Origin of the sequence: Coleofasciculus sp. C1-SOL-03, from assembly GCF_040220555.1 — a bacterium.
Lineage (GTDB): Bacteria > Cyanobacteriota > Cyanobacteriia > Cyanobacteriales > Coleofasciculaceae > Coleofasciculus.
This window is the reverse complement of sequence record NZ_JAVJUO010000158.1, coordinates 1-57,671: the sequence shown is the minus strand read 5'-3', so window position 1 is coordinate 57,671 and position 57,671 is coordinate 1. Positions and strand designations below refer to the sequence as shown.

Here is a 57,671-nt window from a genome sequence, read left to right as displayed (position 1 = left end):
TATAATAGGCGAAAATCACTAACACGCTAATCCCAAAACCTGTCGCTTTACTGGTACGCTGAGGTCGATTGCCTAATGATCCGCCGACCAAACCAAAAACAACGCAAGCAAAGGGTAAGGCAAATTTTTGACTGATGCGGATTTTGAGTTTGCGAATGTCCTCCTCATCCCCACTCTGGCGCTCTAATTCTAGACGTTCTCTGGCTTGAGTGATGTTCATTTCATCGTAATCGCGGTCTTTTCTCGCCAAATCCAAGGGAATGCGAGGCAATTGTAGTTGTTGGTGTTCAAACCGCACGATGTTACGGTAAGAGGCATCCGGCGCGATTAAATAGATAGTGCCGTTGTAAAAATCCCAAGTACTTTGCGCTATATTCCATATTGCCGAATCAGCAGTGACAATTTGGTTAAGACCTTGCTGAGACCAGTCGAGAATGGTTAAGCCCTTCATCCGCTCACCATCAAAATTTTGAGCGTAGAATAAGCGCTTGAGTGTTTTATCCTCCTCTGCATATTCTCGATAGAAGATATTGCGCTCTTTGAAGGTGGGTTTTTCCTCTCCTAATGCCTTTTCTAAGGTTAACGTGGCTTGATAGTTAGAGGCGGGGACGACGTATTCATTGAATCCAAAAGTAACGCCAGTAACCATTAAACTCAGTAATATTGCGGGTAGCACGAGGCGATAAATACTCACCCCGCAGCTTCGCAACGCAATCAGTTCACTGTCGCTAGACAGACGGCTGTAGGTCAATAAGGTGGCTAAAAGGACAGATGTAGGAAAAGCATACGCCATGAACTGAGGTAAACTCAACAGCAGCACTTTCAGCACTAATGTGGCTGGTAGTCCTTCATCTACCGCTGTTCGCATCAAGTCAAATAAGCTACCAATCGTTACCCCCACTGAGGAAAACATTCCCATACCAAATAAAAATGGGGGAATGAGTTCGGTGATAATATAACGATCCATCACCGATACGCCAGGAATAAATGAGAACAGAGGTAGAGATTTACGGATCGTCATTTGTCATTTGTCATTCGTCATTTGTTTATGTATTGGTTTGAGAGCTATTTACCGAACATCTAGAAATAGCCAGGATTATTTTTGAAACTCATCGCCCAAGTAGTATTGTCGCACCAAGGGGTTGTTGTAAAGTTCTTCTGCACTACCCGATGCCAGAATTTGCCCGTCTCGCATGATATAGGCACGATCAGTAATGGCTAGAGTTTCGCGAACATTATGATCCGTAATTAAAACCCCAATTTCGCGATCGCGCAACCGGGCAATGATTTTCTGGATCTCAGACACCGCGATCGGATCAACGCCAGCAAAGGGTTCATCTAAGAATAAAAATTTAGGACCTTCTACGCCTGAAGCTAACGCCCTTGCTAATTCTGTACGACGGCGTTCACCCCCAGAAACCTGCCTCCCAATCGTATTGGCTGCTTTTTCTAGACCAAACTCTTCAATCAACGTTCGCAACCGCCAGCGCCATTCGTGACGCGGTACACCCGTTTGCTCTAGCACCAGTTGAATATTATCTCGAACCGTCAGATTCCGAAAGATACTGGGTTCTTGCGCCAGATAGCCTATACCAAAACGCGCCCGCTGATGCATTGGCTGCTTGGTGATGTCATGATCATCTAACCATACTGTCCCTTGATTCGGTTTTTCTAGACCAATAGCAATATAAAACGTGGTTGTTTTTCCCGCACCATTTGGACCCAGCAGTCCCACAACTTCCCCTTGTGCCACAGACAGATTGACACGGTTAACAATAGACTGCTTATTATAGGATTTATGAATATTCTCCAAAACAATTTTCAAGAATAGTTACCTCAGTTGGGGAGTTTTGTTTGTGATGTGTAGAGACGTGCCATCGCACATCTGTAGGGGCGGGTTGTACTATTATCGTTTCCTTTTGACCCAGATGTAACTAAACCCGCCCCAACCAAGTTTTTAGTCTGTAGGGGCGGGTTTCACTACTATCGTTGGCTGTCACCCAGATGTAACTAAACCCGCCCCGATTAGTGTTCAGTTGAAGGGTACTGACTGGTATGCTGGCGTGGCACAGCCCACCCTACGGTATCTCAAGGGTTTCGGCGCTAACGAATGACGAATGACGAATAACAAATGACACATAAAAATTATGGATCACTCACTGGAGTTTTGAACACAGGTTTTGGATTAAAAGGAGGCGTTGCAGGCGGCGCGACAGGCTGAGTTGGGGCTTCGGGATCAGACACAATATAAATCGATTCAACCTGTTGTTCATTTTTCGGTAGAGCAACAAAGCGCCCTTCATCAATTAAATAGGTAATCGTTTCACCGCGCAAACTATTACCTTGCTGCAAAACGTAAACATTTCCGGTGAGAACAATACGCCGTTCTCTGCTAAAATATTGAGCTTGAGCCGCCGTTGCCTGAATTTGGCGAGCCGGATAATCAATCTGTACATTCCCCCGCGCCGTGACAACGCCCGTTTGGGAATTCGCTTCTTGAACATCTGCCCGAACTGTGATGGCACGTCCATCTCCAGTTTGGGCTTGGGCATCTTTGAGGGGAGTGGGAAGCGCGATCGCTCCCATCAAGCTAATTGGCAAGATCAGCGCTATGCCTAGACGTCGCTTTAGGTTAACCATATCAGATAAGCAGGACTTCATCAGTTTATTTATCAGCCATAGTTGTCGGGCAGATCCGAGAAGTCTTTCAACCTCAGACCTTTGTATTATACTGGCGATTCATCGGGAATTCAGTCTAGCTGTGCAAATACCTCATCCAAAGATGTAGAGCCTGATGCTTCTCGCCAGTTGAGGGCAACTCTTTTGACGAATCAACACCTGTCCTTGTTTCATCCTCAAAAGTTGTTATTGCTTTGTTAGTGTAAAAATTGTTATAGTTTTTAATTTATCGGGGGATTAGGCAACCGGGAAATTCTTTCCCAGCTTCCCAGACGTAATATGCTACGTCTCTACTACCCCAAACCCGTAACTGAAAAATCGGCTACAGTTCGTTCTCCTGACTTCGTTGAAAATATATTACCTTTGTCGTTTAGTTAGTCGTGTAGTCTTTAGCCAGTGATGACAACTCAGCCTCGCGATCGCCAAGATTCACCCTCACCGTCTCTTGATCCGTCTTCACCCGTAGCTAATGTGCTACAGTTCCCCCAGACTGAGCCAACCTTTTACTACTTTGCCTATGGCTCCTGTATGTGTCCGGTTGACTTAAAGCGATCGCTCGGTGAAAGTACTCATGCGTTTGTCTTAGGTTCAGCCGTTCTCAACGGATATCGATTGGGATTTAACCGCAAATCAGCAAGGCGCAACTGTGGTGTACTAGATATCGTCCCCGATGTTAACGCAACGGTTGAAGGCGTCTTATACCGCTTACCAGAGCGATTTAGTCAGCCTCTGGATCACCGGGAAGAAGTCCCTCGTGGTGGCTATCGACGGGAAACCGTGGAAGTGTCTTGTCAAGGACGAATCTATCATAATGTCCGGACTTACGTAGTGGTGGACAAATTAGCCGAAGAATTAGCACCGAATGATTGGTACTTTAACGTTGTATTGCGTGGCGCTATCACCTGTGGGTTAAGCGAATCCTACTGTTGGCAACTCTTTAACCACATGCACCAGCTTCAACAGCGTCATTGGCAAACCCAAGCCTTACGTTCGGCGTAGTAGGGGTTTGGTAACCAAACCCCTACTCGTCTAAATCAGCGTTTCCCGGTGATCCTATAAAAAAAAGAGACACTTTCCCATCAAAATGCTACCGTTTTTAGATAGACGTACCTGGCTACGTCTAGACCAACGCATTAATAGGGAAATCCCACTGTGATTGTCCTTCCAGGTTACCAGATTCTCGCCAAAATCTACGAAAGCTCCAATTCTATAGTCTATCGGGGAATCCGACAGGTCGATACTCAACCTGTGATTTTGAAAGTTCTCAAACCCGACTATCCTACGTCTGAGGAACTTAGCCGCTACAAAAGGGAATATGACATTACTCATAACTGGCGGCTAACGAGCGTCATTCACGCCTACAACTTACTCGCTTATCAGAATAAGTTGGTGATTATCTTTGAGGATATTGGTGGAGAATCCTTAAAATTATTAATCAATAAAATCGAATTCTCTTTGTCAGACATTCTGGACATCGCGATTAAGATTACAGAAGGCTTAAGTGAAATCCACGCCAATAACACAATTCATAAAGATATTAACCCATCAAATATCATTTTAAATCCAGCGACGGGACAACTAAAAATTATTGATTTTGGTATTGCGGTTCGCTTATCTGGAGAAAACTCTCCCCCCAAACAATCGCCGCATGTAGAAGGAACGTTAGCCTATTTATCGCCAGAGCAAACGGGACGGATGGATTGTCCTCTAGATTACCGCACGGATTTTTATTCCTTAGGTGTCACTCTTTATGAACTATTAACTCATCATCTACCTTTCGATAAAAATGAACATCTGGAGTTAATTTATTGCCATCTGGCTCAACAGCCTCTCCCGCCTCATCTAATGTGCCAGTTAAACGAAGTAGAGGGAGAGGAAGAGGAAGAGAAAAAGGGCGCTGGAAAAGCTGAGGACGAGGAGGAATTAACCCTAAACCAAGTTTGTCCTAAAGCCATTTCCAATCTGGTTATGAAACTATTGGAAAAAATACCGCAAAAGCGATATCAAAGTGCTGTAGGACTCAAACTGGATTTAGAGTATTGTTTAGACCAATTAAAAACAAGAGGAACCATTCAAGAATTTCCGCTGGGATACCATGATTTAGACAAATCTTTGCAAATTCCTCAAAAACTTTATGGTCGAGAACGAGAAATCCAAGCCCTCCTCGCTGCTTTTTTCCGCATCGCCTGTTACCCAAAGGGGCGAGGAGTAACGAATCCTCCAAAACGACTAAGCGAAATCATGCTGATTACGGGTGATGCTGGTGTTGGCAAATCCGCCATAGTCCAGAAAATTCGTCCATCTATTACCCAGCATGGCGGTTACTTTATAACCGGAAAATTTGACCAATTTCAACGCAATATTCCCTATTCAGCCTTAGTTAATTCTTTCTCAAAATTAATCCGAAAAATTTTAACTGAAAGTGAAGCGAAACTTAGGCAATGGCGAAAAAAATTATTAACAGCCTTAGGTCGCAATGGACAAATTATTATCCAGGTGATTCCCGAAGTCGAACTAATTATTGGGACTCAGCCGGAAGTCCCTGAATTAGGATTAGCTGAATCCCAAAATCGCTTCCATTTAGTCTTTCAAGCCTTTATGCGGGTTTTCTGCCAACCCGAACATCCGTTAGTTATTTTCTTAGATGATTTACAATGGGCGGATGCGGCAACTTTGAAGTTGCTGGAATTTATTTTAACCGATGATCCTATCCCTTATCTATTCCTCATTGGTGCTTATCGAGACAATGACGTTGAGCCGACTCATCCTTTAATGAGTAGCTTCGATAAAATTTGTAGTGTTGGCGTTATTATTAACCAAATTATCGTAAATCCCCTCAACCAAGAACAAATTATTGAGTTACTTTCAGAAACTTTACACAGAGATGCCCAAGCGGTTGTGGCTTTAGCCGAACTCATTTTACGTAAAACCGCTGGGAATCCTTTCTTTATCAAAGAATTTATCAAAACCCTTGCTCAGGACAATTTAATTTACGTGAGTCCTTCTACCTGCGAACGTTCAGGTCAGTGGACTTGGGATATTGACCAAATTGAAAAAACAGCGATTACCGATAACGTAGTGGACTTGATGATTGGTAAGTTAAAAAAACTTCCAGAAAGCACTCAGCAGGTTTTAGGGTTAGCCGCTTGTATTGGAAATAAGTTTGCACTTGATCGGCTTGCCAAAATTTGCGATAAAACTCCGGATAATACCTTGGCAGATTTATCTCCAGCCCTACAGTTAGGATTAATTGAACTCTATTCCAAGCATTCTGAAAATAATTATAAATTTTCACACGATCGCGTGCAACAAGCCGTTGATGCATTGATGGATAAATCAACCAAAGAAACCATTCATTGGCACATTGGTCGGCTGTTACTTGCCCAGCTATCTCCTTATCAAAAATATGAGCGAATCTTTGATATTGTCGATCATCTCAATTGGAAAGGATACGCCGTTACCAATACTCTCGAACGACTTGAATTAACCCGATTAAATTTAGCGGCTGCCAAAAAAGCGAAATTAGCAACGGCGTATACAGCCGCTAGGAATTATCTCAACTATGGACTATCAACCTTAACCGAAACAAGCTGGATTGATCAGTATGTCTTAACCTTTAAACTCCACAAAGAACTGGCTGAAGTTGAATATCTGAATGGCGACTTTGAATCGTCACAGCATTTAATCCATCAAAGCTTAATTCAAGCAAAATCTGTTGTTGAGCAAGCTGAACTGTATAACCTTCTCATTGTTCAACACACCATGCTAGCCAACTATAAAGAAGCCATTCAAGTTGGACGCCAAGCCCTGAAAAACATCGGCATTGATTTTCCAGATGTCAATTTGAAAATAGCGTTAGATAATGAACTGTCTGACTTAAAACGAAATTTAGGCAATCAGGACATTGCCAGTTTAATCGATTTACCCCCCATGACTGATGGGATGACAAAAGCCGCCGTCAATCTCCTATTAAGCCTTGATCCGCCCACCTATTTCTTTGATCAAGAGAGTTATGCTTGGGTTACGGTAAAACTCGTCAATTTATCTCTCCAATATGGCAATACTCCCGAATCAGCCAAAGGCTATTCTAATTATGGTTTACTCCTGGGTTCTCTGTGGGGAGAGTATCAGTCTGGCTATGCTTTTGGGTTACTGGCTTGCCAATTAAGTCAAACCTTTAATAATCCAATTTATATCAGTCGAACGCATCATTTCTTGGCAACCTTTTTGAATTCCTGGGTTCAACCGATTCAATATACTGAATCGATTAACCATAAGGCGTATCAGGCGGGAATGGAAGCTGGAGATTTTCAATATGTTGGCTATATCTTAAATAATCAGTTTCATAATGCCTTTAATCAGGGGTCTCGATTAATTGATTTATTAAGCCAAGCCGATACATGCTTGCGCTTTAGCCGCACAACTCAAAACCAATGGGTAACCGACATGATTTTAGCCTGTCAATTGCCTGTTTTAAATTTATGTGGGCGAACGGAGAAGAAGGAAGTATTTGATACCGATGAAAGTAGTGAAGCCAATTATTTAGCCACCTGTCATACGTATCAAACCTTTGGCGGTCTTTGTACATTTTATACCATTAAAGCCTGGTTACTCTATCTCTACAACCAACCCGAATCAGCACTAAATTGCATTAAAAACGCCGAAAAGTACCTGCCGTTTATTCGCGGTTTATTTACCCAAGCTGAACATAATTTTTATACCTCCCTGATCTTAACCGCCCTCTATCCTCAGGCTGCGGCTAGTCAGCAAGCGGATTATTGGCAAACCTTGATTGTTAATCAAGCTCAGATGAAACATTGGGCAGAAAATTGTCCAGCAAACTTCCGTCATAAATATGTATTGATTAATGCAGAAATGGCATGGGTTGCGGGTCAAACGGAAAAGGCAATGGATCTCTATGATCAAGCCATTGACTTAGCCAAAACCAATGGCTTTATTCACCATGAGGCTTTAGGAAATGAACTCGCCGCCAAGTTTTGGTTGAATAAAGGCAAGATCAACTTTGCTCAATTTTACATGCAAAAAGCCCGCTATGGCTATCACCATTGGGGTGCAAAGCGCAAGGTTGAAGATTTAGAGGAAACTTATCCTGGCTTATTTACCGAAGCCTTAACCTCAGTTAATATTAAAGATACACTCACCAATTCATATACAGATTCAGCTTCGGGGAGTCATCTTGCCGCCGTGCTAGATTCTACCACAATTATTAAAACTTTTCAAGCCATTTCCAGTGAAATCAACCTCGATAAGTTGCTGATTAGCTTAATGAAGATTCTCATAGAAAACGCTGGAGCAACACAAGGGGTTTTACTATTAGATTGGGAGGGAGAGTTGCGAATTGAAGCAACCTGTATGGGTGATCTAGATACTATTACTGTCTTACAATCGCTTCCCCTGGAAACCAGCCAATACCTTCCCAATGCGATTATTTATTATGTCAGTCGGACGCAAGAAATTTTAGTCTTAAATGATGCCACGTCTGAGGATAAATTTATTAGCGATGCCTATATTCAGCACAACCAACCGAAATCCATTGTCTGTGCGCCCCTGCTGAATCAAGGACAATTGATCGGACTCTTTTATCTGGAAAATAATTTAGCGATCGCGGCATTTACGCCCGAACGAGTTGAACTCTTAAATCTAATATCCGCCCAAGCCGCGATTTCGATTAAAAATGCTCGTCTGTGGCAAAAACAAGCGGAACTTAACGTTTCCTTACAGGCGGAGATTGCCGAACGCAAACGCACAGAAACTGCTTTACGTAAAAGTGAGGGACTGTATCGAACCCTGACGCAAAACTTTCCTAATGGCAGTGTTTTATTATTTGATCGAGAGTTACGCTTCTTGTTAGTAGAAGGGGAGGGAGTAAGGGCTGGCGGCTTTGAACCTGAACAGTTAAAAGGAAAAACGATTACAGAGGTCTTATCACCCGATGTTTGTAAAATAATCGAACCGCTGTATCAGTCAGCCTTAGCCGGAGAAACCAAGGTATCTGAAATGACCTTTGCTGATCGCACCCATCAAGTGTATACGCTTCCGGTGAAAAATGAGCAAGGTGAAATTTTTGCTGGAATGGTGATGTCTCAAGATATCACCCTGCAAAAACAAGCAGAACATATCTTACAAAATGCACGAGAAGAATTAGAACGACGAGTCGAAGAACGCACCCAAGCTTTAAGCGCCATGAATAATGTATTACAGACGGAAATTGCTGAACGTCGCGAAGCGGAAGCAAAACTTAAAGAACTGACCCAGGAATTGCAACGTTCTAATCAAGAATTGGAACAATTTGCCTATATTGCTTCCCACGATTTGCAGGAACCGTTACGCGCTGTGGCAAGTTATACCCAACTTTTACAACAAGACTACCTCGATCAACTCGATGAATCCGCCCAAGATTATATGGCGTTTATCATTGATGGTGCAACCCGAATGCGCCAGTTAATTCAAGCCTTGCTGATGTATTCTCGCCTAGGGACTCGTCCACCAGAGGGGAAACCGACCGATTGTAATGCTATCCTACGTCAAGTGACGGAGAATTTACAGATCGCGATCGCCCAAAGCCAAGCGACGATTACCTACGATTCCCTCCCCACGGTTCAGGCTGATCCCACTCAACTGATCCAACTGTTTCAAAATCTGATCGCAAACGCGATCAAATTCTGCCGCGATCGCCCCCCTCACATCCAGATTGAGGCACAATTGACAGAGAATGCATGGCTGTTTCAGGTAAAGGATAATGGAATTGGGATTAAACCCAAATACCTCGACCGCATCTTTGTCATCTTCAAACGTCTCCATACCCGGCGCGAGTTTTCGGGTACGGGTATTGGGTTAGCCGTTTGTAAGAAAATTGTCGAACGCCACGGTGGACGGATTTGGGTGGAATCTCAACCTGGAGTTGGTAGCACATTTTTCTTGACCCTTCCCTGTTTGATATCCTCGCTATGAGCAGCCATTATAGATTTAGACCCATTGAAATTTTACTGGTGGAAGATTCCCCCAGTGACGCGAATCTGATCCAGATTAGTTTTAAGCAAGCTAAAATTGCCAACAACTTGCATTGGGTAGAAGATGGGGAAACCGCCCTAGACTACTTACTCCAGCAAGGGGATTATGCTAACACTCCCCGTCCGGATTTGATTGTGTTAGATCTGAATTTACCGGGAATGGATGGTCAAGAAGTATTAACCTCGGTCAAATCAGACCCCACGCTCAAACGAATTCCCGTGATCGTTCTCACAACCTCGGAAGATGAAGAGGATATACTCAAGTCTTATGAACGTTATGCCAACTGCTATATTACCAAACCTATCGATATTCAACAGTTTATGCGAATGGTTCGGCTATTGGAAGAATTTTGGTTAGCGGCCGTTCAATTGCCCTCGGAGTGAGACCCGTCCTATGGACAAACACCTAATTCATGTTCTATTAGTGGAGGATAGCCCTAGTGATGCTCGCTTGCAGCGTCATCGATTTTCCCGTTTAGACCCAAAAGAATGGCAACTGCATCATGTTGAACGACTCGAGGATGCGATTGAGAGTTGTGCGAATCTCTCCATTGATGTGGTGTTGTTAGACCTAAATCTTCCGGATGCTGATGGCTTAGAAACCGTGACTGAATTCCGAGAGGCGATTCCCCATCTTCCCATTGTTGTGTTAACGGGCGCTAATGATGAAGAATTAGCATTGGGGGCAATGGCACATGGGGCGCAAGATTATTTACTCAAGGATGATATTACGATTCCCTTATTAGTGAAAACGATCCGCTATGCGATTGAACGAGGACAAATTATCCAAAAACTCCAGGACAGTGAACGACGTTTCCGGGGAATTTTTAATCAAACGTTTCAGTCGATGATGTTGTTGACTCCAGAAGGACTGATTGTGGATATCAATGAAACGGCATTAAATTCGAGTGGCTATAAATTAGATGATTTACTCGGTTTGCCCGTATGGAAACTGGAGTGTTGGAATCACTGCCAATCTATACAGGAGTGGTTGAAAGCGGCGATTAAACAGGCGGCTAATGGTGATTTGGTGCGCCAGGACGTTCAGTTTCGCAAACAGGAAAGCGTCATGATTCGCATGGATTTTTCGCTTAAACCGTTAAAAGATGAAGCCGGAAAAGTGGTTTTACTGATTGCTGAAGGACGAGATATTCATGAATAAGGCTGTTCGTAGTCAGCACTTTAGTGCTGGGAAATCAAGCATTTTGAGGCACTCGCATTGCCTACTACAAACGTATAAAATTAAGCAAGGCGTGGGCGAGTTCCAGTTTGCTGCACGGTTGCACCGACTCCTGGCGTCCCTGTTTATCGATGAAAATCGCTTGATTGGTGTCGCTGGCAAATCCCACATTCGGCTGGTCAATGGGATTGGCGGCGATCGCATCTAAATTCTTGGCGTTTAATTTGGCTAACGCGGGCTTGACAATATCACCCGTTTGTGCTGCAAACCCGATTAACCGTTGATGACTTTGTTTACGCTGTCCTAACTCTGCCAAAATATCCGGTACAGGTTCTAAAGCTAAGGCAGTGGGAAGCTGGGCTTTGGGTAATTTCTCTGAGGTATGATCAGCAGGTTTGACATCGGCGACAGCGGCTGCCATGATTACCAGATCCGCTTCGGAGAAATAAGATAACATGACCTGACGCATTTCGGCAGCACTGACGACTGAAATTGCCTGAATATCGGGGGGAATGGATTCGGTTAAGGGTGCATGGACTAACACCACTTTGGCGCCGCGATGCTTGGCGGCTTGTGCCAATGCCAATCCCATCTTACCCGTAGAGGGATTGCCAATAAAGCGCACAGGGTCTAAATGTTCTCTGGTGCCACCGGTACTAATTAACACCTGTTTACCGACTAAATCCCGCTTACCGCCTGTGTATAACACTGAATGAATAGCAGTCAGAATCTCGGAGGGTTCTGCCAAGCGCCCTGCACCCACGCGATCGCACGCCAATCGTCCGGCATCGGGTCCCACCGTATGATACCTGGAATCGCTCAATAGGTTGTGCCAATTCCGCTGTACTGCCTGCTGTTCCCACATATCCGTGTTCATCGCTGGGGCAAGGAGTACGGGACAATGGGAGGCAAGAACGGTATTAGTTAATAAATTATCGGCTAAACCGTGAGCTAATTTGCCCAAGGTGTTAGCCGTAAGGGGAGCAATCACGAATAGATCTGCCCATTCGCCCAACTCGATATGAACAGGGCGATTATGAATCGGTTGCCAAAATAGGCGATCGGTATACGCCTGATGGCGCGAGAGGGTGGAAATAGTCAGGGGGGTGATAAACTCTTGAGCCGCTTGGGTGAGAATCACCCGAACTTGCACCCCAGCCTGAAACAGGGTGGAAATAACCTGACAAACTTTATAGGCGGCGATACCACCGCCTATACCTATCAATACTCGCTTAGACTCATTCACGCTTCATCATACGCTTCTAGGTCTAGCAAGTAGAGGTAGGGTTCTGCCAACTCCGGACGTTGGAAGGCTAGCGCCCGCAGCAAATGCCAGTCATCTAGTCCCGCAAACGCATTTTCATATTCGTCCTGTTCTAAACGTCCTGCTAATTCAGCAACATCCTGTTTCGTGAAAGCCGACAAATCACGCTGGGACATGGTTAACGTTGCCATTGCTCACGCCTCTCCTGAATCGGATTGATGTACATTGCACAGAGCGCTATTACCGCCGCGTTTCTATTATCGCCATTCAAGCACAGAACTGGGGAGTTTTTCTGTTAAGCCTTTGTAAGGTTTTGCAGTTTGAGTCATGAATCCCTAACGTGAGCTACTGATGATGTGGGGTTTCTCGCCGATTCATCTAAAAATCAACCCTAGAGACATCAACATCTCTAGGGTCAATTTTGGTCTTGCGATCGGAGCGGCGGGATTTGAACCCACGACCCCCACTACCCCAAAGTGGTGCGCTACCAAGCTGCGCTACGCCCCGTGAAACCTTTCCTAGATTATCATAGGATTTATCATTTTAACAACTTTTCAGAAACACGTTCTCACACAAGGGTTTGCAGGAAAGGGAATCGGGGACAGCACAAAATCCTGTAGGTTGGGTTGACACCAGGAAAACCAACAGACTCTCATCAACAGGAAAGGGCATCTCAAAATACTTGTAGAGACTGAGCCGCTTGCAACAAACCCGGAACGGCTGAGGCTTGCCAACTCCCCTCACAACGACGTTCCTGGTTCAAAATAAAGCGTAGCGTATAGGCAGACGGATAGCCTTCCACTTCCATCCAGAGCAAGTCACTTTCGGCTTCACAGGTGATTTTCTCCTCATCGACCAACTCATCAGCGATGTCTTCAATGGCTTGAGCAAGCTGTGCTAACAATCGGCAAAAATCGTCTAACTCCGCCTGAGTCAGCTCGATTGCCCACTCATCGGTACCCACTAACCCCTGATAATGAGTGGCTTGAGGATTCCAACCTAGACGCCAACCTGATCCAGTTTTGACAATTCGTTCCGTGGTCATTAGTCATTCTTTTCCAACCAATCTCGGATTACCATCTCAACGGTATGAGGAGATACCCCAACCAACAGGGCAAGAGCTTCTACCAACAGGGCAAAATCTAGCATTCGGGAAATTGTTTCAGCGCCAAAGAAGCCCAAAAACTGATTCAAAATTTGCTGGACTCGTTGTGCAGGTGTTGAGTGATCCGTTATTTGCATCATTAGTCGCACCCATTGGCGACGAATTAAATAAGCTCGTTTGCGCTCATCGGCTGATTCTGGAGTAAGTAAATTCAGATCTCCCACAGATATCACGAGCCGACAATCCTGATCAAATATGCCCCCGACAGCAGCACCGGGTCCGGCAAATTCGGCATGATAACGTTTCCAGAGAATTACACCATTTCGATGACGCGGATCAACGATTAATAACTGATTATTTAACCAAAAGTTTTTTTCAGGCATTGTTACTATGGCAGCGAATTAAATAAGCTCGTTGTCGCTCCTCGGCTGATTGGGGAGTGAGCAGCTTTAAATTACCCACAAGTATTATTTTCCGACAATCCTGATCCAATATGCCCCCAAAAGCAGCACCGGGTCCAGCAAATTCGGCGTGATACCGTTTCCAGAGAATTACACCATGATTCGGGCGACGCGGATCAACAGCTAATAACTGATTATTGAAGCCAAACTCTTCAATCATTGATGATTTAGGGGGTTTGGGTGGATGACCTGAACCTGATGTTTCTGTACTTAGAGTTTCCGATTTCGGGGATGATTTAGGCGAAGAATTTACTATCCAGGCAGGATTGCAACTCTCCCGAACTGGATTTGGGGAATGGTTCATGGTTACTCGATCATGAGTTTAATATTGTTTTAACTCAGACAGTAAGTTGTATCATTGGTGCTTGATTCGGATGGGTAAAATATTCACAAAATTTAATAGTCTCATCTGAAGAATAATTACTTCCCTGACGACTCTCGAATCATCTGGACGGTATGGGGAAATACCCCCACCAATAGAGCGAAGGCTTCGTCTGGTATTTTGGCAATGGTTTCGGCGTCAAAAAATCCCTCAAACTGACTCAGAATCTTCTGGGCACGTTTAGCTGGTGTTGGGTGACCCGTTATTTGTCTAGTCAGTTGCGCCCACTGGCGGCGAATTAAACAAGCTCGTTGGCGCTCATCAGCTGATTCTGGAGTGAGCAACCTCATATCCCCCACAGGTATCACTTGCTGACAATCATGATCAAATATCCCCCCGACGGCGGCACCGGGTCCAGCAAATTCGGCGTGATAACGTTTATAGAGAATTAACCCATTCCGACGATGCGGATCAACAATTGATAACTGATTATTGAAGCCAAATTTTTCAGTCATTGATAATTTTGGCTTTTCGGGTGGGATACCTAAAGCCGATGTCACTGATGGTTTAGATGATTCAGGGGAGATACCTGAACCTGATGTTTCTGTGCTTAGCTTGTCCGACTCCGGGGATAATTTAGGCGAATGATTCACTATCAAAGAATAATTGGAATTCTCCAGACCGAGATTTTTGGGCTGGTTCATTGTTCCTGACTGTTACTAGGGCAGGGGTTTACTCCTGTTTTAACGCAATCGCTGTTGCACTTATCCTACAAACTCCTAATCGCTGCCAATTGAGCTAGGATTGCATCCTCAGTGTCATAGTTCAGCAATTCTGGTGCTGCTTCTGGAGAAATGGTTTCAGGCAAGTGACTTCGTTCCCACTCAATGGTACGCTTCAGTGCTTCTACTAAGAGGACGGGTTCAACATAACCCAATTCCTGGCGGATGCGGGTAGAATCGACCACCCAATGCTGTTCTAAATTGTAGGGCAAACTCCAACTGTCTGGCATCAGGGATGGCGACGCAATTACGACTTCACCCGTCCATCCAGCCACTTGTCCAATGCGTCGAATCCGTTCTGCTTCCGTCGGAAATTCTGCCTCTGCTATATTGTAAACCTGACCCGTCGCTCGGTCATCGGTAATGGCAAGTGCGATCGCAGCAGCTACATTCTCCACATATCCCCATACGCCGCGCCACTGGGCAAAACGTTGTGCCAATACAATGGCTGGACGCTGTTCATCCATCCGCTTCACGTAGGGAAATAGGCGGTGCAAGGGATCACCGGGTCCATAAACCATTGGTAGCCGTAAAATTGTACCCGGTAACTCTGGGTCACCCATAACCACTCGTTCGACTAAAATTTTCTCATAATCAGCAGGGACATGCAAAGGTCGTTCGGGGAAGTCCTGATAGGGATAAAGGTGTTGGCGTAAGGGAGAGGTTTCTGTAATCGGTACAGGTTCAAGGGGTTCAGATTCAACGCCGCGCAGTACGTCATAAGCCCGATACACATCGCCACTGCTAATCACGACAACTCGCTGGGCAATGCCTTTGAATGTACTCATCAGGGTTCTAGCATCCTGTACAGTATAGGCGATCGCATCCAGAACCACTTGAGGTGAAATCTGCTCAAACTCGGCTTGGAAATCCCTGAGGTTTTGCCGATTTCCATAAATATGATCAACTCCTGATGGCAAATCAGCGTGGGTTTGTCCGCGATGGAACACCGTCACCTCATGTCCCATGGCTACAATTCGATGGATAACCGGAGGACTAATAAAATTTGTGCCGCCAATTATGAGGATTTTCATCGTTACTCCTGATTGGGCGATGGAATTCCAGTGATTTCGCTAACGAATTTAGACGCTGTATTAATTAACGAGGTATCAATATCGATGTGATAGTTGCCTTGTTTTAAAAGTTGGAGAATCACTTGACATAAATCAGCATTTCCTTTGCGTGCGCCTAAACCATTAATTGAGCCTTCGATTTGCCTGACTCCCCACTCTAGCCCAATGATTGAATTCTCTACTGCTTTGCCTAAATCATTATGACAGTGGACAGACAAAACCGCTTTGTCAATAGTCGGGACTCGGTTAACAATCATTTGCATCAGTTTAGCAAAGTTTGCCGGTGACTCCAATCCCAAGCTGTCGGGAATATTGATGGTGGTTGCACCTTGGCGGATAGCGACTTCAATCGCTTGACACAAAAAATCGGGATGACTGCGAGGTGCATCAAAGGCGCTCCATTCTACATCATCACAGAGGTTGCGGCAAAGGGAAATACTATCGTTGATGGTGGCTAATATATCCGCTTCTCTGTGGCTGGGAATATTAACCGATGTGTACGTATGAATTCTGCCTTGATTCGCAGGTTTAATTGCTTCAGCTACCCGGATAATTTCCTCTCGTTTAAAACTGGCTAATCCACAAATTGTTGATTTTTTTATCTGTTTGGCAATAGTAACTATTTCATCAAAATCCTTATTGTACTGTCCTGGATAGCCGACTTCAAGTATATCTACACCTATAGTTTCGAGCAATTTAGCCAGTCTTATTTTTTGCTGAACATTCATTTTTACTCCAGGTGTGAGTTCTCCATCTCGCATCGTGGTATCGAAGACGATGACTTTCAGAGGGTTTTCCGGTTTGGTTAGGTTTTTCATGAAAACAGAAGAATTATGTTGCCGATCAAAACGCTCAATCTTTAGAAACTATTCCCTTTTCCCTGTTTTTTAAGGTAAATTTGATAGTGGCATTTAGTACCCATCATCAACTATGCAACTGCTGTGCATCAGCAACGGTCACGGAGAAGATGTCATTGCTATCCGAATTTTACAGGAACTCAACGCTAGCCCAGATGCGCCCGAATTCGCTGCATTGCCGTTAGTGGGTGAAGGTGCAGCCTATCGGCAATTGGATATTCCCATTGTCGGACCGGTGCAAACCATGCCCTCTGGTGGTTTTATCTATATGGAAAGGCGTCACCTGCTGCGGGATGTGCAGAGTGGTTTGTTGAAATTGACATGGGCGCAATTGAAAGCGGTTCGCCGTTGGGCGAAACGCGGTGGGGTTATTTTAGCGGTGGGGGATATTGTCCCGCTTTTGTTTGCGTGGTTAAGTGGTGCCCCCTACGCCTTTGTGGGAACGGCTAAATCGGAGTATTATCTGCGGGATGAAGCGGGATGGTTACCGAATCGTCAGCGTTGGGAAGGATGGTCTGGTTCGGTGTATTTGCCGTGGGAACGTTGGTTGATGAGTCGCAAGCGCTGCAAGGCGGTGTTTCCGAGAGATAAACTGACAACAGAAATTTTGCAAAAATGGTCAATTCCGGCATTGGATTTAGGGAACCCGATGATGGATGGGATTGAACCGGAACAGCCAGAACCTGTATTTTATGAACCTGATGCTGAACAAAAAGAGATGCAGCGTCCTTTGGTGGTTGCACTATTACCGGGTTCCAGAATGCCAGAAGCCTACCAGAATTGGCAGAAAATCGCCCTAGCCGCAAATGGGTTATTGGAGGCTTATCAGGAACGATCTGTGGTGTTTCTCGGCGCGATCGCACCCGCTTTAAGTCTTGACCCCTTACAAGAAACGTTGACCGGGTATGGCTGGCGTCAGCAGCCTCTGGAAGCCATCGACGTGAATCTGAAGTTGAATGATCCGAGTGCGATCGCGTTTACTCAAAAGAATGGCATCGTGATATTAACCCAAGACGACTATACCCTGTGTCTGCTCAAAGCCGACTGCTGCATTGCCATGGCGGGAACCGCAACCGAACAATTTGTCGGATTAGGAAAACCTGCGATCGCAATTCCAGGAACAGGTCCTCAATACACCCCGGCTTTTGCTGAAGCCCAAACGCGACTATTAGGACCCTCCTTAATATTAGTCGAACAACCGGATCGAGTTGCTGAAGTCTTGCAGCAGTTGTTACGAGATCCGGATCGCTTACAACTAATTGCTGAAAATGGTCGCCGTCGTATGGGTCAATCCGGTGCAGCGCGACGCATTGCCGATTGTTTGATGGAACGGTTTGAGAAATAATTCTAACCTTTGAAAGATGTTAGTTTGAACCAAACTATTGTATTCCTAAACAGGAGATTCAATAAAAACCCGATCAAACTCATGCCCAATCTTGTCGAGACTGCCATCAACGTATTCGCGGGAGTCCTCGCCCTCAACGATAGTAGGGCGAGGAGGAATAGCGGGATGCCGAAAGAATGAAGGCATCCAATTTTTTTACGCTACGCATAAGCCGTTATTTCTCCTGATTAACTCGACTTTACTCGGAGCAAATTGCCCAATTCGTTTCCATGTGTAGTCGCAAACGGAAATATTTTTGGTCTTTTTGGTATCGGTAAACCCACTGACGTAGCCAATGTAAACTTTCCCGGCTTTCTCTGCTCTGACCCAATCACCAATCCTCACTCCAAATGGTGTGATTGTCCCACCCTTACGCTTTCTTACCCCTGACTTATCCGGTACTTCAAAGTGTAATTGACGACGGAAGAATCCATACTCTTTTCCCCGTTTCACTGCACCAGGACGAGTGATAATTTTAAACGGGGGAGGGGTCACGGTAACGCTACCCTTGTGGATATAACCATGGGAGTTAGAACCAATGAATGGGACATATTTGATGAAATACCCGCAAGCCAACGTCACTCCATCAACCGCGTGGGTCTCCGGTTTAGCTATGGACTTGTTAACTTTATCTTTCTCTAACCCTAGTTGAGTTCGGAGTTGGGATGTGCCATTCCCGTCCTTTTGCCAACCTTCACGAACATAAACGGGGGCGATTTTTTCCATTTGAGATATTGCCCAATTTTGCCCAGTCATCACCGGAGAGAAACCCTTACCCGACTTGGCACGCTTACGCTTAGTTTGGTCGATGTCGGCTCTAACCCGTTCATACCCAATCGCAGTTACTGGGAAAATTTTCGCTAGCTCTTTGACTACCCGTAACTCCAACTGTCGAGAAGCTTTGATGGATGGGGGTATTTTGTGACCTTTACGATTGTCAAACCTGCATTGCCGATGGTTACGTTGCTTGAATGGGACATTCCGGTTAATCCGTCGCGCTCGTCGCCCCCGTCGCAACATGGCGCGGGTTTCCATCCGTTTCTTGACCCGCCCAAATGGGAGGATAAGGTGTAGTTGTAGCAGGGTACATTTAGCGGACTGAACACCGACGCCGGAATAAGATTTACCCGGATCGACTCCTACCGCGATTGGCTGGACTTCCTCAGCCGATGGTGGTGTGGTGAGTTGGACATAGTAAACGCCTAGGTCTGACCATTTCCCCACTGCCTTGCCTTCTTTGACCCACCGTCTAGCCCTAGAAGGCTTGGTGGGCATTAAAGGTTTTCCTTCTTTGCTAACAACCGGAACACGATTCATAGAGATAATCCACTCGTGTAAATGTTTACGTCTCTTAAGGCATTGGTAAGGGTGTGTCCTGGACTTACCCAGTGTCTAGAGATTCCTAGACCTACATCTAAGCCGAACTAGAGAATCGTTCGGAAGTGGTTATCCCCTACCAACTCATGCCCTATTCATGACTTCCTGGCAGGTGCCCTCTGCCAATCCCCGTCCTCACGAAGTAGGGCGGGGTTCATGAACGCTGGTTCATTCAACACCCTAGTCAAGGCGGTTGAGGCTGCCAATTTAGTCGATACTCTCAAGAGTCCTGGTCCCTACACCGTTTTTGCGCCTGTTGATGAGGCATTTGCGAAACTGCCAAAGGGAACCTTAGACACACTCTTACAGGATATCCCCAAACTCCAGAAAATTCTCACCTATCATGTTGTCTCCGGAGATGTCAGAAGCGATAACCTGGTCGAGTTAAAAGAAGTGCCAACCATGGAAGGCTCAGTATTAGCAATTGATACATCCAGTGGTTATAAAGTGAATCAGGCTATTATTGTCAAGCCCGATATCCTGGCGGATAACGGTGTGATTCATGTGATTGATTCAATTTTGATGCCAGCAATGATGTCCAGTTGAATTTTTTATGTTGCGTAGTTTGTTACTAATTAGTTAGTTTGAATACCCAAAACTTTACCGAGGAATAGTTTTGGGTATCCTCTCAATATTTTCAGTTGTTGTTAGTGGTGATCAGCCGTCCTAATCTGCTTTCATTCGCTTACGTTTTGCAGCAAAGAAACCACCCAAGCCAAATAGTCCTAATAATGTGGTAGGTTCCGGTACAGATGCGATATCAGATTCGTCACCAAATTCTTCCGATGGATCTGTAGGAGAAGATGGTTCTTCTGCCACAGGTGGTTCAGGTTCGGGTTCAGAATCAACAGGTAACAAAGCGATCGGTTCGGGTACAGAGTCGATTGGAGCGATTGAATAGTCGAAAGATACTAAACCTGGCTCTACAGAGTCGTCATCCCCAAGAGACATTGCTGTTTGGGTCAAACCGCCGCTTATTATCAAATTAATATCAGAAGAGGAAAATAAAGAAGCGCTAGCATTCCCGTTAAACAAGACACTACAGGTACTCTCTAGACAGCTTTTTATATTGGTATATTCATAGTTACCTGCAACAATTTCATTATCTCGGTAAAAGACATCAAACTCAGAGAGCAAATTGTTTTGGGAATCTAGAACAGAACCCTGAAAGTTAATATCATCGATCAATGGTAAAAAGACACTAGGTAAGAGTTCCTCTAAATAGTCCTCAACATGACTAAGACCAACAGTTAACTCTTCATCTTCTGTATCAGATAACCGACCATGGGCATTATCGACAATAATTGTACTGTCGAAATCTACCTGTTGTGGATCAAGGAGCGCTTGAAGATCTGGTGGTAAAAATGAGGACACAAAGGGACTAACGTCTACGTCAAACGCAACAGATCCAGAGGAGTCAAATTTTGTCAAGTGAGCCGCTTCAGCCGGAGACATACCTACCACGCCGAGAGCCATAACTCCAGCTCCAGCAACTGCCATAGATAGCTTGTTCATGTCGATTTGCCGCTCTCCTACATTACATATACGTGTTCCCTCTTTAATCTATGGGATGTATAGACCTGATGAGGTAAAGTAACCGTGAAGTTTATATGAAGTTTTGATGAATTTTATGGATCGTCAAGTCGTGGGGAGGCGATCGCACAAAAACCGCATAAAAAAAAGCGAAGCATCCGCTGTGGTTATTGGCTCCTAGGTGAGTGCGAGTTATATCATGTTAACCTATCGTAGGGGCGGGTTTAGGGATTCAATTGGGCAGGTTACCGATAACTGAGCAACAAAACCCGCCCTTTATTCAAGGGTTATTGGCTTCGTTGACACGTTGAAAGGCTAAAGTTCCCTTACTACAAACAAGATGCGCCGCCGATGTGGATATTTCGTACCCGCACGGGGACACAAGCATGGGTCATTTGGGCGATTTGTATGGGTTCACCTTTACCACATAAATTTGTCCCACATTGTTGCCATTCAGATTTAGGTCCGATCGCGTCTACACTGTTCCAGAAGTCTGTGGTCATGGAATGATAGGTGACATCCTTTAACATTCCTACCACTTTGCCTTTTTCTATCTTCCAAAATGCATCGCCACCAAACTGAAAATTGCGCCGTTGCTGATCAATGGAAAAACTGCCAATGCCATCAATTAAAATACCATCTTCGGTATCGGCAATCATCTGGGCTAATGTCGCCGTATGACTTCCCCCCTCGACTCCCGGTTCTAAGCCTAAATTGGGAATGCGTACCATTGGCACACTTGACCAACTATCGGCAAAGGCACTACCATTGCTACTGCCTCGCCCTAAGCGATAGGCAGTTTCGCGATCGGTAAGATAATCCACTAAAATTCCATCCTTGACAACGTACCACTCTTGTGATGGTACGCCCTCATCATCATACCCCATGGTACTACGTCCCCCCGGTTGGATGCGATCGGCTTTGAAATTGACCCAAGGTGCGGCATACTGGAGTTTACCGAGTTTATCAGTTGTCGCGAAACTGGTGCCAGCAAAGTTGGCTTCATAGCCGTATACTCGATCTAATTCTGTGGGATGTCCGACGGATTCATGAATCGTCAACCACAGGTTTGTTGGTTTCAGAATTAGCGTGGTGCGGATACCTGAGGGACTTTTTGGCGCATGGACTTTTTCAATCGCTTCTTCCGCCACCCGTTCCACTTGAGAGAGTAAATCGGCTCGAATAACGTGTTCATAGCCCTTATTCAGAGGCGGACGTTCATAGCTACGATTTTGAGCATCTCCATTGGCGATCGCAGTACAGCCAAATCCAGGATACGTCCGATACAGCGTTTGGTGAATCAGCGAACCTTCTGTGGAAGCAAAGGTCTTATCTTCCTTGGTAAATTGTAAATAAGAATACGCCTTTTTAATCCCCCGTTCCCCATAACTCAGCAGTTGGTCATTAATGTGCAACAGTAAATCGGCTTTTTCCGTAATCGGGATACTAAAGGGGTCAATATCCATCGGAGTGATGTAGGTATCCTGATAGGCGGCGACAGGAACCAGTTGCACCCGTGTTTGCTGAGACAGGCGACTTCCCTTGGCGATTTCCACGGCTAAGGTAACAATCCGTTCCACCTCTGCGGGCGTTTTATAGGGACTCGCCGCAAAACCCCACGCCCCATCCAGTAACACCCGCACCCCAAAGCCAGCACTAACATGATCAGACAATTGACTCAGAGAGCGATCGCGGGCATAAAGATTTTGATGGCGGTAGGTACAAAATCGGACATCGCCGTATTCACAGCCTGCTTGACGAATCAAATCAATCGCCAGTTGAGCCAAATCCGTTGCGGTGGTGATGGGGGTGAGTGCTTGTACCATAGTCAGTTGTTAAATCCGTTGTTGAAATGTAGGGTAGTACCGACGTGCGCCCTATTTAAAAATGTGCGCCTTATTTAACCATAAACTTTATTCCACCGTTTTATCTGTGTCACACCGCCATTGCCAGGAGAAGAGTTACATCAATTGACGCTCTAACCATTGTTGCTCAACGTCAGACAGAGTGGGTGGAGGAGGTGGTTCATTGTAGTTAATCGACAAATCATACGCCGCTTCATCATAAACCTCTCTCATGATTGTCGGCGCATCTAACGCCACATCTGCATCAGGAAATCTTAAAGGAACCGGAATGATGGGTAACGTATCCTCTAGCCTCAACGTCCAGATATCCATAACACCCGAATGAGAACGAGTCAGCGCGATCGCATAAGCGACATCGGGCAAGTTAGGATGACTAAATGGGCGGATTCCACGACGCAGCAAATCAAACTCCAACAGATGAACTCCCGCTTGGTAGAGACGTTGGCGCTTCTGGCGGTAAGCGGTTAAACCGGGTTCGCGTTTATTCGCAGGTGAGATAATCTCAATACTCGTCACCAGAAGATTCTCCGCCGTATCTCGAATCTCAACTGTCGCCAGCCGTACCGGAACAGGTTGCAGCATGGGTAAGGTTAGGGAGGCGGGGGTAATGGTTAAGGTACTCGAACTCGCCGACGTATACGGGGTGGTTGTCTGCTTTCCTTGTCGCTGACGAACCTGCATCACCTCAACATCTGGGTATAAAATGCCAATTTCGCTTTCTGGGAATCGGTCTTCAGCCACATACACTTCCAATCTAGCCGTATAACGCGGACGCAGTTTAGGGGTTAACTGCTGGCGAATCTTACTGGCAAGGGCATGATGAACATCGGGCCACAGGTATCCTTCGAGGTAGGGGTCCATTCCCGGAAACGGTGAAGGCATGGTGATGGAATAGTTTGGGGCGTCTGCTTATTTTAAGCTGAGATCCCCGACTTCTTCAAGAAGTCGGGGATCTGTTCAAGGAAGTTATGAACAAAGTTGAGTAGAAAGTTCCGCCATCATCGTCTCCAGTTCAGGTGAGGGATTATCTACCCGATAAACTTCTTGCAACGCATCTGACCAAAGTTGCTGTTTGGTAAAATAGTTAGCTCGTTCCAATGCCATTTCCTCAGTCGTTGCCCCTTTTTCCCTCAGTTGTGCTGCTAAAATAATCAATCGCACCCGAATGCGATCGCGCTGTTTGCCATCTAAGACGGTAAAGGGTATAAATCGTATAGGTTGGCTATCGTCTGCCTGATCAAACATAACCCAGTGGTAAGCTTGACCAGGTTCTAAGGGTTCTCCTGTATAATTGACACGATTCACCCTTTGCCTATCATTAGCTGCAATCGGTTGACGCCAGATTATCTGCTCACTATTTGCCTGACGAATACCGATGCCACCGATTTTTCCTTGCCAAACGAATAATGGACGATTCTGCCAAAGTGTGACTGAATTTCTGCGGTATTCTGGTGTGATTAGGCAAAGTTCAACGGGTCGCGAACCTAAGGGCGGATCGTCCCGGCGATTTAACAAATCTTGGCGAATTGTTCTCCAGGATACATCAGGATGAATCGGAGCGGTTAGGGCTAGTTTTGCCGAGGATAAAACCAGACAAGTTGTTAGTAGCAAAGACTGTATTCTTTCAAGCATCACTATTTAATCGTCTCCCCAATACAGGTAAGGCGTAAATCCAAATTGTAACCGATGGTAAAAAGAAAGGAATTAATAAAGCAGCAGAAATATAAACCTGTAAGCCAATGATGCCATAGATAGCGGTGGCACTGGTTAATAGTACCAACCAATACCATAGCCGAATTTGTCGGCGTTCACTGATGATTAACACCATTCCTTTCCCCAGAAAAGCGGCAATCCCAACCATCCACAAATCGGGAATCGGAATCACTAATCGTTGAGTTAGTAAATGGTGCATGGTATAGGCATGTGCCTCACCCCCTGTAAATACGGGTGGATAATTCAGTTGCGGATTTTGCGATCGCCAATAGTTTACAGCCAGGGGAATGGGAAAGTTATCACTCCCTCCATCGGTTACCCCAGCTTGGTCATATCCGCCCGCCGCAATCAGGACAACTTGCTGGTTTAATTGTGCCGCTGTTGGTGCATTCTCGGTATTTTCCAGTAACTCCCAAGCGGCAATTGTTTGATAGGCATAATCGGGGGGAAGGGAAAAATCAATAATTGGGTATAACCAAAGCTGTTGGAAATTTCGCGATGGATTCGTAATGGCAGGAAGGCGCAACGGATGCAAAAATTCCGTGAGGGGATTGGGTGCAGGATTGTTGTCTAAATAGTGAATGAATCGGGTGCGAAAACTTGCCGATGAATCCGCCTCGGTTAATCGCTGCGGTTGGGGTAAATTCGGAGCAGGGGTTTGATTGGCGGCGTGGGCGAGGGCTAATAAATAGGCAAAGGAACAACTATCGGCACAATTGGTATTAGGGGGGAGAAGTTTAGTGTACCAAAGCGGTGCATTGATATAAGCCTCTAAACTCCAATTGGGGTGAGCGAGACTATCAATTATTCCTAGTTCTTCGTTCCCGGTTTTTACCGAAGCAAAGACTAACCAGGTTTGTTTTTTGTCAATGGATTGCTGAATAGACTGCGCCAGAACCTCATCTTCATCGGTGGGACTATCTAGGAGATAATCTAACCCAATCACTTTGGCATCTAAGGCGGTAAGCTGATCAATAAGACGGGCTAAATAGGTGCGGTCAATGGGATTAATGCGTCGTGCATCAATATTAGCCTGGATGAGAGACTCGCGGTCAATATGCACTAAAAGAACAGGGGGAGATTTATCTGGGGGAATCTGTTCAGTAATATTTCGATAAACCGACTGCATCCAAACCCGCCGTTCCAGTAGAAAATCTTGCACCCCAGGGCGTAAACTAAGAAACATGAGAACCAAAAGTGCGATCGCTTCGGGTTTCGTCGGTAACCAACGTTTTACCCGTTGCTTCCAGCCTGTGGGTTCTAGGCGAAATGGGGGGGCGTCAGGATGGCGAAATAGGGAGGGAACCAGATAGGCGCTAGGATAGGTGAGATGCTTTTCTAATTTGAGATACCGACAAGCCGCCCGCAGGGATTCTTGCACATCATGAAACTGGGCTAACCGTTGCAGAAACTGCACCAGGAATTCTTGGGCGACTTGATTGTGAATCGGTTCTCGCATCACCGCCACCTGGGGAAAGCCTAAATCAATCAGGGAATGGGCTAAACTGAGTCCATTACAGGAATTAAACAGGGCAAACTGTAAGCCGCGTTCCTTGGCGATTTTCAGCGGGGTGGCGATTTCACTGAAATTCAGAGACACTCCCGGCGCGATCGCAAACTCTCCGCCGGTTAATATGGTTTCATTACTATGACCTGCGAAAAATAAGATATCCCAGCCGCGTTCATCGGTAATCTGCTTGACAATTTTCCTTTTTAATGCATCCGTTTCTTGTCCCGGTTGCCAACCGACAAACACAACCTCAGCAATTCCCGTGAGCGATCGCACCGCCTCTTGATCCGCGTTAAAATTTAATCCGGTATCATCTCCCCAAATCACCAAAACCCGCGCCCGTCGCCGCCGCCTGGGTGTCACGGTAGTGCCTTGAATCGTCAGAGGTGTCCGCAGAATCTGAATTTGAGATGGTACCGCAAACTCCGTGCCAATTTCCCAAGCTTCCCAGGGTAATCGGGCGAGTTCTAGGGGATTACAGGTGATAAAGATTTCGATAATCGGGGTAGTATCTTTCATCCCCTGATCTCGCACCGCCTGAACGATACGAGAACGAAGTTCAAACAACTCCCCTCGCCGCAACCATTGATGAAACTCGTAGAGTAACTTTGCCTCAGCTTGAACCAGTTTAGCGTGCCAATCGACGGGTGGTTTCCTCAAGTTCCCCATCTGAGACACCCGCCCTCGCAGCGCCTGCTTATAGAAACTCAGATAGACTGAACTCCACTCCTGATACAGTGTGGTTAGGGTTTCCGGATAGGGTACAGTCACACCAATTAGTTGTCCTCGTCCCCAGGACAACTCAAACAGACACGCCTGTTCGACGCGCTGCACTTTGAGATAGAACACAAAACGGTTGGGAGTCATAGTCGATGAAATCGCCAATTGGCAACCACGATGCCTTGTGTATTGATTCTATCTCTCAGCCTTGAGGGGGATATGCAATTTGACGATTCCCACCTCTGGGATGAAGACAGGGCGCGTCAGCTAAGACGCATTTAAATTGGGTATTAGTAGCGAGCAAGATGCTCACACTACAAGAATTTCCTATTGTTGACAATAACGTTTAAATGATGAACAGCTTATTTGTAAGGTGGGCAATGCCCACCCTACATGAGACTGTGTATAAATCCTGTTACTGTTATCGTTGGAGTACACTCTATCGTACCCCGACAAACAATAAATGGATCAAATCCTTACTCGTAAATCCAAGGGTTAATGGTCGGTTGCCAGCTTACCAGTTCCTCCTCCTTAAACCAGAGCTTAATTTCATTTTGAGCGGTTTCTAACGCATCCGAACCATGGATGAGGTTGCGACCAACCGTGACGCCAAAATCACCCCGAATCGTTCCGGGTTCAGCGCTGAGGGGATTGGTTGCACCAATGATTTTCCGGGCGGAGGCGATAATCCCCTCCCCTTCCCAAACCATGGCCACAACCGGACCAGAGGTGATGAATTCGATGAGTCCAGCAAAAAACCCCTTGTCTTTGTGAACCGCATAATGTTGTTCAGCCAATTCCCGGCTAACACTCATCAGCTTGAGTCCCACCAGGGTAAAGCCTTTGGTTTCCAGGCGTTGGATGATTTCACCCACCAGATTACGCTGGACGCCATCTGGCTTAATCATCAGAAATGTCCGCTCCAAGTTTCTCTCCTCAACATTTTTCACAAATTACCAAACCCAGATTAGACCATATTCGTGTCCATCGCCCAATCAGACAGTTTGTAGTTGCGCTTTAGCGCCATAAATGGGAAGAACTGACGTATAAATACTGATATGTAGCAACCACCATAGCGGTTAGGACACATCATTTAGTAGAGACGTTCCGGCGGAACGTCTGGAACAACAGTTAGGAACGTCCTAATCGAGGTGTCTACTGCTATAACTGACAACAAACCCTTAACCAGGGTGCCATTCGACAGAGGAAATACGCACGCGAGAGACGTTCCATGGAACGTCTCTACAAATTCTGGTGTGATTATTATCTGTTTGTTTACTTGGTCTTGGTTTGCCCTTTAGCCTGTTCTAAGGCAATTTCCTTCAGCGCTTGGTAAGAATTGGAATTCGAGGTTCCTTCAATTGCCTTCACGGCTAAATCTTGCACCTGTTTCAGCGCCGCATCCAGTTGTTGGGAGAGGTTATGAATTCGGGCTTCCTGATTTTCAATGGTTTCTTGCAGCGATTCAATCCGTAGGTCGTAGAAGCGCTTTTGTCCGTCGATTTCTAACTGTTGTAAATCTGCCTTAACTTTAACTTGATTATTCGCGATCGCCTTTCCTTGTTCTTTGGCTTTCTTCACCGCCGCTTCTTTTTCCTGGTCAAAGGCGTCTACCTTCGATTTTAACTCATCAAACCGCTGCTCCTGTTGTGCGATCGCCTTTTCTCGTTCCTGCCATTGCTGTTGTTGCGCTTGATTGGCTTCTTCTAGTTCTTTGTACAGGGTTTTCTGCTGCTGTTCGTAAGCATCCTGATCTAAGTTACGACGTAATTCCAAATCATACTTGTACTCTTGCTCCTCCCGTTTCCGACTCCTTTCATAGTCTTCATTCCGCTCCTTAATTGCCTGTTGATGTTCAGCTTGCTCTTTTTGCCAAGCTTGACGCAAGTCCTGAATTTCTTGTTCTAATTCCTCTCGCTGTTGACTGAGTTCGGCTTCAAAGGCTTTGGAGTTTTCTTCATAAGTTTCAATTAAATCATCCAGCGTATCTTCTTCAATTTCATCTAAATCATATAAAGCTTCAAGCTGTTGGATTTCTTCGGCAACGGCTTGGCGCAATTCTTGTAACTTCGCCGCTTCAGTCGTGAGTTTTTCCGATAACTCACTCACCGCTCCCCCAAATCCAACTTGCAACTCAACCAAGCAATCCATTGTCGCTGTCATTTTATCAGAAGCGGTAGACAGCTTTTTACTCACGATTCCAGAGTGCTGACTATTTGGGGATGCGCCGTTATTTTTGACCTCTTTCTGAAGTTGTTTCAGTTTACTTTCTAGCTCTTTCCGCTCTTTCCATAATTCTTCATAAGATTCGAGAATTTCAGCTTTGGTGTTTTTGCTATTGGGTTTGCTTGCCATAATTATTACCTCGGATATTCTGAATCGTGATGGATGATTAGTTAATGGTTGGGTCAGGGCGGGTTTAATTACGTTATCGGTTTTGTCCAAAACGTTATCGGTAAAACCCGCCCCTACAGAACGGGTCTAGGCTTTGCTTTTTTCTGCATTATTAACGTTTGTAGAACTATCAAAGGCTCTCATCGCTAATGCCTGAGACTGTTTGAGACTATCCTGTAACTGAGCATAGAGTTGATTAATTTGTTCACTCTGCTTTTGAATCGTTTCCTCCAGAGACTGAACTTTGAATTCATAACTTTGTTTCGTACTTTCCCATTCTTTCTCCAGTAACTCCGCTTTAACTTTAGCGTCTTGGTGAACGTCTTTAATCGCCTCTTCCCTGGCTTTCTTCACCGATTCGTCCAAGTCTTTGGGGAAGTTATCGACTTTTTGCTGATACTCTTTAAATAAAGGCTGACGTTCTTGCAGGATTTTTTCCCGTTCTGACCAATGTTTTTCTTTTTCTTGGTTGACTTCGCGCAGTTCTCGTTCTTGGTTACGTTTTAAGGTTTCATATTCATCAGCCTCAATTTTGCGCTGACGTTCTAGTTGGTAAGTATAGTCAGATTCTTGCTGTTGTCGCTCTTTGGCTAAGGATTCAGCTTCTTCCTGAACCTTCTGCTCAAAGTCCGCCTGTTCTTTTAACCAGGATTTGTGCTTATCTGCTTTATCTTTCTCAATTGACTGACGCTGTTCTGTGGTGGTTTGTTCAAGACGTTTCAGGTTTTCTTGGTGTTCTTGGGTGAGAATATGCAAAGCATCAGCGACGACGCGAATTTGTTGCAAGTATTGTAATTGCTGCGTTTCTACCTGAATGGCTAACTTGAGTTGATCCCCTTTTTCCGATTCGGTGGTTAATTTTTCTGAGAGTTGATTAATAATTGTGCCAAAGTCTAATTGTAAATCTGCTAATCCTTTGACAATACTATCAACGGTGTAGGTTGAGGCGACGTCTAGAACCTGTTGATTTTTCTGTTTTTCGGCTTCTTCTTCCTTCGTGGCGATTTTGGAGTCAATGGTTTTGCGTTGGTTCAGGATTTGCTCAAAGGCTTTAAATATTTGGTCTTTGCTGTCTTTTGTTGCAACCACAATTAGTCTCCTTATTCTCAATAACGTAAATTAACTCGCGATCGCATGTTCCCTAGGTTAGCCTTTAGGGTTTGGGTATGGGTGTGATCTGGGTGTTTAGGGCTGTTCACTGGACTCGCGATCGCCTAGTTCGTGTTTAGTACACTTGTACTATAAACAGTATATTCAGATTCTTCTACGACTGTCAAGTCCAGCCAACAGCACTCAGACAGCGTAAATTAGAGAGATATTGAGAATTTGCCGAAATTTAGCAGATACAGCAGATTTGGTGGTTGATGAGGTACAGCCTTAAGCAAGATCCCCGACTTCTTGGAGAAGTCGGGGATCTGTCTGTGTACCTGTAGGGACACGACATGTCGTGTCCCTACTCTGAATCTATGGATATGTTCTAACCTAACGAGGAGAATAAAGTCCTGGTGCATAAGCTTCTAACACTTTACCCGTGCGGAAGCAGTTGATCATCAAGTAATCACATGCTGGACATTGAGTATTAGAGATATTCGTTTTAAAACAGTATTCTCGTTGAGCTTTACTGCCACAATTCGGACAATGTATTTCTTGTTTTATCTGCATTTTGTAAGGGGTTTTATGACAAAAAATGATTTAATTTAACCACTTAAATTAAATTTCCATGATTAAATTATGCCAAAGATTTAAACAAAATTTTGCTTTCTTAATACTTGCTTAATCTTCACTGAATCTTTACATTTGGCTATTGGATTCTACCGTTGCCGATGCAGACAGACCCATCTATCGGGCGAGGGAGGTTGTTTCGTCAAATGTTAAGAATAGTAAATAGAACCAGGATGGACTCAAGGTCAGGAACCCCACGCCTAAAGGCGGGGGCTTGGAATTGAGCCGCAACCTTACCAACCAACCCCAATTGCCGATGAAAATCTTCAGAACCATGGAAGCGCAACAACGCAGGAACCTACTCGCTCTATTCGCGGCGGGTCTTCTGTTTTGGTCAAGTTTAGCTTCGATGCTACCAGCATTACCCCCTTACATTGAAGACATGGGGGGAACAACGCAGCAAGTCGGGATGGTGATGGGCGGCTTTGCGATCGGGTTGTTGATGTTTCGACAACGGTTGGGACATTTAGCCGATCAACATAGCCGTAAACTGGTGATCCTGATTGGTACGATTGTGGTGGCGATCGCACCGCTAGGTTATTTGTTTGCGGATTCGATTGTCTGGTTAATGGCAATCCGGGTCTTTCACGGGATTGGTTTAGCGGCATTTACGACAGGCTATATCGCCTTGGTGACCGATTTGTCACCCGTAGGTCAACGAGGAGAGTTAATTGGCTATATGAGTCTGGTGACGCCCTTGGGTATGGGATTAGGTCCAGCCTTGGGGGGATTGCTGGAGGCTCAAGCGGGTTACACCGCGTTTTTTCTATTTTCTGGGGGACTGGGTTTCTTGGCGTTTGTTTGTGCTAGCCAGGTGAGGGAACCTGAGCGAATCCAGGGAGCCAAACAAAACACACCTAAACTAACCTTCAAAGGATTCTGGCAGCTATTGGTGAGTCCCCGGCTGCGGATTCCGGCTGTGGTTTTGCTTTTGGCTGGGTTAGCATTTGGTGGGGTGAGTACATTTGCGGCGTTGTATATCCGAGCCACAAATGTTGATTTAAATCCGGGCTGGTTTTTCACGGCGGTGGCGATAGGGAGTTTCGGGATGCGTTTAATCGCGGGGCGGGCGTCTGATCGGTATGGGCGAGGCGTGTTTATTACCGGGAGTCTGATTGGCTATGGATTCGCCTTAACCCTGTTTTCTCAAGCGCAAACCCCACAAGCCTTTTTGCTGATTGGTTTAATTCAAGGATCAGGGGCGGGGATTTTATTACCTTTGATGATCGCCTTAATTTCCGATCGCTCCGGTGCCCATGAACGTGGGCGCGTGTTCTCGGCTTGTATTGCGGGGTTTGATTTAGGGATTGCGATCGCAGGTCCGGTTTGGGGTACGATCGCTGAACCTCTGGGCTATCCCAGCATTTTTCTGGGCGCAGCGGGTTTGATTGTCTTAGCTGTGATTATTTTCACGACTCAATCGAGCAAAACCTTATCTCATTCCCTCAGATTTGCTGTAGGGCGGGAGCGAGATATTTATGTTTATCGAGAGGTCGAGTCTTAGATTCCCTGACCAATGACAAATGACCAATCATTGATAAAATAGAGAACCGTTAGTGAAAGTAGCAATGACTCCATCTCCTTCGTACTCTGATCCGCAGTTACTTAAGAGCGATTTAGCGGCACTTATTGAGCGACTGCCAAATCTGACTAATGAAAAATGGATTCAACGTGCTTTAGGCGTACTGGTGCGACTGACTCAGGAGGAGATTGATCGCCTGGACTGGAAAATCCTCACGGCGACGTTAGAGGATATGGAATCTGCCTTTCAAGTATTCTATCCCTATCGTCACGTCCGCAAGGTTACGATTTTTGGTTCAGCCCGGATTGATCCTCAGACACCTGAATATAAACTCGCCGCCCAGTTTGCCCGCTATTTGACCCAGCACGGTTTTATGGTGATGACAGGTGCTGGCGGTGGCATTATGGAAGCCGGACATTTAGGTGCTGGCGCGAAAAATTCCTTTGGTTTGAATATTCAGCTTCCCTTTGAGGAAACAAATCCGTTTATTCAGGGAGATCCGAAACTGATTCGGTTTAAATATTTCTTTACTCGCAAACTATTCTTCCTCAAAGAAAGTGACGCGATCGCACTTTTCCCCGGTGGCTTTGGTACGCAGGATGAAGCCTTTGAATGTTTAACCCTCTGTCAAACCGGGCGACTTGAACCGGTGCCATTAGTCTTGATTGATCGCCCTGGTGGTACATACTGGCACGATTGGGATGCCTATCTTCGCAAGCATTTAATTCAACGAGGGTTAATCAGCCCGGAAGATACGAGCCTGTATACGGTGACGGATAATCTGGATGTGGCTTATGAGGCAATTCATCAGTTCTACAGTGTCTATCACTCTAGTCGTTACGTGGGCGATCGGTTCGTGATGCGGCTTAAATCAGAGTTGTCTGATGCTGAGGTTGAACAGCTTAATGCTGAGTTTAGTGATATTGTTGTCAAAGGTCAGATTGACAAGAGCAACGCTTTACCGGAAGAACTTCCGGATGAAACAGCGGATTTGCCCCGCTTAATTTTTTACTTTAACCGCAAAGATTCTGGACGTCTCTATCAACTGATCGCTCGAATTAGTGAAATGGCGGCTGCATCCCCAGAAACAACCCATCCTGAACGTAAATAGGTAAGTAGGTGGGGACAATTACAGTGAACGGTGGAGTTCGTCATTCGTCATTCGTCATTTTTCATTTGTCATACTCGCTTCGCGAGAAGCAAGCTACGTCATTTGTTGATTGTTCATGGTTCATGGGTAATCCTCTTCCCCTGCTTCCCCATCTTCCCCATCTCCCCCATCTTCCCCATCTTCCCCATCTTCCCCAGCTCCCCCTGCTCCCTCAGCTCCCCCTGCTCCCCCAGCTCCCCCTGCACCCCCACTCCTCCGCTTCTTTTATTCTTGAAACAGATAATGGGAGAAAAAGGAATGAACCCAATTAAAATTATATTTTTCAGAGGAAATAATATAATTATTTTTATTCTTTCAAACAAGTAATTGCTTTTATTATCCTTTTATTAATCTTTAAAATAACTTTATCAAAAAATGATGACACTTCATATTCTGCTTGCCAGAATAGCTATTAGTGGTACCTGCGGATAGCAAAAAAATGTCCGAGCAAACATTATTGTAGCTGCCAATTCCTGCTCTGAGAACAAATCACTGCTTTTGTTCTTGCTTAATGCGCTCACTAATAGGAGTTAAAGAATGACTTTTGCTGTAGATTTTGATATTGCCAACGATTGGGGAAGTGGCTTTACCGCGAATCTAGAAATTGCCAACAATAGTTCCAGCAATGTAAATGGTTGGACTCTGGAGTTTGAAGCTCCCTTTGAAATTACGAATATCTGGGGTGCGGAAATTGTTAGTCAAGACGGCAACCGTTATACAGTTCGCAACCTCAGTTATAACGGCACGCTAGCGGCTGATGGTACGGTCTCTTTCGGTTTTAACGGTAGTGGCGACAGTATTGAACCAACAGGTTATAGTCTCAATGGAGAATCCATTGGCACGTCTCCATCCATACCGACGCTTTCTGTTGATGATGTAACCGTTACTGAAGGTGACAGTGGTACGGTTGCGGCTGAGTTTGTCGTCAACCTGTCCGAAGCCAGTGACCAAGAGGTGACGGTTGAGTATGGGACTGACAATGACACAGCCACGGCGGGGTCTGACTACACCGCTCAATCGGGTACACTCACCTTTGCGGCGGGAGAAACCTCTAAAATTGTCAGTGTGCCTGTAATTGGGGACACGACGGTGGAGAGCAATGAAACCTTCAGACTTAACCTCTCCAATCCCAGCAACGGAACGATTGCTGACGCTCAAGGGGTGGGTACGATTAACAATGATGACTCCAGTACTCCTCCAGCCAATACCCCCATCCGGATTGAAGCGGAAGACTATATCAGTTTCTTCGATAAAAGCTCAGGTAACACAGGGGGGGCGTTTCGCTCTGATGATGTAGATATCCAAGCCACTACCGATTTGGGTGGCGGCTTCAATGTTGGCTGGATTCAGCAAGGGGAATGGTTAACCTACGATGTCAACATTCCTGAAGCCGGAACCTACGACATTGTTGCTCGTGTTGCCTCAGCGCAGTCAGGGACACGCAGTTTAAAGGTTTCGGTTGGGGGTGAAAGTGAAACCCTGAGCTTTGGCGGAACAGGGGGATGGCAAAATTGGACGGATGTGACGGCTCAAGGGGTGAACCTCTCCGCTGGGAGTCAGCAACTGCGCCTGGATATGCTCTCCAACTCGTTTAATGTGAACTACATTGATATTGTCCCCAGTACCAGTTCACCCACGCCACCAACCCTTTCAATTAATGATGTCAGCCTTACCGAAGGCAATAGTGGCACGAAAAATGCGACATTTACTGTCAACCTCTCAGAGGCGAGTACTCAAAGCGTCAGTGTGAATTACGCCACGGCGAATGACACAGCGACAGCGGGGTCTGACTACACCGCTGAATCTGGCACCCTGACCTTTGCGGCGGGAGAAACCTCGAAAACTATTAGTGTCGCTGTCACTGGAGACACGACGGTCGAGAGCGATGAGACGTTTAACGTTAATCTCTCCAATGCTAGTAACGCCACAATTGGAGACAGTCAAGGGGTAGGAACCATTCTCAATAACGATTCCTCCCAACCCCCTCCTCAGCAAGGGGACTTTAATTATGGGGAAGCGCTGCAAAAGTCTATCCTCTTCTACTATGCTCAACGCTCTGGTGACCTACCCGATACCAATCCTCTCCCTTGGCGCGGTGATTCGGCTCTAAACGATGGCTCAGATGTGGGACTTGACCTCACGGGCGGTTACTACGACGCAGGGGACCATGTTAAGTTCGGCTTACCCGGAGCCGCTTCAATGACGATGCTGAGTTGGGGCGCGGTTGAATACCAGGATGCTTATCAGCAAAGTGGACAATTTGAAGAGATTCTGGACTCCATCAAGTGGGGTACTGACTATATCCTCAAAGCTCATGTTACCGATGGTCAAGGGACGAAAGAGTTTTACGGACAGGTTGGAGACGGTAACATTGACCACGCTTTCTGGGGCGCTCCGGAAGACATGACCATGGAACGACCCGCCTATAAAATCGACCGCCAGAATCCTGGGTCTGATTTAGCCGGGGAAGCAGCGGCGTCTCTGGCGGCGGCTTCGATTGTCTTCCGAGGAGTAGACGAAGCCTACGCGGATACCCTACTACAGAACGCCGAACAACTCTACGATTTTGCCGACCAATATCGCGGCGTCTATACTGACGCAATTCCAGATGCGGGTCAATTCTACAATTCCTTCAGCGGCTTCCAAGACGAGCTAGTTTGGGGGGCTACCTGGCTGCACAAAGCAACTGAGGCGGCGGGTAGTACAGATACGACCTATCTCAACAAAGCCGAAAGTTTATACCAGGGAATTGGTCCAGGGTGGACGCAATCCTGGGATGACAAATCTTATGGTTCGGCTATCTTGTTAGCTCAGGAAACTGGGAAATCTGAGTATAAAGGTGATGTGGAAGGCTGGTTAAACTCCTGGCTTCCCGGCGGTAGCACCGCAACCTATACCGATGGTGGACTCGCATGGCTGAGTCAGTGGGGTTCTCTGCGCTACAGCGCCAATACCTCATTCCTGGCTGGCGTCTACGCCGATACGGTTAATGACCCCAATGGTCAATACTCGGATTTTGCTGAGGGACAAATTGACTACATTCTGGGCGATAATCCCCGCGACTTCAGCTACATGGTTGGTTTTGGTGAGGACTATGCACTCAATCCCCACCACCGTGCGGCTTCTGGAGTGACGAATATCAGTGATTCTCGCGATAATCTACACACCCTTTACGGGGCGATGGTCGGCGGTCCAGCTTCAGCCGATGATTTTGATTATGTCGATGAGCGCACGGACTTCATTCGGAATGAAGTGGCGATGGACTACAATGCTGGCTTAACCGGAGCGTTGGCTAGAATGTACGGAGAATTTGGCGGAGAAACGCTCGATACTATTTCGGGAGTCAATCTCGATAACTTGAATTCGTTGACCGTTGCCGATGTCGTCGCGTCCTAGAGAAAAATAAGCAGGATAGCTGAGCAATTATCCTGCTTGTTAATTTGGTTTGATTAGAAGTAATTAATAGGGCAATTCTACCGCACCGAGTCTTTCAAGTCAATAGCTGCGTTTCCTTAGGAGACGCGGCTTTTTCCGTTACATAAGACATACCCAGATTTGCCGAAAAGTGGACATTTCTGGCGCTTACTTCCAAGGGTTTCTCCATATTATTCACTAGGTAAAGGTGCAAAATCTGATTAATGCATCCGGTTACCCATTGTATCTGTGCAATTGGGTAGATATTTTATGGCATAATTAGGGATTATTATACCGTTGTCTAGAGAAAATTAAGGAAATAGACCTTACAACTGTCTTTGGTGAAGTTAGCGATGACAACAATTGGATTTAAACGCATGAGACTGAAATCCCATGCTCAGATTAAACGCTTGATTGATTTTCACGAGCAACGTATGAGGCAATTATCAAACACGGTCGATAAAAAGCATACCTGTCGATATTATGCGAATTCAGCATTCTTGCTTTGTGCTGTCAACCCTCTCGGTTCCTGCGAAGGCTGTCAGGAGTATGAACCGGAGGTAACGTCTGATTAGAGAGTTATCCGATAAAAACGGATTCTCTTTCCTACCCTATTTCTTATCAAATAGCAAGATATTAGATTCGGCTTGGCTACGATAATTTAGTTGATTCACACTGTAGGGGCGCACAGACGTGCGCCCTTTATTCAATTACGCCTCTAAACTCAAAATCTTCCCAATCGTTCAGTCTATTTGAAACCATTTATTGCTTGAATATTGGTGGGTTACGGCGGATATTTTATTAAAGGGTTATTGCCTGAATTAAACTCCCGCCTAACCCACCCTACGAGATTGAAAAATTTCCTAACACACCTGAGTCAGGGCGCAAGCCTTGCGCCCCTACGAGCGTTTGTCGTCAGCTAAACAAGCTTTTCTAGACTGCTTCGTGCAATTACGCACCTCGCTTATGCCAAAACCCAATTAACCAGCGTGCGAACTGGAAAACCTGTCGCCCCAGCATTATTGCACCCGTCTTCTTTATCTGCCCAAACCGGACCTGCGATGTCTAAATGCGCCCACGATGTATCCTTCACAAACTGCTTTAAAAATAGAGCCGCCGTGATTGAACCGCCAGCACGAGGACCGGTGTTTTTCATGTCCGCAATGGGTGACTTCATTCCCTCAAAATATTTCTCCTCCATCGGCATCTGCCAGAATTTTTCGCCCGCTTTTTCCGATGCGGTTTTGAATTGAGCCGCGAGGGTGTCATCGGTTGTCCACAGTCCACCAATATCATTACCGAGTGCTACGATACAAGCCCCGGTGAGGGTGGCTAAATCCACGATCGCGTCTAACTCCAGCTTTTCGGCAAACACCAACGCATCAGCCAGCGTCAGTCGTCCTTCGGCGTCGGTATTATTCACTTCAATGGTTTTGCCATTGGACGCCGTAAGGATATCACCGGGATGCAACGCATGACCACTAATCATATTCTCCGTTGCGGCACTAATAAAGTGAACCTCCACATCCGGCTTTAATTGACCAATTGCCTTGGCTGCACCGAAAGTAGCACCCGCCCCTCCCATATCCATTTTCATGGTTTCGATACCGCTACCTGAAACTTTCAGGTTCAAGCCACCGGAATCAAAGGTTAATCCCTTCCCCACAATCGCCAGTTTCCGACGCGGTGTTCCTTGGGGTTTATAGGTAAGATGAATAAACTTGGGTGGCATTTCTGAGGCTTGCGCCACACCCAAAAACGCGCCCATGCCTAACTTTTCGCATTCGTCTCGCTCTAATACTTCTAGCGTCATGCCATAGGCAGAGGCAATATCCTGGGCTGTCTGTGCCAAGGTTTGGGGAGTGACAGAATTCGGGGGGGCGGCGACTAACTCTCGTGCTAAGATTACCCCTTCACAAATGGCATTCCCTTGGTTAATCCCGGCTTGGACATCACCGAGTCCCAATAATTCAACCTGTTCGAGTTTCGCACCCTTATCTTCTGGTTCTGACTTAAAGCGATTATCCAGATGTAATGCTAGAGTAATCCCTTCGGCGATCGCCTGGGCGCTGAGGGCAGTATCATTATTCACCGCCGGGAGACTAACACCCAGAGTTTTACACTTTTGCTGCTTTGCCATCCGCGCGATCGCCGCCGCTGTCCGACGTAAACTGTCTACCGTTAGGTCATCCGATTTCCCCAACCCGACTAAAATAACTTTACGAACTGAGCTACCGGCACCCACACGAGTTACAGCACTACTGCCAACGCTTCCTTTAAACTCGGTTTCCTCAATCAGTTCCTTCAGCGTACCGGAGAGTTTCTGATCAAGCTGGGCTAAATCACCCGTTAACTCTACAGCATCTTCAAAGAATCCCAGTGCTAGGGCATCACCAGTCCAATCTACCCGTGGTGTATCCGTGGCTCGAATTTCCATTCCTTGGTTCTGTCTCTTATCTTTTACCTCATCTTTAGTATTGCATTAGTCATTAGTCAGGGAACAGGGAACAGGGAACAGGCAATAGGGAACAGGGCAAGGTAGAGTTTTGAGTTAACTTCCCCATCTCCCTCATCTCCCCCATCTCCCCCATCTCCCTCATCTCCCCTAGTCTTCTGCCTTCTGCCTTCTGCCTCCTGCCTTCTGCCCTCTGCCTTCAATGCCACCCATTTTCCTGATCGTTCGTCACAATGGGAGACAGTAGATTTTATCAGTATTGGGCGAAAGAGGTTTCATGTTAAAGGTACAGAAATATAGAGTTCCTGTGGCAGTCGGGGCGGGATTGCTACTCATTACCTTATGTGGTTCGTCTTGGTTCGTCCTCCGACAGACTGGTGTTCTGCCAAACTTGAGGGCTGACTCCGCCAAAAGTGAACTCAGTTTGACCCAAAAGGATGCTCAATCCCTGGTATTACCCTTGGTATCCTTATCCCCCGAAGCCAGGGCGGAGCAACTGATGGACATCGCTACGGGGCGTCAATCCCTGGATCAATATCGCGCCCGCTATCTACTCGCATCGGATTTAATTGGACAACAGCAGCCAGAGGCGGCACTTCAATGGCTAGAGGGATTGGACGCGAAGTATCCCCAGTTAGCTTCTCATATTGCCCTGAAACGCGCTCAAGCCTACACAGCGATGGGGGATACAGCTAACGCCGAACAAGCTTGGCAAGGGATTCTAGAGACTTATCCCAGTGATCCTGTCGCCGCGCACGCCCTGTATGCGTTAGGTGAATCGAATCCCGATTATTGGCAACAGGCGATCGCCCAATTTCCGACTCATCCCCGTACCCTGGATATTGCCCGCCAAAAGCTGCAAGAGAATCCCAAACAACTGGATTTACTCTTACTCTTAGCCAAATCAGCATACGATACTCCTGGGAGTGGCGGAATTCGCGATCGCTTGGTAAATGAGTATGCGTCTCAATTACAGCCGGAAGACTGGCAGACGATTGCCTTTGGCTATTGGAAAACCCGGGAATACGCCAAAGCCGCCAAAGCCTACACCAAAGCCCCGCCCACACCCGAACAGGCTTACCGCGTAGGGCGTGGGTATCACCTGAAAGGCAAACGCCAAGAAGCCAAAGCCGCCTATCAACAACTTATTCGCACCTTTCCCGATGCCAAGGAAACGGGGTTGGGATTGCGGCGTCTGGCGAGTCTCCTCCCCTCCAAAGAGGCAATCCCTTACCTGGATCAGGTGGTGGCGAAGTTCCCCGATGAAGCCCCCGAAGCCCTACTCACCAAAGCCAACATCTTGGATGCGTTGGGGAGTTCTCAATCCGCCGCCCAAGCCCGTCAATCGGTGTTAACTCAATATCCGAGTTCTGATGCCGCCGCAGACTATCGTTGGCAGGTGGCAAACCAGAAAGCCCAAGCTGGGAATTTAGCCGAAGCATGGCAATGGGCGCAACCGATTACCCAGGATAGTCCCGATAGTGCTATTGCCCCGGAAGCCGCGTTTTGGGTGGGCAGATGGGCAATGCAACTGGGACGCCAAGAGGAAGCCACCGCCGCGTTTGAGCATGTTTTGGCACAGTATCCCGAATCCTATTATGCCTGGCGGTCTGCCCGATTTTTAGGCTGGGATGTGGGGGACTTTACCACGGTGCGGGATGTGAATCCGACGGTGGTGCTACCGAAAACGCGATCGCGACTTCCGGCTGGATCGGATACGTTAAAAGAATTGCATCTATTGGGACAAAATCAGGATAGTTGGACACTTTGGCAAGCCGAGTTTCAAAATCGCCAGGAACCCACGGTTGCTGAACAATTTACTGATGGCGTCATGCGCTTAGGCGTGGGGGATAACATTAATGGAATTAACCAAGTTTGGTTTTTGAGTCAGCGCGAAACCCCGGAAGAACGTCAGCAATGGCAAGCGTTGCGGGCTGAACCCGCTTACTGGCATACACTATTTCCTTTACCATTTTTTGAATACGTTAACAACTGGTCGGGTCAGCGTCAACTGAATCCCTTATTGGTGATTGGTTTAATTCGCCAAGAATCTCGGTTTGAACCGGAAATCGGTTCTATAGCGGGAGCCAGGGGGTTAATGCAAGTTATGCCGGGAACGGGTCAATGGATTGCCGATAAAATTCAGCTTCAGGAGTATGACTTAACTGATCCCAATGATAATGTCAAATTAGGAACCTGGTATTTAGATCATACTCACCAAGAATACAATAACCATTCTTTATTCGCCGTGGCAAGTTATAATGCGGGTCCGGGGAATGTGGCAAAGTGGATCAGGAAGTATGATACGACTGACCCTGATGCGTTCATTGAGCAGATTCCCTTTGCCGAAACCAAGGGATATGTGGAGGCAGTGTTTGAAAATTATTGGAATTATTTACGGTTGTATAATCCAGAGGTGAATCAATTATTACGGAAGTATTCTAAGCACCAGCCAGGGATATCTCCCTAGTGTATGCACAGATGTGCCATGGCACGTCTTGAATTCTGCCGAATGTAGGGGCGGGTTTGCCTATTACCGTGTATTATTGCACAAAAGATACGACTCAAACCGCCCCGTTCAATTAACGGGGAGCATCCCTCATCCTTTTGCCTAACTCTAAAGTCGAACCCAGTGGATCTAAATACACCAAACTTTCTGTGCGATCGCATCCGGGATGAGGTAAAGTCCCAAGCTTTGGTAGAGTGGTAGTCTTAGTAGACAATGGATTTTGATATAAAATAATTTAAACCAATAAAAATAGAAATACTGTAATTATAAATATCTGCTATGAAGAGTTTAACACAAGAAAAATTTATAAAAATATTAGTTATCGATTATCTCCAAGAAATATATCAACGTATTACCAAACATTTATCCAGTTATAATTATAGTTTAATCCACGCCAAAAACCTTGAACAAGCTATATCTATCCTTGATACTGAGCCTGATTTGCCACCCCACTTAATTCTGCTAGCTGTTAATCATCCAGGTATTAACATCCATGAGCAAATCCAAAATCTGAAAAGAACGCCAAAGTTAAATGACGTGCCGATTATTGCCGCAATTACCCACAATGATATCAATAAATTAACCTCAATAATAGAAGCAGGTGCTAATGATTATTTAATGGTTCCCTTCACCCAAGCTGAACTGTTAGCCCGAATCCAGACTCAGTTAACGCTTCATAACCTCAACGCCGAAAATTTACGCCTCTCCCAAGAAAATACCGACTTAAAAATATTACTCGAAACCTCGACCGAACACGGCGATCTGGTGTTTGAACAGTTGCACGATCAAGCTGAGGAAGCGGTGCGTGAAAGCGAACGTCGGCTGGCACAATTTTTGGAAGCCGTACCTGTTGGCGTTTTGGTGGTGGAGGCTAGCGGTAAGCTGTATTTTATGAATCAAAAAGCCAAGCAAATTTTGGCACAGGATTTAGATCCGACTATCCACACTGATCAGCTTTGTCATACCTATCAACTCTATTTAGCCGACACTGATCAAGTATACCCATTAGACCGCTTACCGATCGCGCGATCACTCGCCTGTGAAACCGTAACCGTTGACGACTTAGAAGTGCGTCACGCGAATCAACGAATTCCCCTAGAAATGCAGGCAATGCCCATCTATGATGACCAGGGAACTCTGCTCTATGGCATTAGTGTATTTAAGGATATTACCGCCCGCAAACGTACCGAGAAAATTTTAACCGAGTATAATCAAACCCTAGAACGAGAAGTCTGCGATCGCACCCAAGAATTAGAAGCTAAAAATCAGCGACTCCAGCAAGAAATTGAGGAACGCAAGTTACTGGAGCAAAAATTGCGAACCTCTGAGGGCAAAATGCGAGCAGTGTTTGAGGCAATGCCTGATATTATCTTAATTATTGATCCTCAAACTAATGATATTGAAGTCGCACCGACTCGACCTAGTCGCGATGTAGGAGAATCGGCACACCTGATTAGTCAAACCATTGCAGAGTTTCTCGACGGTGACAACGCTCCAATCTGGTTTCAGCTCATTCGTCAGGTGGTTAAAACCCAAGAACCGATTCATTTTGATTATAGTTTAGATGATGCCGATCAACGGGTTTGGTTTACTGCCAGTATTGCCCCGTTACCGAACAACTCGGTTATATGGGTTGCCCGCAATATTACCGATCGCAAACGCACCCAATTTGCATTATATCAATCGGAAGAAAAGTTTGCCCGTGCCTTCCGTTCGAGTCCCAGCGCCATGACAATCACGCGATTGAGTGATGGCTGCCATATCGATGTGAATCATAGCTTTTGCCAGTTTACCGGCTATTCTGCCCCAGAAATTCTCGGTCGGACTGCCCTGGATTTGCATCTTTGGGTGAATCAAAAAGACCGAAACCGGATGTTAAAAGCTATCTCCAACAATGGGATTATTCGCAACTACGAATTTGAGTTTCGTACCAAATCGGGAAACATTCGCACCGCCTTACTCTCAGCCGAACGGATTACCCTAGATAACCAACCCTGTTTGATCGCCGTCAGCCAAGATATTAGCGATCGCAAGCAGGCGGAATTTGCTCTGCAACGCGCCAAAGAAACGGCTGAACAGGCGAATCGTGCCAAAAGCCAATTTCTGTCCAATATGAGTCATGAATTACGCACTCCCCTGAATGCAATTATTGGATTTGCCCAGTTGTTAGGGCGCGACGCTTCTCTAACCCCAGAACAACGCGATCATATTGGCATTATTTGTCGCTCTGGTGAACATTTACTCAGCCTGATCAATAATGTGTTGCAATTGTCCAAAATTGAAGCAGGTCAGATTAAACTCGATTGCTATAGTTTTGACCTATACGGGTTACTCATAACAGTAGAAGAAATGTTTAAATTGTCGGCTCAAAAGAAAGGATTACAGTTAGTCTTTGACTATGAGCAAACACTACCTCGCTATGTGGACACCGATGAAGGAAAGCTGCGCCAAATCTTAATTAACTTACTGAGCAACGCGATTAAATTTACCAGCCAGGGCGGGGTGACATTGCGCGTTAAAGAGGTGCAGGGGGAGCAGGGGAAGCTGGGGGAGCAGGGGAACCCAATCCCTCAAAAACTGCGATTTGAAATTGAAGACACGGGTTCCGGTATTGCGCCCGAGGAACTTGATTCACTATTTGAGGCTTTTGTGCAAACCGAAACAGGACGCAAATCTCTGGAAGGTACAGGATTAGGATTACCGATTAGTCAACAATTTGTCCAACTTATGGGCGGAGAAATTCAGGTCAATAGTCGCTTAAACCAAGGCACTATTTTTACCTTTGATATTAACATTAACCTGGTAGAAGGAATTGAGCTAGAAACCCAGTCAGCGACGCCTCGCGTAGTTGGCTTGGTACCCGGACAACCAAATTACCGTATCCTTGTAGTGGATGATCGCCTAGAAAGTCGCTTACTATTGATTAAACTGCTAACTAGCGTCGGATTTTCCGTGCGAGAAGCGGTGAATGGGCAAGAGGCGATCGCGATCTGGACAAGCTGGGAACCTCACCTGATTTGGATGGATATGCGAATGCCTGTGATGGATGGATATGAAGCCACCAAACGTATCAAAGGGCATCTCAAAGGTCAAGCTACCGTGGTTCTAGCGCTTACTGCTAGCGCTTTTGAAGAAGAGCGATCGCTGGTTCTCTCGGCTGGGTGTGATGATTTTGTTCGCAAACCCTTCCGAGAAGACGTAATCTTTAATAAGATAGCCCACTATTTGGGGGTGCAGTATGTCTATGAACAGCCAACCGCATCAACCGCGTCGGCGGGTGAACGCCCAGCATCCCACCAACCCCTAACGGCTCAAGCTCTGACAATTATGCCCAAGGAGTGGATTAATGAATTATATCAAGCGGCAAACTCGATTGATAATGAGCAGATTTTCCAGCTTGTCGAGCAAATTCCGCCAACCCATGTTCAAATTGCCCAAGTTATAACCGATATGGTGAATAATTTCCGTTGTGATCAAATTATCGATTTAATTGAACAAGAGATGGAGGAGTTTTGAGTGTTGACCCTTCACTTTGTTCAAGGGAATCTGGTTGTGAATTTTGAGTGGGTAGGGGCGGGTTTAGGGACTAACGCCAATTAAAAGCCGATAACTGAGCAACAAAACCCGCCCTTGTTCAAATGACAGCGAGAAAGATAGCCGGGTAATCCTCACCAGAAAAATAACTATGGATATGATAGGACGAATAACGTAGCTTGCTGCTCAAGGGAAGCGAGTATGACAAATAACATAAGACATAAGACATAAGACATAAGACATAAGACAAATGACGAAAGGCAACCTATTAATTGTTGACGATACCCCAGAAAACTTACAAGTTTTATCCGCCACCTTGTCGGAGCAAGGCTATCAAGTGCGGGGTGTGGTTAAGGGAAAAATGGCAATTCGCGCCGCTAAATCTGCCCAACCCGATCTCATATTACTAGATATCCGGATGCCAGAAATGGATGGGTATCAAGTCTGTGAACACCTGAAAGCTGATGCAGAGACTCGTGACGTTCCCGTCATTTTCATTAGCGCCATTGATGATGTTTTGGATAAAGTCAAAGCCTTTCACGTAGGTGGTGTTGATTACATCACCAAACCCTTTCAGGTAGAAGAAGTCTTGGCGCGGGTGGAACATCAATTGACGATTCGGCGGCTGTCTCAAGAAGTACGCGATCGCAATCAAGCGTTAGAACAGGAAATTCAAGAGCGGCGCAAAGCTGAAAAAGCCGCCGCCGACGCCTCGAAAGCGAAAAGCGAGTTTTTAGCCAATATGAGTCACGAACTCCGCACGCCCTTGAATGCTATTTTAGGATTCACTCAGGTGATGAGTCGTGATGTTCAACTAACACCGGAACAACGCGAATATCTGGGCATTATCAATCGCAGTGGCGAACATTTGCTGGACTTAATTAATGATGTCTTAGATTTGTCGAAAATTGAAGCGGGGATTATTTCCCTCTATGAAACCAGCTTTGATTTGTATCGCTTATTAGATAATTTGGAAGAAATGTTCCAAATTAAAGCGGAACAGAAAAAATTAAACTTAGTATTCACGGTTGCCCCCAATGTCCCTCAAGCCATAAAAACTGATGCCAAAAAATTACGGGTTTGTTTAATTAATTTATTAGGCAACGCGATCAAATTTACAGAAAAGGGTCGGATTACCTTACGAGTCAATTTGGCAACCGAGGCGTTAACCCCTCAAAATCAGTCAGATACCGACTCATTATCCGCATTTCCGCCCAGACTCCGGTTTGAAGTCGAAGATACCGGACCAGGTATTCCTGCGGCTGACATTGATCATTTATTTGATGCCTTTGTCCAAACCGAAACCGGACAAAAAACAGCAGAAGGGACAGGGTTAGGGTTAAGCATTACCCGTAAATTTGTGCAATTGATGGGCGGAACCATTACCGTTAGTAGTGTTGTCGGCAATGGAACTATTTTTAAATTTGATATTAAAATTAATCCAACTGATCTTTACCCCCTAATTCCCCAAGCCCACCAGCGTGTCTTATGCTTAGAACCGAATCAACCGATTTATCGTATCCTAGTGGTTGATGATACCCCAGAAAATCGCCTGTTGCTGATTAAATTACTCGAACCAATTGGCTTTGAAGTGCGGGAGGCGGCAAACGGGATACAATGCTTAACGTTATGGGAAAGTTGGCAACCTCACTTAATTCTTATGGATACACGTATGCCAATGATGGATGGATTAGCAGCAACGCGACAGCTTAGACTGAAAGAACAAAAACGAGTATCTCAACCCAACTCAGACTCGGATTTCCCCAAAACTATTATTATCGCCTTAACCGCCAGCGCCTTCGAGGAAAAGCGGGAGGAGATTTTAGCCGTCGGATCGGATGATTTTCTGCGTAAACCGTTTACAGAGGAACAAATTTTTAATGCAATTGCCCACTATTTAGGAGTGCGCTATCGTTATCAGGAGTTATCGGATAGTTTGCCTCGCTCTCGATCAAGTTATAGCATACAAGAAAAACCAGACTCGTTTTTCTGTTCTGAATTATCCAGTCTACCGTCAGCCTGGGTAATTGAAGTAGCACAAGCGGCGAATCAGTTAGATGAAGAGAGAATTGCTCAGTTGATTCAAGAACTACCGCCAGAAAAAGCCGAATTAGCCCAAGCATTAACGGATTTACTTCATGATTTTAGATTAGATGTCATTGTGCGAGTGACTCAGGCTGTCATCAATCATTCATAAGGACTAGAGTGATGCTAAGTCAACAATTATCAACTGTATTGGATAAACCTGATATAACCATATTAGTGGTTGACGATAACCCGAATAATCTGCGCTTTTTATCGGATGTCTTGCAAAAAGAAGATTATAACATTCAACGGGCTATTTGTGGAAAACTCGCCATCCATGCGGCGATTTCGTCGCCTCCTGATTTGATTTTACTGGATATTGTTATGGCGGATATGGATGGGTATAGTGTTTGTCAATGTCTAAAGTCAAACCCGAAAACCAAAGACGTTCCGATTATTTTCTTAAGTGCGTTGACGGAAGCGGCTGATAAAGTCAAAGCGTTGAAAATTGGCGGGGCTGACTATATTACCAAACCGTTCCAACCGGAAGAAATTTTAGTTCGCATCGAAAATCAATTGCTCCTGCAAGGATTACAGAACCAGTTAAAAGAACAAAATAGTTTACTCCAACAAGAAATTCGCGATCGCCAGCACGCTGAAAATCAACTTCGCCAACAGGCAAGACAGCTTAGCCATCAAAATAGTTTACTCATTGAACTGGCTAAAAATAAAATTTTATATCAGGGAAATTTAGAAATAGCGTTTCAGAAAATTACCGAAGTCACAGCTCGTACTCTTGAGGTCGAACGAGTCGGTATTTGGCTCTATAATCAACAAAAAACTCATATTGAATGTCTGGATTTATTCCAGCAAAGTCACTGCCAACATAGCACTGGGTTAAGTCTAGCCCTAGCTAACCATCCGCTTTACTTTAACGCTTTAATTGAGGCTCCCCTCGTTGCAGTAGATGATGTGATGAACGATCCCAGAAGCGGTGACTTGCTGGAGTCTTACCTACAGGAATTAAACATAACATCAATGCTAGATGCTCCTTTACGATTGGGCGGAAAAATTGTAGGTGTGTTATGTGTTGAACAGATACAAACCTGCCGACATTGGACACCAGAAGAGCAAAACTTTGCCCGTTCTATCGCCGATCTTACCTCATTACTCTTAGAAGTCCAAGAACGTCAACGCGCCGAAGTTGCCCGCCAAATCTCAGAAGAGAAATTTACCAAAGCTTTTAGTTGTAGCCCTGACCCGATTACGATTAGCACTTGTCCAGACGGACACTATATCGATGTGAATCAAAGCTTTCTCAAGCTATTGGGATATGATAGACAAGCTGTCATTGGTCAGACAATTTTTGATCTAAACTTGGTCGTCAATCCGGAAAACATGGTTCAGTTTGAACAGCGTTTACAGCAACAAGGATCGCTGGGTAACTGGGAAACGGAATGGCGGACTAAATCGGGTGAGATTATTACCTTATTATTATCGGCTGAGTTTATTGATCTGAAAGGGGAACGCTGTGTAATCACCGTCGGTAAAGACATTACCGAACGCAAGCGAATTGAAGAAGATTTACGCCAAAGTGAAGAACGCTGGCAGTTAGTCTTACAAGGCAATAATGATGGAATTTGGGATTGGAATTTACAAAGTGGTGAAATTTTTACATCTGAGCGGTTTCAGGAAATTATCGGTAATCAAAATTGCTACGATGACACCTGCAAAATTGTACATCGTTTCGATGAATGGATTAGTCGTATCCATCCCGATGATGTGGAGCAAATTGTAGAAACAACCCAACAGTACTTGGAGCGAAAAATCCCTTATTATGAAATTGAATATCGCTTACAATGCCAAAATGGTGACTATAAATGGGTAATGTGTCGCGGACAAGCCCTGTGGGATGAAGACGGAAAACCTCAGCGGATGGTGGGTTCACTCAAAGATATCTGCCAACGCAAACAAGCCGAGGAAGCCTTGCATCAATCGATTCAGCGAGAACAGGAAAAATCGACTCAACTGGAGACAGCGTTGGCTGAACTCAAACGCGCCCAAACGCAACTGATTCATAATGAGAAAATGTCCAGCTTAGGGCAAATGGTGGCAGGTGTGGCGCACGAAATTAATAATCCTGTCAACTTTATTGGCGGGAATCTCATGTATGCTAAAAATTATTTTGTCGATCTCACTCGCTTAATTAATGCCTATACCAAAAATTATCCCAATCCGCCTGAAGAAATCGAAGAGATTATTGAGGAGATTGACTGGGAGTTTGTCAGTGAGGATTGGCAGAATGTAATCAAATCGATGGAGATAGGTGCTGATCGCATTCAGCAAATTGTTCAATCCTTACGCATTTTTTCACGGCATCATGAATCCGAACAAAAAGCCATTGATATTCATGAGAGTATCGATAATACATTAATCATTTTACGGCATCGGCTTAAAGCATCAGGCGATCGCCCGAAAATTGAAGTCAGTAAAAACTACGGCAAAGTACCGCAAATTACCTGCTATGCGAGTCAATTAAATCAAGTCTTTATGAATTTAATCAGTAATGGAATTGATGCCTTAGACAATAAACCCGCCCCCCGACACATTAAAATTAGTACCGAAGTGGTGCAGAAGCATCAGAGTTCAGACAATAATGGTAATGAAAAACCAACAACCGAATTCGCGGTGATTCGGATTGCGGATAATGGAGAAGGAATTAGTCCAGAGATTGTTTCTCAAATATTTGACCCCTTCTTTACCACAAAACCCGTAGGACGCGGTACGGGATTAGGCTTATCGATTAGCCACGAAATTATTGTCGAGAAACATCAAGGTCAACTTCAGTGTGTTTCTAATCCCGGTCAAGGAACAGAGTTTATTGTCGAAATTCCTATTGTAAAATGAAACTGATAAATTCCTGTTCCCTATTCCCTGTTCCCTGTTCCCTGTCTAATCACAAATGACGAACTACGCAATTGATTTTGGTACAAGCAATACAGTGATCACGCGCTGGAACGCCGCCACTGGCGAAGCGGAAACCGTCAACCTACCCGGTTTATCCGTACAACTTGCTCAAAATCCGCCCCTGATTCCCAGTTTGGTTTATGTTGAGGATGCCCAGCAAGGTAACGTTATAGTCGGTCAAACCGTCCGCGATCGCGGCTTAGATCTTACCACCGATCCCCGCTTTTTCTCCAGTTTCAAACGGGGGATAGGTTCCCAGATTCAGGGATTTTTGCCCGAATTAGATGGAAAAACCCTAAGTTTTGAGCAAATTGGACAATGGTTCCTCAGCCAAATTATCGCCAAACTCTCCCCCTCCCCCACAGACACGATTGAATCCTTAATTCTTACCGTACCCGTCGATAGCTTTGAGGCTTATCGCCACTGGCTAACAGAGGTTTGTCAATCCTTACCCGTGGAACAACTGCGGATACTCGATGAACCAACCGCCGCCGCTTTGGGCTATGGTGTAGCAGACGGAGATACTCTCCTGGTGGTAGATTTCGGTGGCGGTACTTTGGATTTATCCTTGGTACAGTTAAATCAAGAGGTACAAACGGGAACAAAGCCCCTGGGTTTTATCTTGAAATGGGGCGAGAAAGTCTTAGGTGAACGTTCGGGACAAAAGCCCAAAATTGCCCGGGTACTCGCCAAAGCAGGGCAGAATTTAGGCGGATCAGATATTGATAACTGGCTAGTCGATTATTTTGTCCAAACCCAGGGAATTTCGCGATCGCCCTTAACCACGCGATTGGCGGAACGCTTGAAAATCAAGCTATCTTCAGCATCCACAGCCACGGAAGTTTACTTTAATGATGAAACACTAGAGAGTTATGAACTGAATCTGGATCGGCAAACCTTTGAAACCATCTTAACGGATCACCAATTCTTTGATAACCTGAATGAAAGAATGACCCAACTCCTGCAACAAGCACGGCGCAGTGGCATCGAAGTTGCAGATATTGATGCCGTGTTATTAGTCGGAGGAACCGTAAAAATACCCGCCGTTCAAGAGTGGGTGCAGCAATACTTTAACGCCGAAACGATTCGTTCCCGAAAACCCTTTGAAGCCATCGCCCAAGGCGCATTACAATTAGCCCAAGGCATAGAAGTCCAAGACTTCCTCTACCATAGCTATGGCATCCGCTACTGGGATCGACGGAATAACTGTCACAATTGGCATCCCATTATAAAAGCCGGACAACCCTATCCGATGAGTAATCCCGTGGAATTAGTAGTGGGGGCGTCAATAGAGAATCAACCCAGCATTGAATTAATCGTCGGAGAATTAGGCGCAGAAACCGGAGCAACCGAGGTATACTTTGAAGGCGATCGCTTAGTCACACGCCAACTGGGTGGCGGCAAAACCGCCGTACAACCCTTAAATGATCGCGACGGCGCCAGAACCATTGCCCAGCTTACACCCCCAGCCAATCCGGGGCGCGATCGGATCAAACTCAAATTTTCAGTCGATCGCGATCGCGCATTACGATTAACAGTAGACGACTTACTCACTGATCAAACCGTCTTACAAAACCAAATAGTCGCCCAACTAAGTTGAATGTTTGTTTGTAGTTGCGCTTTAGCGCCATAAGCATTTAAGCGCCAACTATAAAGTGACATCCAGTTATATCAGTTATCAGTGAACAGTTATCAGGTTGTAGATTGGGTTGAGCCACAGCGAAACCCAACATTCTATAATATTCTTTATCCCTTCCAACAATGCTGTAGGATTATCTTTATGAGCGACGATAGATTAAACCGAATTGAAGCTGTATTAGAGCAATTTATCACGGCTAGTAATGAACGGATGAGTCGCGTCGAGGAATCCCTTGCAGCTAGCAACGAACGGATGAGTCGCGTTGAGGAATCTCTTGCGGCTAGCAATGAACGGATGAGTCGCGTCGAGGAATCCCTTGCGGCTAGCAATGAACGCATGAGTCGCGTCGAGGAATCCCTTGCGGCTAGCAATGAACGCATGAGTCGCGTCGAGGAATCCTTTGCGGCTAGTAATGAACGGATGACTCACCTAGAGGCGTCGTTTATGGCTAGTAATGAACGCATGACTAGCTTAGAACGTGATATTGGCAATCTCCGCGCTTCTATCAGCGACTTGAGAGATATTATTGTTGGACATGAAAGACGAGTGATTCGTTTAGAAGGCAGAGATGTAGATTTATGGGGCGACTATATTACTCTAGCCGAACGGATCAACGTTTTGGAAGATTGGGAGCGTCAGCAGGAAGAAAATCGTCTATCGAATGAGAATTAAATACATCGATTCCCCCTGTTTCTTAGCAAGGGCGGGTTTAGTTAAGTCATCGGAAATCGACAAAACGCTATTAGTAAAACCCGCCCCTACACCCTTGCTCCTAGACGTAGCTACCTTCTGCCTTCTAGCTTTTTATCTTAGGATAAATAGCACGCTCCTTAAAGCTGGTGGGCAGTGCCCACCCTACAGTATATCAATGGTTTCGGTGATCCAAAACTGCACGCTTTTCAGTGCCATTCATCTTAGGATTCCTGTTCCTTCTTCAATAATTCCTCTTTAGAATCACTCCAGTAGGCACTATACGTCCAGATTTCACTACTTCCTTTAGGTTCGACGGACCATCGATAAATCGCCGATTTTGGATTAACCCCAACCTCAATCAGCTTCGCTCCCATATAATATTCCATCTGACGCTTAGTCATGTCCTTCGCACCACTTGGCTGACTCTTAGAGATTGTGCGAGACATGTGGGCTTGTGTCGGTTTTGGCATAGTTGTCTAGTGTTAATAATCAATCTAGTCCACGAATTAGTCGCCTTCTACAGAAGACTTCAGCTATTCGCGAATGGCTGTTCAGTTAAATGTTCTTTAACTTAGATTTAGTTAATTGGATTCTATTATACATAGATTCGCCAACGCTCAGATATTAAACCTAACAAGAGGGAATCGAAAATGGAACTGAGTCTATGCATGATTGTGAAAAACGAGGAAGCCAGTTTACCGCAAGTCTTGGAGAGTGTGCAGCCAGTCGTGGATGAAATGGTTATCCTAGATACCGGATCAAGCGATCGCACGATTGAGATTGCCCAAGAGTATGGCGCAAGAGTCTATCATTTTCAATGGTGCAATGACTTCTCCGCCGCCCGCAACCAGGCGCTGCAATATGTGCAAGGGAAGTGGGTGTTGGTACTGGATGCGGATGAAGTGTTAACGCCGGAAATTATCCCCGAAATCCAACAGGCGATAAAAAACGATCGCAACTTGGTGATTAATCTCATCCGTCAAGAAGTGGGTGCGACTCAATCGCCCTATTCCCTGGTATCCCGTTTATTTCGCCATCACCCCGATATCTACTTTTCTCGCCCCTACCATTCGATTGTGGATGATAGTGTCGCCCAATTGTTACAGCGAGAACCGGATTGGCAGGTGATTTCCCTGTCTACGGTGGGCATTTTACACTATGGTTATCAACCCGGTGCGATCGCGGCATTGGATAAATATACTCGCGCCAAGAATGCCATGGAAGGATTTCTCGCCGATCATCCCAATGATCCATACTTGTGTAGTAAGTTAGGGGCGCTTTATGTACAAATTGGTCAAGTGGGGGAGGGGATTAAGCTGCTTAAACGGGGATTGACCGATTCACAGGTAGACGCTTCGGTATTATTTGAATTACATTACCATTTAGGCAATGCTTACACGAAACAGAATCAACTCCAACTCGCCGCCGATCATTATCAAGACGCCATCAAGCAACCGATTCTCCCCCAACTGAAACTGGGAGCCTATAATAATTTAGGCAATTTATTATTCCGCGTGGGTGATTTCACCACAGCGAAACGGGCATATCAAACCACGGTGAAAATTGATCCTACTTTTGCAGTGGGATACAATCACCTGGGGATGACGTTAAAAGCCTTGGCACAGTGGGAAGCCGCGATAACCGCTTATCAAAAAGCGATTCAACTGAATCCCGACTATGCCGACGCTTACCAAAACTTAGGCGTTGTGTTACTCAAACTGGGACGAGTACCTGAAAGTTTAGCAGCATTTGAGAGTGCGATCGCCCGTCATCAAGCCAGCAATCCCCAGGAAGCACAACGGTTACGTCAAGAGTTGCAAGGGATGGGGTTAACTAACAGGTTACAATAAGCCCATTGGTGACGGTTCACCGATCAGTTTGAATCAAACAAGACAAAAGTCTCCCTTTTCAGAGAGACAGATAACCAGGATATATTAATTGAGTCGCTCAATACCCTCTCAGTTAATTGTTGTCTTTCTTATTCTGCTTTTTAGCATTCTTTCTATTGACTAACGCACCAAAGCCTAGAGCCGTTGCAGCACCGAAAACAGTCATAGGTTCAGGAACAGGTTCAGGCGTAACGTCAGCCGTTCTGAATGCCACTTCGCCAATTCCTACATCATTACGATTAGGAGGTTGATAACTATCCTTAATATCCATGCGGATAAACTGGGCAGTTGTTGGCGCGAACTCAAAGACTTGGGCAGTGTCAGCGCCCGACTCAAAATCTTGAAGAAAAGAGCCTAAGCTGACAAAGCTACTATCTGCTCCAGTCAACGAAGCAAACAGATCGAAGTTTTGTACACTAAATAAACCAGCCGTACCCCACATCGCCATCCCATCCAAGTCAAAAACATTTCCTAAATCAAACGTAACTGATCCGGGAGTAACACTATTTGAAATCCAACTGCCACCAAACCCGTGTGTAGGATTTCCCGACAAATAGGCATCAAAACCCGTCACGCCACTGGTATAGGTAGTGAACAAACCAGATTGGTTAATCGCATTATTGATGTTAGCAAAAGACCCAATTTCTCCCAGAGTTGTTGAAGCCGATTGAGGTTGAATAATTTGAGTGGCTTCGGCTTGAGTAATCGCTCCCAGTGCCATAACTGTAGCGCCAACGGTAACAAGAGATAGTGATTTCAGCATGGTTTAATTAGATGATGTCGTTTGCTTGAGCCGTTAATTTGCTTCAATAAATAAATCATGAATTACCCCCCCCGATGGTGTCAAGATGTATGTTGAAACTTTACGGAAACTTTAAAGTATTGAGATTTAAAAAATTATTAGCTGTATAAATGAGTTGTGAAATAGAGATGCTGAGAGAATCAGGGTTTCAGGTTCATTTTTGTTCACAAATCATTTAAACTAACGGGAAATTGTTTAACTCGTTTTGTAAAGTTGTGATGAAGTCCTCCAAATGTTCAGAACGATTCATCTCTAACAAGCGCACCTTCACCCGTCCAATTGCAGTCAACGGTATAATTTCGCCGTCTTCTAGCTGAAAATGATCCCGCCAGCGATCGCAACGAGGATGATATAAATGGTGTTATAAATTTTCCTTATGTGTATAGCGATTAGCTTGATTGGAGAAAAACCTAGCTTTTAAGCTGGATGAGTTGGGTTTCCTTGCGTTTTCCCAACCTACAAGCTGTAGGGGTACGACATATCGTGCTTCTACAGATGGTGGTTCAACAGTAAATTTGCGTAATTCCTGTCGTGTAGTACATCAATGCACAGTCTTCATCAAAACTTTATGAAAAAGCCATTATTTGTGTTTTTACTGTGAATAAAGAGAAAAACCATTGCACGCCCCGCCTATTATGCAATAGATTGATGAGCAATTAACAATTAAAACAATAAACACAATGCACCCCACATTCCTAACCAAAATCGCTGCTACTGTAGCAACAACAACTGTTTGATCTGCGGCAATTGCCATTGAAGCTCCTCAAGCTAAAGCCGTGACATTTGATTTTACATTTGGCACAGATGGAACGGGTCAAATGTCCTTCGATGATATATCGCAACCCACGGCTCTCCAGGATTTAACCAACTTTTCCTTCTTTGTTGACTTTCCTGGCTTTTACACAGGTTCGTTATTCTTCACTACTGATTCAGCGTTTGGATCTGAGTTTCAAGATTCGGATGTTATTGTAGACGTTGCAGGAACTGCTCCAAACAGGACAATAACCTTTGTAGACCCTGAGCCAGGTGCTTTTGGGGGCGCTCAAGTAGACTTTACTGACACTGGGAACTTCTCGGATTTTTCATTTTTCTTTAACCTTCGTGATAGCGAGCATGAACCGGGTTACTTCTTAGGAGGTGACGGGAGTAATTTCACCCCTCTGATCGATGAAGAACCTGGATCAGTAACGATTGTTGAAGCAGCAGATACTTCTACTTCTGTTCCGGAACCTGCTTCTATCTTAGGTTTACTCGCTATCGGTGCCATGGGTGCAACTTCAGCGCTCAAGAAAAAGCAAGCCTCAAGCTAGTACAAGAAGGCAGAAGTCCGAAGGCAGATGGCAGAAGGCTATAATGCTCATGGTAGCTGCTTTTAAGGAGCTTGTTAACGGGTTAGTATTTGAAGCCGCGCTGCACTAGAAAATGGGTCTTTTTCCTCAAAGCTTGCTAGATTTCGCTTAATTGATCAGTAGTATCGCCCCACGGGTTACTCAATCCCTGATCTGGTGGGGCTTTATGTCACAAAATTTTTAACCGTTCCGTTTGACTTGTGTTTGAAAAACGTGCTTAAAAGTTGGTAATGTTTTCTATCTTTATCCTCACCCACAACGAAGAAATCGATATCGCCGCTTGTATCGAGTCAGCCTGTCTATCTGATGATGTGCAGGAAGTATGCGATCGCGTTGGTGACAAGCAAGTGTCAGGTCAAAAATTTTCAGGTACACTCAGTCGCTGAGGATCAATAGGGCTTGCAAGCCGACCTAATCGCCAAATTTTCCCTTAACAGAGGGTTGAAATCCACAGGGGTAATAATGTAGGGGCGCAAAGACTTGCGCCCAAAATCGTTTCCAGCTACGCTATTAAGCTGAGGGCGACCCGATCCAATTGAGTGGAATAGTGTTGTCCATTGATGCAAGCGGGTCGCCCCTACAGTTCGTTCCTTTATCCTATTTGAATCCCTCGCCATCACCATCGTGTAGGGGCGGGTTTAGGGATAAACCTTGAATCAACACTGCTAACCTATGTTCAAAACCCGCCCTTAATCCTGGGCATCTCTTCCATAACCTTGATCCAAATAGTCTTGATTTTTATATGGATAAA

General features: G+C 45.6%; 42 protein-coding genes, 1 tRNA gene and 2 pseudogenes (1 of these 45 running past the window's edge). 19 read left to right on the top strand and 26 right to left on the bottom strand.

Annotation, left to right across the window (positions count from 1 at the left end; all coding sequences use genetic code 11):
• The 3 genes from RIE73_RS25620 to RIE73_RS25610 all read right to left on the bottom strand — a co-directional run.
• On the bottom strand, nt 1-1,021 hold the 5' portion of the coding sequence (locus RIE73_RS25620) for an LptF/LptG family permease (RefSeq protein WP_446403860.1). Its footprint begins 125 nt before the window's first position; 1,021 of the gene's 1,146 nt are visible here — the first part of the coding sequence; it begins with the start codon at nt 1,019-1,021; its stop codon lies off the left edge, out of view.
• Between the two features lie 75 nt (nt 1,022-1,096).
• Entirely contained in the window at nt 1,097-1,825 is a 729-nt protein-coding gene (gene lptB / locus RIE73_RS25615) for an LPS export ABC transporter ATP-binding protein (RefSeq protein WP_446403859.1), read from the bottom strand.
• Nucleotides 1,826-2,145: 320 nt separating this feature from the next.
• Nucleotides 2,146-2,661 (bottom strand): LptA/OstA family protein, encoded by a 516-nt coding sequence (locus RIE73_RS25610; protein WP_446403858.1) that lies wholly within the window; start codon nt 2,659-2,661, stop codon nt 2,146-2,148.
• A 417-nt stretch (nt 2,662-3,078) separates the two neighbouring features.
• Between RIE73_RS25610 and RIE73_RS25605 the strand changes: the two genes are divergently transcribed.
• The 4 genes from RIE73_RS25605 (at nt 3,079) to RIE73_RS25590 (ending at nt 10,872) form a co-directional block, all read left to right on the top strand.
• Nucleotides 3,079-3,678, top strand: coding sequence for a gamma-glutamylcyclotransferase (locus tag RIE73_RS25605; protein WP_446403857.1), 600 nt, complete (start codon nt 3,079-3,081; stop codon nt 3,676-3,678).
• A gap of 153 nt (nt 3,679-3,831) precedes the next feature.
• Entirely contained in the window at nt 3,832-9,651 is a 5,820-nt protein-coding gene (locus RIE73_RS25600; RefSeq protein ID WP_446403856.1) for a protein kinase domain-containing protein, read from the top strand.
• Nucleotides 9,648-10,094, top strand: coding sequence for a response regulator (locus RIE73_RS25595; protein WP_446374665.1), 447 nt, complete (start codon nt 9,648-9,650; stop codon nt 10,092-10,094). The genes RIE73_RS25600 and RIE73_RS25595 overlap by 4 nt, the downstream gene beginning before the upstream one ends.
• A 10-nt stretch (nt 10,095-10,104) precedes the next feature.
• Nucleotides 10,105-10,872: a response regulator gene (locus RIE73_RS25590; RefSeq protein ID WP_446403855.1), complete on the top strand. Its 768-nt coding sequence runs from the start codon at nt 10,105-10,107 to the stop codon at nt 10,870-10,872.
• 64 nt (nt 10,873-10,936) lie between these two features.
• Here RIE73_RS25590 and coaBC read toward each other — a convergent pair whose 3' ends face one another.
• The 9 genes and pseudogenes from coaBC to RIE73_RS25545 form a co-directional block, all read right to left on the bottom strand.
• Nucleotides 10,937-12,136 carry a bifunctional phosphopantothenoylcysteine decarboxylase/phosphopantothenate--cysteine ligase CoaBC gene (gene coaBC / locus RIE73_RS25585; RefSeq protein WP_446403854.1) on the bottom strand — a complete coding sequence of 400 codons (1,200 nt, stop codon included), beginning with the start codon at nt 12,134-12,136 and terminating at the stop codon, nt 10,937-10,939.
• Nucleotides 12,133-12,345 carry a protein IsiD gene (gene isiD / locus RIE73_RS25580; RefSeq protein WP_446403853.1) on the bottom strand — a complete coding sequence of 71 codons (213 nt, stop codon included), beginning with the start codon at nt 12,343-12,345 and terminating at the stop codon, nt 12,133-12,135. Before isiD ends, coaBC begins: the two co-directional genes overlap by 4 nt.
• A gap of 242 nt (nt 12,346-12,587) precedes the next feature.
• Nucleotides 12,588-12,661 (bottom strand) — tRNA-Pro (locus RIE73_RS25575).
• A gap of 166 nt (nt 12,662-12,827) precedes the next feature.
• Nucleotides 12,828-13,199 carry a DUF1818 family protein gene (locus RIE73_RS25570; RefSeq protein ID WP_446403852.1) on the bottom strand — a complete coding sequence of 124 codons (372 nt, stop codon included), beginning with the start codon at nt 13,197-13,199 and terminating at the stop codon, nt 12,828-12,830.
• On the bottom strand, nt 13,199-13,642 hold the full coding sequence (locus RIE73_RS25565; RefSeq protein WP_446403851.1) for a hypothetical protein: 444 nt from the start codon (nt 13,640-13,642) through the stop codon (nt 13,199-13,201). The genes RIE73_RS25570 and RIE73_RS25565 overlap by 1 nt, the downstream gene beginning before the upstream one ends.
• Nucleotides 13,643-13,655: 13 nt before the next feature.
• Nucleotides 13,656-13,880: pseudogene (locus RIE73_RS25560) on the bottom strand (hypothetical protein); the annotation flags it as partial.
• 260 nt (nt 13,881-14,140) lie between these two features.
• Nucleotides 14,141-14,557, bottom strand: coding sequence for a hypothetical protein (locus RIE73_RS25555; RefSeq protein WP_446403877.1), 417 nt, complete (start codon nt 14,555-14,557; stop codon nt 14,141-14,143).
• 254 nt (nt 14,558-14,811) lie between these two features.
• Nucleotides 14,812-15,858, bottom strand: coding sequence for an NAD-dependent epimerase/dehydratase family protein (locus RIE73_RS25550; RefSeq protein WP_446403850.1), 1,047 nt, complete (start codon nt 15,856-15,858; stop codon nt 14,812-14,814).
• Nucleotides 15,859-15,860: 2 nt separating this feature from the next.
• Nucleotides 15,861-16,715, bottom strand: coding sequence for a 2-isopropylmalate synthase (locus RIE73_RS25545; protein ID WP_446403849.1), 855 nt, complete (start codon nt 16,713-16,715; stop codon nt 15,861-15,863).
• A 112-nt stretch (nt 16,716-16,827) separates the two neighbouring features.
• Here RIE73_RS25545 and RIE73_RS25540 point away from each other — a divergent pair, with 112 nt between their 5' ends.
• The gene (locus tag RIE73_RS25540) at nt 16,828-18,099 is read left to right on the top strand and encodes a lipid-A-disaccharide synthase-related protein (RefSeq protein WP_446403848.1); all 1,272 of its coding nucleotides are present in this window, start codon (nt 16,828-16,830) and stop codon (nt 18,097-18,099) included.
• A gap of 195 nt (nt 18,100-18,294) precedes the next feature.
• Here RIE73_RS25540 and RIE73_RS25535 read toward each other — a convergent pair whose 3' ends face one another.
• The gene (locus RIE73_RS25535) at nt 18,295-19,455 is read right to left on the bottom strand and encodes an RRXRR domain-containing protein (protein WP_446403847.1); all 1,161 of its coding nucleotides are present in this window, start codon (nt 19,453-19,455) and stop codon (nt 18,295-18,297) included.
• 216 nt (nt 19,456-19,671) lie between these two features.
• On the opposite strand from RIE73_RS25535, the gene RIE73_RS25530 reads away from it, so the two are divergent.
• Nucleotides 19,672-20,061, top strand: a complete 390-nt coding sequence (locus tag RIE73_RS25530) for a fasciclin domain-containing protein (protein WP_446403846.1) — start codon at nt 19,672-19,674, stop codon at nt 20,059-20,061.
• Nucleotides 20,062-20,181: 120 nt separating this feature from the next.
• Here RIE73_RS25530 and RIE73_RS25525 read toward each other — a convergent pair whose 3' ends face one another.
• From RIE73_RS25525 to RIE73_RS25490, 8 genes are all read right to left on the bottom strand, one after another.
• On the bottom strand, nt 20,182-21,030 hold the full coding sequence (locus RIE73_RS25525; protein ID WP_446403845.1) for a PEP-CTERM sorting domain-containing protein: 849 nt from the start codon (nt 21,028-21,030) through the stop codon (nt 20,182-20,184).
• A gap of 347 nt (nt 21,031-21,377) precedes the next feature.
• Nucleotides 21,378-22,874, bottom strand: coding sequence for a TldD/PmbA family protein (locus tag RIE73_RS25520; protein WP_446403844.1), 1,497 nt, complete (start codon nt 22,872-22,874; stop codon nt 21,378-21,380).
• Between the two features lie 135 nt (nt 22,875-23,009).
• A complete protein-coding gene (locus tag RIE73_RS25515; protein WP_446403843.1) occupies nt 23,010-23,795 on the bottom strand; it encodes a DUF4058 family protein in 786 nt (261 codons plus the stop codon).
• Between the two features lie 84 nt (nt 23,796-23,879).
• Nucleotides 23,880-24,524, bottom strand: coding sequence for a hypothetical protein (locus RIE73_RS25510; RefSeq protein WP_446403842.1), 645 nt, complete (start codon nt 24,522-24,524; stop codon nt 23,880-23,882).
• A 13-nt stretch (nt 24,525-24,537) separates the two neighbouring features.
• Complete coding sequence (locus RIE73_RS25505) at nt 24,538-27,003, bottom strand: CHASE2 domain-containing protein (RefSeq protein WP_446403841.1); 2,466 nt, start codon at nt 27,001-27,003, stop codon at nt 24,538-24,540.
• 329 nt (nt 27,004-27,332) lie between these two features.
• Nucleotides 27,333-27,782 (bottom strand): nucleoside-diphosphate kinase, encoded by a 450-nt coding sequence (gene ndk, locus RIE73_RS25500; RefSeq protein WP_446403876.1) that lies wholly within the window; start codon nt 27,780-27,782, stop codon nt 27,333-27,335.
• A 349-nt stretch (nt 27,783-28,131) separates the two neighbouring features.
• Complete coding sequence (locus RIE73_RS25495; RefSeq protein WP_446403875.1) at nt 28,132-29,214, bottom strand: hypothetical protein; 1,083 nt, start codon at nt 29,212-29,214, stop codon at nt 28,132-28,134.
• A gap of 123 nt (nt 29,215-29,337) precedes the next feature.
• Nucleotides 29,338-30,339: a hypothetical protein gene (locus tag RIE73_RS25490; RefSeq protein ID WP_446403840.1), complete on the bottom strand. Its 1,002-nt coding sequence runs from the start codon at nt 30,337-30,339 to the stop codon at nt 29,338-29,340.
• A gap of 853 nt (nt 30,340-31,192) precedes the next feature.
• Between RIE73_RS25490 and RIE73_RS25485 the strand changes: the two genes are divergently transcribed.
• Both RIE73_RS25485 and RIE73_RS25480 read left to right on the top strand, forming a co-directional pair.
• On the top strand, nt 31,193-32,476 hold the full coding sequence (locus RIE73_RS25485) for an MFS transporter (protein ID WP_446403839.1): 1,284 nt from the start codon (nt 31,193-31,195) through the stop codon (nt 32,474-32,476).
• A gap of 64 nt (nt 32,477-32,540) precedes the next feature.
• Nucleotides 32,541-33,605, top strand: a complete 1,065-nt coding sequence (locus tag RIE73_RS25480) for an LOG family protein (RefSeq protein ID WP_446403838.1) — start codon at nt 32,541-32,543, stop codon at nt 33,603-33,605.
• A 113-nt stretch (nt 33,606-33,718) separates the two neighbouring features.
• Here the strand turns inward: RIE73_RS25480 and RIE73_RS25475 are convergent, their stop codons facing one another.
• Nucleotides 33,719-33,967, bottom strand: a complete 249-nt coding sequence (locus RIE73_RS25475; protein ID WP_446403837.1) for a hypothetical protein — start codon at nt 33,965-33,967, stop codon at nt 33,719-33,721.
• A 214-nt stretch (nt 33,968-34,181) separates the two neighbouring features.
• Between RIE73_RS25475 and RIE73_RS25470 the strand changes: the two genes are divergently transcribed.
• Together RIE73_RS25470 and RIE73_RS25465 are read left to right on the top strand one after the other, a co-directional pair.
• Nucleotides 34,182-37,040 carry a glycoside hydrolase family 9 protein gene (locus RIE73_RS25470; RefSeq protein ID WP_446403836.1) on the top strand — a complete coding sequence of 953 codons (2,859 nt, stop codon included), beginning with the start codon at nt 34,182-34,184 and terminating at the stop codon, nt 37,038-37,040.
• 371 nt (nt 37,041-37,411) lie between these two features.
• Nucleotides 37,412-37,633: a DUF6464 family protein gene (locus RIE73_RS25465; RefSeq protein ID WP_446403835.1), complete on the top strand. Its 222-nt coding sequence runs from the start codon at nt 37,412-37,414 to the stop codon at nt 37,631-37,633.
• 389 nt (nt 37,634-38,022) lie between these two features.
• Here the strand turns inward: RIE73_RS25465 and RIE73_RS25460 are convergent, their stop codons facing one another.
• Nucleotides 38,023-39,495 (bottom strand): leucyl aminopeptidase, encoded by a 1,473-nt coding sequence (locus RIE73_RS25460; RefSeq protein WP_446403834.1) that lies wholly within the window; start codon nt 39,493-39,495, stop codon nt 38,023-38,025.
• Between the two features lie 56 nt (nt 39,496-39,551).
• Nucleotides 39,552-39,722 carry a hypothetical protein gene (locus tag RIE73_RS25455; protein WP_446403833.1) on the bottom strand — a complete coding sequence of 57 codons (171 nt, stop codon included), beginning with the start codon at nt 39,720-39,722 and terminating at the stop codon, nt 39,552-39,554.
• Between the two features lie 68 nt (nt 39,723-39,790).
• Between RIE73_RS25455 and RIE73_RS25450 the strand changes: the two genes are divergently transcribed.
• From RIE73_RS25450 to RIE73_RS25425, 6 genes are all read left to right on the top strand, one after another.
• Nucleotides 39,791-41,983: a transglycosylase SLT domain-containing protein gene (locus RIE73_RS25450; protein WP_446403832.1), complete on the top strand. Its 2,193-nt coding sequence runs from the start codon at nt 39,791-39,793 to the stop codon at nt 41,981-41,983.
• Nucleotides 41,984-42,301: 318 nt separating this feature from the next.
• Nucleotides 42,302-45,538: a response regulator gene (locus tag RIE73_RS25445; RefSeq protein ID WP_446403831.1), complete on the top strand. Its 3,237-nt coding sequence runs from the start codon at nt 42,302-42,304 to the stop codon at nt 45,536-45,538.
• Nucleotides 45,539-45,806: 268 nt separating this feature from the next.
• Nucleotides 45,807-47,753 carry a response regulator gene (locus RIE73_RS25440; RefSeq protein WP_446403830.1) on the top strand — a complete coding sequence of 649 codons (1,947 nt, stop codon included), beginning with the start codon at nt 45,807-45,809 and terminating at the stop codon, nt 47,751-47,753.
• An 11-nt stretch (nt 47,754-47,764) separates the two neighbouring features.
• Nucleotides 47,765-50,488 (top strand): PAS domain S-box protein, encoded by a 2,724-nt coding sequence (locus RIE73_RS25435; RefSeq protein ID WP_446403829.1) that lies wholly within the window; start codon nt 47,765-47,767, stop codon nt 50,486-50,488.
• A 55-nt stretch (nt 50,489-50,543) separates the two neighbouring features.
• Nucleotides 50,544-52,148, top strand: coding sequence for an Hsp70 family protein (locus RIE73_RS25430; RefSeq protein WP_446403828.1), 1,605 nt, complete (start codon nt 50,544-50,546; stop codon nt 52,146-52,148).
• Between the two features lie 180 nt (nt 52,149-52,328).
• Entirely contained in the window at nt 52,329-52,859 is a 531-nt protein-coding gene (locus RIE73_RS25425) for a hypothetical protein (protein WP_446403827.1), read from the top strand.
• Between the two features lie 242 nt (nt 52,860-53,101).
• Here RIE73_RS25425 and RIE73_RS25420 read toward each other — a convergent pair whose 3' ends face one another.
• The gene (locus RIE73_RS25420; RefSeq protein WP_446403826.1) at nt 53,102-53,350 is read right to left on the bottom strand and encodes a hypothetical protein; all 249 of its coding nucleotides are present in this window, start codon (nt 53,348-53,350) and stop codon (nt 53,102-53,104) included.
• A gap of 180 nt (nt 53,351-53,530) precedes the next feature.
• Here RIE73_RS25420 and RIE73_RS25415 point away from each other — a divergent pair, with 180 nt between their 5' ends.
• Nucleotides 53,531-54,730: a tetratricopeptide repeat protein gene (locus tag RIE73_RS25415; protein ID WP_446403825.1), complete on the top strand. Its 1,200-nt coding sequence runs from the start codon at nt 53,531-53,533 to the stop codon at nt 54,728-54,730.
• 112 nt (nt 54,731-54,842) lie between these two features.
• Here RIE73_RS25415 and RIE73_RS25410 read toward each other — a convergent pair whose 3' ends face one another.
• On the bottom strand, nt 54,843-55,532 hold the full coding sequence (locus RIE73_RS25410; protein ID WP_446403824.1) for a PEP-CTERM sorting domain-containing protein: 690 nt from the start codon (nt 55,530-55,532) through the stop codon (nt 54,843-54,845).
• An 815-nt stretch (nt 55,533-56,347) separates the two neighbouring features.
• On the opposite strand from RIE73_RS25410, the gene RIE73_RS25405 reads away from it, so the two are divergent.
• Both RIE73_RS25405 and RIE73_RS25400 read left to right on the top strand, forming a co-directional pair.
• Nucleotides 56,348-56,881 carry a PEP-CTERM sorting domain-containing protein gene (locus RIE73_RS25405; RefSeq protein ID WP_446403823.1) on the top strand — a complete coding sequence of 178 codons (534 nt, stop codon included), beginning with the start codon at nt 56,348-56,350 and terminating at the stop codon, nt 56,879-56,881.
• A gap of 269 nt (nt 56,882-57,150) precedes the next feature.
• Nucleotides 57,151-57,270, top strand: a pseudogene (locus tag RIE73_RS25400) (glycosyltransferase family 2 protein); the annotation flags it as partial.
• Between the last annotated feature and the right edge of the window lie 401 nt (nt 57,271-57,671).

Coding starts and splice junctions, on each gene's coding strand:
- RIE73_RS25460 (WP_446403834.1), bottom strand. CDS start 39,495: ATGGAAATTCGAGCCACGGATACACCACGGGTAGATTGGACTGGTGAT.
- RIE73_RS25590 (WP_446403855.1), top strand. CDS start 10,105: ATGGACAAACACCTAATTCATGTTCTATTAGTGGAGGATAGCCCTAGT.
- RIE73_RS25520 (WP_446403844.1), bottom strand. CDS start 22,874: ATGGTACAAGCACTCACCCCCATCACCACCGCAACGGATTTGGCTCAA.
- RIE73_RS25470 (WP_446403836.1), top strand. CDS start 34,182: ATGACTTTTGCTGTAGATTTTGATATTGCCAACGATTGGGGAAGTGGC.
- RIE73_RS25570 (WP_446403852.1), bottom strand. CDS start 13,199: ATGACCACGGAACGAATTGTCAAAACTGGATCAGGTTGGCGTCTAGGT.
- RIE73_RS25605 (WP_446403857.1), top strand. CDS start 3,079: ATGACAACTCAGCCTCGCGATCGCCAAGATTCACCCTCACCGTCTCTT.
- RIE73_RS25525 (WP_446403845.1), bottom strand. CDS start 21,030: ATGAACAAGCTATCTATGGCAGTTGCTGGAGCTGGAGTTATGGCTCTC.
- RIE73_RS25595 (WP_446374665.1), top strand. CDS start 9,648: ATGAGCAGCCATTATAGATTTAGACCCATTGAAATTTTACTGGTGGAA.
- RIE73_RS25420 (WP_446403826.1), bottom strand. CDS start 53,350: ATGCCAAAACCGACACAAGCCCACATGTCTCGCACAATCTCTAAGAGT.
- RIE73_RS25435 (WP_446403829.1), top strand. CDS start 47,765: ATGCTAAGTCAACAATTATCAACTGTATTGGATAAACCTGATATAACC.
- RIE73_RS25415 (WP_446403825.1), top strand. CDS start 53,531: ATGGAACTGAGTCTATGCATGATTGTGAAAAACGAGGAAGCCAGTTTA.
- RIE73_RS25445 (WP_446403831.1), top strand. CDS start 42,302: ATGAAGAGTTTAACACAAGAAAAATTTATAAAAATATTAGTTATCGAT.
- RIE73_RS25410 (WP_446403824.1), bottom strand. CDS start 55,532: ATGCTGAAATCACTATCTCTTGTTACCGTTGGCGCTACAGTTATGGCA.
- isiD (WP_446403853.1), bottom strand. CDS start 12,345: ATGGCAACGTTAACCATGTCCCAGCGTGATTTGTCGGCTTTCACGAAA.
- RIE73_RS25450 (WP_446403832.1), top strand. CDS start 39,791: ATGTTAAAGGTACAGAAATATAGAGTTCCTGTGGCAGTCGGGGCGGGA.
- RIE73_RS25565 (WP_446403851.1), bottom strand. CDS start 13,642: ATGCCTGAAAAAAACTTTTGGTTAAATAATCAGTTATTAATCGTTGAT.
- RIE73_RS25440 (WP_446403830.1), top strand. CDS start 45,807: ATGACGAAAGGCAACCTATTAATTGTTGACGATACCCCAGAAAACTTA.
- RIE73_RS25425 (WP_446403827.1), top strand. CDS start 52,329: ATGAGCGACGATAGATTAAACCGAATTGAAGCTGTATTAGAGCAATTT.
- RIE73_RS25505 (WP_446403841.1), bottom strand. CDS start 27,003: ATGACTCCCAACCGTTTTGTGTTCTATCTCAAAGTGCAGCGCGTCGAA.
- RIE73_RS25465 (WP_446403835.1), top strand. CDS start 37,412: ATGACAACAATTGGATTTAAACGCATGAGACTGAAATCCCATGCTCAG.
- RIE73_RS25535 (WP_446403847.1), bottom strand. CDS start 19,455: ATGAATCGTGTTCCGGTTGTTAGCAAAGAAGGAAAACCTTTAATGCCC.
- RIE73_RS25555 (WP_446403877.1), bottom strand. CDS start 14,557: ATGACTGAAAAATTTGGCTTCAATAATCAGTTATCAATTGTTGATCCG.
- RIE73_RS25550 (WP_446403850.1), bottom strand. CDS start 15,858: ATGAAAATCCTCATAATTGGCGGCACAAATTTTATTAGTCCTCCGGTT.
- RIE73_RS25515 (WP_446403843.1), bottom strand. CDS start 23,795: ATGCCTTCACCGTTTCCGGGAATGGACCCCTACCTCGAAGGATACCTG.
- RIE73_RS25480 (WP_446403838.1), top strand. CDS start 32,541: ATGACTCCATCTCCTTCGTACTCTGATCCGCAGTTACTTAAGAGCGAT.
- RIE73_RS25545 (WP_446403849.1), bottom strand. CDS start 16,715: ATGAAAAACCTAACCAAACCGGAAAACCCTCTGAAAGTCATCGTCTTC.
- RIE73_RS25530 (WP_446403846.1), top strand. CDS start 19,672: ATGAACGCTGGTTCATTCAACACCCTAGTCAAGGCGGTTGAGGCTGCC.
- RIE73_RS25430 (WP_446403828.1), top strand. CDS start 50,544: ATGACGAACTACGCAATTGATTTTGGTACAAGCAATACAGTGATCACG.
- RIE73_RS25540 (WP_446403848.1), top strand. CDS start 16,828: ATGCAACTGCTGTGCATCAGCAACGGTCACGGAGAAGATGTCATTGCT.
- RIE73_RS25610 (WP_446403858.1), bottom strand. CDS start 2,661: ATGAAGTCCTGCTTATCTGATATGGTTAACCTAAAGCGACGTCTAGGC.